At 71.4% G+C, this 57,671-nt stretch carries 44 protein-coding genes and 1 tRNA gene (1 of these 45 only partly in view); 11 read left to right on the top strand and 34 right to left on the bottom strand.

Annotated features, from left to right (window positions below; all coding sequences use genetic code 11):
* Together ilvA and C1C97_RS09730 are read right to left on the bottom strand one after the other, a co-directional pair.
* On the bottom strand, positions 1-315 hold the 5' end (the start) of the coding sequence (gene ilvA, locus C1C97_RS09735) for a threonine ammonia-lyase (protein WP_121031578.1). The gene continues 933 nt to the left of window position 1, outside the view; only the first 315 of its 1,248 coding nucleotides appear in the window; its start codon is at positions 313-315; its stop codon lies off the left edge, out of view.
* Positions 316-471: 156 nt separating this feature from the next.
* Positions 472-1,743, bottom strand: a complete 1,272-nt coding sequence (locus tag C1C97_RS09730; RefSeq protein WP_233542868.1) for an AI-2E family transporter — start codon at positions 1,741-1,743, stop codon at positions 472-474.
* A gap of 171 nt (positions 1,744-1,914) precedes the next feature.
* On the opposite strand from C1C97_RS09730, the gene C1C97_RS09725 reads away from it, so the two are divergent.
* Entirely contained in the window at positions 1,915-2,517 is a 603-nt protein-coding gene (locus C1C97_RS09725; protein ID WP_121031574.1) for a nitroreductase family protein, read from the top strand.
* A gap of 140 nt (positions 2,518-2,657) precedes the next feature.
* On the opposite strand, the gene C1C97_RS09720 is transcribed toward C1C97_RS09725, so the two are convergent.
* From C1C97_RS09720 to C1C97_RS09635, 18 genes are all read right to left on the bottom strand, one after another.
* Entirely contained in the window at positions 2,658-3,458 is an 801-nt protein-coding gene (locus C1C97_RS09720) for a Bax inhibitor-1/YccA family protein (RefSeq protein ID WP_121031572.1), read from the bottom strand.
* 150 nt (positions 3,459-3,608) lie between these two features.
* Positions 3,609-3,682, bottom strand: a tRNA-Leu gene (locus tag C1C97_RS09715).
* 61 nt (positions 3,683-3,743) lie between these two features.
* Complete coding sequence (locus C1C97_RS09710) at positions 3,744-5,129, bottom strand: NAD(P)/FAD-dependent oxidoreductase (RefSeq protein ID WP_121031570.1); 1,386 nt, start codon at positions 5,127-5,129, stop codon at positions 3,744-3,746.
* 73 nt (positions 5,130-5,202) lie between these two features.
* A complete protein-coding gene (locus C1C97_RS09705; RefSeq protein ID WP_121031568.1) occupies positions 5,203-6,561 on the bottom strand; it encodes a S8 family serine peptidase in 1,359 nt (452 codons plus the stop codon).
* Positions 6,562-6,662: 101 nt separating this feature from the next.
* Complete coding sequence (locus C1C97_RS09700) at positions 6,663-7,613, bottom strand: Ppx/GppA phosphatase family protein (RefSeq protein WP_110920703.1); 951 nt, start codon at positions 7,611-7,613, stop codon at positions 6,663-6,665.
* Between the two features lie 158 nt (positions 7,614-7,771).
* Entirely contained in the window at positions 7,772-8,323 is a 552-nt protein-coding gene (locus C1C97_RS09695; protein ID WP_121031566.1) for a DUF501 domain-containing protein, read from the bottom strand.
* The gene (locus tag C1C97_RS09690; RefSeq protein ID WP_121031564.1) at positions 8,320-8,895 is read right to left on the bottom strand and encodes an FtsB family cell division protein; all 576 of its coding nucleotides are present in this window, start codon (positions 8,893-8,895) and stop codon (positions 8,320-8,322) included. Before C1C97_RS09690 ends, C1C97_RS09695 begins: the two co-directional genes overlap by 4 nt.
* Positions 8,896-9,031: 136 nt before the next feature.
* The gene (gene eno, locus C1C97_RS09685) at positions 9,032-10,315 is read right to left on the bottom strand and encodes a phosphopyruvate hydratase (protein ID WP_121031562.1); all 1,284 of its coding nucleotides are present in this window, start codon (positions 10,313-10,315) and stop codon (positions 9,032-9,034) included.
* A gap of 183 nt (positions 10,316-10,498) precedes the next feature.
* Positions 10,499-11,440 carry a MazG nucleotide pyrophosphohydrolase domain-containing protein gene (locus C1C97_RS09680; RefSeq protein ID WP_121031560.1) on the bottom strand — a complete coding sequence of 314 codons (942 nt, stop codon included), beginning with the start codon at positions 11,438-11,440 and terminating at the stop codon, positions 10,499-10,501.
* The gene (locus C1C97_RS09675) at positions 11,437-12,663 is read right to left on the bottom strand and encodes an adenosine deaminase family protein (protein WP_121031558.1); all 1,227 of its coding nucleotides are present in this window, start codon (positions 12,661-12,663) and stop codon (positions 11,437-11,439) included. Before C1C97_RS09675 ends, C1C97_RS09680 begins: the two co-directional genes overlap by 4 nt.
* A gap of 2 nt (positions 12,664-12,665) precedes the next feature.
* Positions 12,666-14,567 (bottom strand): hypothetical protein, encoded by a 1,902-nt coding sequence (locus C1C97_RS09670; protein ID WP_121031556.1) that lies wholly within the window; start codon positions 14,565-14,567, stop codon positions 12,666-12,668.
* Between the two features lie 122 nt (positions 14,568-14,689).
* A complete protein-coding gene (locus C1C97_RS09665) occupies positions 14,690-15,097 on the bottom strand; it encodes a cytidine deaminase (protein WP_110919508.1) in 408 nt (135 codons plus the stop codon).
* Positions 15,098-15,169: 72 nt separating this feature from the next.
* On the bottom strand, positions 15,170-16,513 hold the full coding sequence (locus C1C97_RS09660; RefSeq protein WP_110919507.1) for an ABC transporter permease: 1,344 nt from the start codon (positions 16,511-16,513) through the stop codon (positions 15,170-15,172).
* The gene (locus C1C97_RS09655) at positions 16,510-17,721 is read right to left on the bottom strand and encodes an ABC transporter permease (RefSeq protein ID WP_110919506.1); all 1,212 of its coding nucleotides are present in this window, start codon (positions 17,719-17,721) and stop codon (positions 16,510-16,512) included. The genes C1C97_RS09660 and C1C97_RS09655 overlap by 4 nt, the downstream gene beginning before the upstream one ends.
* Entirely contained in the window at positions 17,718-19,421 is a 1,704-nt protein-coding gene (locus C1C97_RS09650) for an ABC transporter ATP-binding protein (RefSeq protein WP_110919505.1), read from the bottom strand. The genes C1C97_RS09655 and C1C97_RS09650 overlap by 4 nt, the downstream gene beginning before the upstream one ends.
* 27 nt (positions 19,422-19,448) lie before the next feature.
* On the bottom strand, positions 19,449-20,540 hold the full coding sequence (locus C1C97_RS09645) for a BMP family lipoprotein (RefSeq protein ID WP_110919504.1): 1,092 nt from the start codon (positions 20,538-20,540) through the stop codon (positions 19,449-19,451).
* A 274-nt stretch (positions 20,541-20,814) separates the two neighbouring features.
* On the bottom strand, positions 20,815-22,074 hold the full coding sequence (locus C1C97_RS09640; protein ID WP_121031554.1) for an amidohydrolase: 1,260 nt from the start codon (positions 22,072-22,074) through the stop codon (positions 20,815-20,817).
* A gap of 78 nt (positions 22,075-22,152) precedes the next feature.
* Positions 22,153-23,268, bottom strand: a complete 1,116-nt coding sequence (locus C1C97_RS09635; RefSeq protein ID WP_110919502.1) for a mannose-1-phosphate guanylyltransferase — start codon at positions 23,266-23,268, stop codon at positions 22,153-22,155.
* A 416-nt stretch (positions 23,269-23,684) separates the two neighbouring features.
* Between C1C97_RS09635 and sdhC the strand changes: the two genes are divergently transcribed.
* The 4 genes from sdhC (at position 23,685) to C1C97_RS09615 (ending at position 27,191) form a co-directional block, all read left to right on the top strand.
* Positions 23,685-24,062, top strand: coding sequence for a succinate dehydrogenase, cytochrome b556 subunit (gene sdhC / locus C1C97_RS09630; protein ID WP_110919501.1), 378 nt, complete (start codon positions 23,685-23,687; stop codon positions 24,060-24,062).
* 4 nt (positions 24,063-24,066) lie between these two features.
* Complete coding sequence (locus C1C97_RS09625; protein ID WP_110919500.1) at positions 24,067-24,552, top strand: succinate dehydrogenase hydrophobic membrane anchor subunit; 486 nt, start codon at positions 24,067-24,069, stop codon at positions 24,550-24,552.
* Between the two features lie 105 nt (positions 24,553-24,657).
* Positions 24,658-26,409 carry a succinate dehydrogenase flavoprotein subunit gene (gene sdhA, locus C1C97_RS09620; RefSeq protein ID WP_110919499.1) on the top strand — a complete coding sequence of 584 codons (1,752 nt, stop codon included), beginning with the start codon at positions 24,658-24,660 and terminating at the stop codon, positions 26,407-26,409.
* Positions 26,409-27,191 (top strand): succinate dehydrogenase iron-sulfur subunit, encoded by a 783-nt coding sequence (locus C1C97_RS09615; protein WP_121031552.1) that lies wholly within the window; start codon positions 26,409-26,411, stop codon positions 27,189-27,191. Before sdhA ends, C1C97_RS09615 begins: the two co-directional genes overlap by 1 nt.
* Before the next feature lie 229 nt (positions 27,192-27,420).
* On the opposite strand, the gene C1C97_RS09610 is transcribed toward C1C97_RS09615, so the two are convergent.
* The 7 genes from C1C97_RS09610 to glyA form a co-directional block, all read right to left on the bottom strand.
* Complete coding sequence (locus tag C1C97_RS09610; RefSeq protein ID WP_110919497.1) at positions 27,421-28,587, bottom strand: YihY/virulence factor BrkB family protein; 1,167 nt, start codon at positions 28,585-28,587, stop codon at positions 27,421-27,423.
* Positions 28,574-29,146: a 2'-5' RNA ligase family protein gene (locus tag C1C97_RS09605; RefSeq protein ID WP_110919496.1), complete on the bottom strand. Its 573-nt coding sequence runs from the start codon at positions 29,144-29,146 to the stop codon at positions 28,574-28,576. Before C1C97_RS09605 ends, C1C97_RS09610 begins: the two co-directional genes overlap by 14 nt.
* 62 nt (positions 29,147-29,208) lie before the next feature.
* Positions 29,209-30,237 carry a tryptophan--tRNA ligase gene (trpS, locus tag C1C97_RS09600; protein WP_110919495.1) on the bottom strand — a complete coding sequence of 343 codons (1,029 nt, stop codon included), beginning with the start codon at positions 30,235-30,237 and terminating at the stop codon, positions 29,209-29,211.
* 208 nt (positions 30,238-30,445) lie between these two features.
* A complete protein-coding gene (locus tag C1C97_RS09595; RefSeq protein ID WP_121031550.1) occupies positions 30,446-31,276 on the bottom strand; it encodes an exodeoxyribonuclease III in 831 nt (276 codons plus the stop codon).
* Positions 31,277-31,362: 86 nt separating this feature from the next.
* The gene (locus tag C1C97_RS09590; RefSeq protein ID WP_121031549.1) at positions 31,363-31,893 is read right to left on the bottom strand and encodes a hypothetical protein; all 531 of its coding nucleotides are present in this window, start codon (positions 31,891-31,893) and stop codon (positions 31,363-31,365) included.
* 137 nt (positions 31,894-32,030) lie between these two features.
* Positions 32,031-32,921: a bifunctional methylenetetrahydrofolate dehydrogenase/methenyltetrahydrofolate cyclohydrolase gene (locus C1C97_RS09585; protein WP_121031547.1), complete on the bottom strand. Its 891-nt coding sequence runs from the start codon at positions 32,919-32,921 to the stop codon at positions 32,031-32,033.
* Between the two features lies 1 nt (position 32,922).
* On the bottom strand, positions 32,923-34,209 hold the full coding sequence (glyA, locus tag C1C97_RS09580) for a serine hydroxymethyltransferase (protein ID WP_110919491.1): 1,287 nt from the start codon (positions 34,207-34,209) through the stop codon (positions 32,923-32,925).
* A gap of 337 nt (positions 34,210-34,546) precedes the next feature.
* On the opposite strand from glyA, the gene C1C97_RS09575 reads away from it, so the two are divergent.
* Both C1C97_RS09575 and C1C97_RS09570 read left to right on the top strand, forming a co-directional pair.
* A complete protein-coding gene (locus C1C97_RS09575; protein WP_110919490.1) occupies positions 34,547-37,939 on the top strand; it encodes a beta-phosphoglucomutase family hydrolase in 3,393 nt (1,130 codons plus the stop codon).
* A 34-nt stretch (positions 37,940-37,973) separates the two neighbouring features.
* Complete coding sequence (locus tag C1C97_RS09570) at positions 37,974-38,534, top strand: gamma carbonic anhydrase family protein (RefSeq protein WP_121031545.1); 561 nt, start codon at positions 37,974-37,976, stop codon at positions 38,532-38,534.
* A 117-nt stretch (positions 38,535-38,651) separates the two neighbouring features.
* Here C1C97_RS09570 and purH read toward each other — a convergent pair whose 3' ends face one another.
* Both purH and purN read right to left on the bottom strand, forming a co-directional pair.
* A complete protein-coding gene (purH, locus tag C1C97_RS09565; protein ID WP_121031543.1) occupies positions 38,652-40,262 on the bottom strand; it encodes a bifunctional phosphoribosylaminoimidazolecarboxamide formyltransferase/IMP cyclohydrolase in 1,611 nt (536 codons plus the stop codon).
* A gap of 233 nt (positions 40,263-40,495) precedes the next feature.
* A complete protein-coding gene (purN, locus tag C1C97_RS09560; RefSeq protein ID WP_110919488.1) occupies positions 40,496-41,053 on the bottom strand; it encodes a phosphoribosylglycinamide formyltransferase in 558 nt (185 codons plus the stop codon).
* Positions 41,054-41,133: 80 nt separating this feature from the next.
* Here purN and C1C97_RS09555 point away from each other — a divergent pair, with 80 nt between their 5' ends.
* Complete coding sequence (locus C1C97_RS09555; protein WP_110919487.1) at positions 41,134-41,733, top strand: hypothetical protein; 600 nt, start codon at positions 41,134-41,136, stop codon at positions 41,731-41,733.
* A gap of 45 nt (positions 41,734-41,778) precedes the next feature.
* Here the strand turns inward: C1C97_RS09555 and C1C97_RS09550 are convergent, their stop codons facing one another.
* Positions 41,779-43,488 (bottom strand): cell division protein PerM, encoded by a 1,710-nt coding sequence (locus tag C1C97_RS09550; RefSeq protein WP_233542867.1) that lies wholly within the window; start codon positions 43,486-43,488, stop codon positions 41,779-41,781.
* Positions 43,489-43,730: 242 nt separating this feature from the next.
* On the opposite strand from C1C97_RS09550, the gene C1C97_RS09545 reads away from it, so the two are divergent.
* Together C1C97_RS09545 and C1C97_RS09540 are read left to right on the top strand one after the other, a co-directional pair.
* On the top strand, positions 43,731-44,894 hold the full coding sequence (locus C1C97_RS09545; protein WP_121031539.1) for a glycosyltransferase family 4 protein: 1,164 nt from the start codon (positions 43,731-43,733) through the stop codon (positions 44,892-44,894).
* A gap of 372 nt (positions 44,895-45,266) precedes the next feature.
* Positions 45,267-45,560, top strand: coding sequence for a hypothetical protein (locus C1C97_RS09540; RefSeq protein ID WP_110920532.1), 294 nt, complete (start codon positions 45,267-45,269; stop codon positions 45,558-45,560).
* Positions 45,561-45,779: 219 nt separating this feature from the next.
* Here the strand turns inward: C1C97_RS09540 and C1C97_RS09535 are convergent, their stop codons facing one another.
* From C1C97_RS09535 to C1C97_RS09520, 4 genes are all read right to left on the bottom strand, one after another.
* A complete protein-coding gene (locus tag C1C97_RS09535) occupies positions 45,780-47,366 on the bottom strand; it encodes a GMC family oxidoreductase (RefSeq protein ID WP_121031537.1) in 1,587 nt (528 codons plus the stop codon).
* A 170-nt stretch (positions 47,367-47,536) separates the two neighbouring features.
* Positions 47,537-49,030, bottom strand: coding sequence for an aldehyde dehydrogenase family protein (locus C1C97_RS09530; protein WP_121031535.1), 1,494 nt, complete (start codon positions 49,028-49,030; stop codon positions 47,537-47,539).
* Positions 49,027-51,159 (bottom strand): choline BCCT transporter BetT, encoded by a 2,133-nt coding sequence (gene betT / locus C1C97_RS09525; RefSeq protein WP_110920529.1) that lies wholly within the window; start codon positions 51,157-51,159, stop codon positions 49,027-49,029. The genes C1C97_RS09530 and betT overlap by 4 nt, the downstream gene beginning before the upstream one ends.
* A 140-nt stretch (positions 51,160-51,299) precedes the next feature.
* On the bottom strand, positions 51,300-54,419 hold the full coding sequence (locus tag C1C97_RS09520) for a hypothetical protein (RefSeq protein WP_121031533.1): 3,120 nt from the start codon (positions 54,417-54,419) through the stop codon (positions 51,300-51,302).
* A gap of 178 nt (positions 54,420-54,597) precedes the next feature.
* Here C1C97_RS09520 and C1C97_RS09515 point away from each other — a divergent pair, with 178 nt between their 5' ends.
* Positions 54,598-57,588 carry a DEAD/DEAH box helicase gene (locus C1C97_RS09515; protein WP_121031531.1) on the top strand — a complete coding sequence of 997 codons (2,991 nt, stop codon included), beginning with the start codon at positions 54,598-54,600 and terminating at the stop codon, positions 57,586-57,588.
* Positions 57,589-57,671: the final 83 nt, after the last annotated feature.

Below are 57,671 nucleotides of genomic sequence, written 5' to 3'. Positions count from 1 at the left end.
GGGCATGTAGATGCGCGCGGTGATGTCGAGTTTGGCCGCCGCCAGGGCCACGCCCTGGGCGTGGTTGCCGGCCGAAGCCGCCACCACGCCCCGGTGCTTCTCGTCCTCCGAGAGCTGCGACATGCGTGCGTACGCCCCGCGGGCCTTGAAAGACCCCGCGCGCTGCAGGTTCTCGCACTTGAGGTAGACCTCGGAGCCGAGCATGCGGGACAGGGCCCGGGAGTGCGCGAGGGGCGTCCGCTCGATCACCCCGTCCAGGAGAGCCGCGGCGCCCCGGACGTCGTCCACGGAAACGGGCAGTGCAGTGTGGCCCACAGGAACTTCTTTCGTCGTCGCCGAATCATGCGGCTTCCCGGAGCATGCGGATCCGGCGGCATCACGACCGGCGGCCGGCTGCAGGAACGAGGAAGGCGGCGTCCGGGGTGGGGCCGCCGCCTTCCATGCTATTACGAGGATGCTGCACCGGAAGAACTAGCTGCGGGTGCCGTCCGGCCCCAGCGTGTCCTGTTCGATGCTGGCGTCGTTGCGGGTCTCCTTCTTGTGCTTCTCCTCGCGCTTGCGTTCCTCGTCTTCGCGTTCGCGGTGGCGCTTGCCGCGGAAGCGCTGCAGCTGCGCCATGACCTGCTCACGTGTCAGGTCTTTCTTCTTGGCGGCCTTCTTGATCTCGCGAGGGTACATGAAGGGCTCCCACGCGATCTCGTCGTCCCGCTCCCAGGCGCGGCTCGAGAGGTAGCGCACGATGGTGTTCAGCACGGCGAGCACGGGCACGGAGAACAGTGCACCCACAATGCCGAAGAGCACGCTGCCCGAGGCCACGGCCAGGAACACGGCCACGGGGTGCAGGGCCACGGCCTTGCCCATCACAAGCGGTTGCAGGACATTGGACTCGATCTGCTGCACGAACAGCACCACGATCAGCATGCCCAGTGCGGCCGCGGGGCCCACGGCCACGAGCCCCACCAGCACGGCCACGATGCCCGTGGCCACGGCGCCCACGATCGGGATGAAGGACGCCAGGAACACGAGCACACCGATCGGCAGGGCCAGGGGCACCGACAGCAGGAACGCCCCGAGACCGATGCCGACGGCGTCGACGAACGCCACGAACACCTGGATGCGCACGTACTGGGCCAGCGAAATCCAGCCCTTGCGGCCGGCCCCGTTCACGGCGGCACGGGCACGCCGGGGGAACAGCTTGACCAGGAACAGCCAGATGTTCTCCCCGTCCATGAGGAAGAACAGCAGCACGAACAGCATGATGATGGTGCCGGTGGCGATGTTGCCCGCGGTGGAGCCGAACGTCATGGCACTGGACAGGATGGTGCCGGTGTTGTCTTGGAGCGTGTTGCCGAGCTCCGAGATCCACTGGGTGATGTTGTCCGTGGACAGGTGCAGCGGACTGTCCTCGAGCATGCCCACGAGCTTCTGGAAACCGGCCACCGCGCTGCTGGAGAGCTGGGTGAATCCCACGATCATCTGCTGGCCCGCCAGGGCGAGCAGACCCAGGACCAGCAGGATCAGCCCGATCTCCACGGTGATGGCCGCCAGCGCGGCGGGAAAGCCCTTGGAGCGCAGCCACCGCACCGCCGGGAACAGCAGCCCGGCGAGCAGCGCCGCCAGGAGCACGGGGATGAGGACCGTGGTGACATGGCTCAGCAGCCATCCGACCACGCCCACACCAGCGATGATCAGCAGAATGCGCCAGGACCACGCGGCGGCGATCCGCACGGGCGCCGTGACCATGTCCCGTGCCTCACCGGCAGGGTTGGAATTCGTCTGGGGGGCGTCTGGGACGCGATGGGGCGGTGAGCCCGCGTGCGACGTCGGAACACTGGATGACATGCCCCCATCATCGCATCATCCCCGGGGTGCTGATACCGCAGAACGCTCGAGGACAGTGACAAGATGGCTGTCATGTCCACCACACTGCTGCGAGTCCTGGCCCAGCGCCGCCCGGCGAGCATCCTCACCCAGGAGGCCCCGCGACCGGAGGAACTCGAATCCGTCCTGCGGGCCGCCGCCGGCGCCAAGTACGACGACCGCCCCACGGGGTGGCGGGTGGTCGTGAGCAGCAGCAGATCCGCGCCCCTGCTGGCGGCCGCCATGGCGGGTCTGACCGCCGTCCCGAACCTCACCGGCCCGGTGCCCCGGCTCAAGGGCAAGAAGATCAGGGTGCTCGCCGCGTACCGGGGATCCCTGCAGTGGGCGTCACAGGGTGGCGCGGCGGTGGCGGTCATCTTCCGCCACCACCCGGAGCTCCCCGAGTCCAAGAAGGACCAGCGCGGCGCCGTCTTCGCCGCCCGCGGGGTGCTCGAGGCCGCCCTCTACGCCCAGGGATGGGCCACCGTGTGGTCCCACCGGGAACCCTACGGCCCTGAACTGGTCCGGGAGTTCTACGGCCTGGACGAGCACGAGGAGGTCCTGGGGTGGCTGTTCGTGGGCCGCGCCGCGAGCAACAGCATCCCCGCCAGGGCCATCAACCTGCCGCCTCGGGAGCTGGACATCAGCTACATCTGATGCCACGCGGTACAACGGCGACCCGGCGCGTGAACGCACCGGGTCGTCGGGGTGGGATCCGGACCGGGTGGCGGCCGCCCCGAACCCGGCCGTGGGCGAGCGGGGGCGGTGGCGCCGGTCGGCTCCGGTGCGGTGAGGGATCAGTCGCTCATGGAACGGATGATCGAGAGCAGCCGCAGGATCTCCACGTAGGTCCAGATCAGGGTGACCGTGAGGCCGAAGGCGGCGGACCATGCCGCCTTCTGCGGGATGCCCCGCGCGACGCCGTCCGTGATGTTCTCGAAGTCCAGCACGAAGCTGTACACCGCGAGCAGGATGGCCACGGCGCCGACGATGAGTCCCAGCGGGATGCCCGCGATGGTGGCATCGGTGCGCATGTTGTAGCCGCCGATGAGGCTCGTGCCCAGGTTGACGAGGGCGAAGATCGCGTACGCCATCATGGCGACCATGAAGAACTTGGTCACGCGCGGGGAGGAGCGCAGCACGCCCGTCTTGTAGAGCACGAGCACCGAGCCGAACACGGCCAGGGTGCCGATCACGGCCTGCACCACCACTCCCGGGTAGGCGGACTCGAAGATGCCGGAGACACCGCCCAGGAACAGACCCTCGGCCAGCGCGTACAGGATGATGAGCACGGGGCTGGGCTCACGCTTGAAGGAGTTCACCAGGCCCAGGACAAGCCCGACGAGCGCGCCCGGCAGGGCGAGAACGGGCATGAACCAGCCGGCCACCGAGGCCACGACCACGCAGCCGAGCACGAGCGCGGTGCGCATCACGACATCGTCGTAGCTCATGCGGCCCGTGCGTGCCGGGCCGGCGGCGGGAGCATTGTACATGCGCTCCAGCTGCTCGGGTGAGTACCGGGGATCCTGGTAGCTGCCCGGTGCGGTGGTGGCGTTCTTCTTGCCGAAGTCGTTGAGGAGGGGGTTTCCGCCGGCCAATGTGACGTCCTTTCGAGGGCGTGTTCGAGCTGTTCCACCAGGCTAACAGCGCCCGGTGACGGGCGGCCGTGAGTTCCTGCAGGGCGAACAGGTTCCCGGCATGCTGCCAGCTGCCCGGGACGTGCCGGTCGTGCCGGGGACCGGCGAACGTGCCCCCAGTGGGACTCGAACCCACACTGAGCGGATTTTAAGTCCGCTGCCTCTGCCGATTGGGCCATGGGGGCGCACACGACGACGGTGGGGCCGCGCCGGAGCGCGACCCCACCGGGTCATGCGGGAAGTGCGTCAGAGGCGGGCCCGCGCGGTGGGCACGTTCTCCCCCGCGGCCTTGAGGAACGCGCGACGCGGATCGTGCAGGTGACGCAGCGCCGTGGTGTCACGGCCGAAGATCATGTTGATGCCCCACTCCGTGAACACGCGCACCTTGCGCTCCACCGTGGGGATCGCGTACCCGTGGTACAGCCGGTGCATGGCCCATGCGGGCAGGCCGCCGAGGTCCACGCCGCGGATGGTGGCGGCACCCTTGTAGAGGCCCAGGCCCGCCACGGAACCGAGGTTCTCGTGGTAGTAGTCCTCGAGGGGCTCGCCCTTGTGGGCCGCCACGATGTTCTTGGCCATGGTCGCCGCCTGACGCACGGCGTGCTGGGCGTTGGGCACGCAGAACCCGCCGGGGCCCGAGCCGGTGAGGTCCGGGACCGCGGCGATGTCACCGGCGGCCCAGGCGCCCTCGAGGGGCCCGTCGTCACCGGTCACGCGCAGGTCCGCACCTACGCGCACGCGGCCGCGCTCGTCCACGGGGAAGTCGCTGTTCTTGACGAACGCCGCGGCCTGCACACCGGCGCACCAGATGAGGGTGTCGGTGGCCAGGTCCCCGGCCGGGGACTTGTCGCCCATGTTCATGAGCTTGACCACGTCACCGTCCACCTCGGAGATGGAGGTGTTGAGCAGGACCTCGATGCCGCGGGCCCGCATCTCGGCCACGACCTTCTCGGCGCGCTCCTTGGACACCTCCGGCATGATCCGACCCATGGCCTCCACGAGGACGAACCGCAGGTCCGAGACCCGCAGCCGGTCGTTGCGCTCCACCGCGGAGCGGGCCATGTCCTCGAGCTCGGCGACGGTCTCGGAGCCGGCGTAGCCGCCGCCCACCACGATGAAGGTCAGCGCCTGGCGCTTCTCCTCCTCGCTGTCGGTGAGGGACGCGGTCTCGATGCGCTCCAGCACCCAGTTGCGCACCGACACGGCCTCTTCGATGGTCTTCATGCCGATGGCCTTCTCGGCGAGGCCCGGGATGGGGAACGTGCGGGTGTTGGACCCACCGGTGACCACGATGTCGTCGTAGGGCAGCTCGAACTCGGGGCCGGCGTCGATGCCGCGGATGGTGACCTTGCGGTTGGCGTGGTCGATGTGCTCCACCCGGCCGTCGATCAGCTCGCAGTCACGCAGGTGCTGGCGGTGCGAGATCACGGCGGAGCGGGCGTCGACGTTGCCCGCCGCGACCTCCGGCAGGAACGGGAGGTAGGTCATGTACGGATTGGGGTCCACCACCGTGACGACGCCGCCGGACTCCTTGATGCGGGTCTGCAGCTTCTGCGCGAGGGTGAAACCGGCGTAGCCGCCACCCACGATGAGAAGGCGCGGACGGTCCTTAGCAAGTTGATTGAAAGCCATGACCCGAAGTTTACCCACGGCGCGGGTCATTTGGTGACGGTGTGTCCGGCGGTGCTGTGTGCCGATCGTGAAATCAGCGGGCCAGCCGACGGATGTGCAGCACCGCGGCCACGGTCAGCCCGGCCACCACCACGCCGAAGGACGCGAGGACCACCACGGGCAGCGCACCCGTCTCGTTGAGCGGGGGCTGTGCGACCGGCGGGGTGGCCTCCTGCGTGACCTGCTCGGTGTCCCCCGCCGCGGTGCCGGACGTGGGGCTCGCGGTGGGCGGTGCACTCTGCGGGCGGTTCTGCTCGATCCAGTGCCGGATGCTGCCCAGCGGCTTCTCGTCCGTGGGCTCCACGTCCGCCGTCACGGCCGCCGCCACGTCCAGCACACCGTAGCCGTAGAGGGGGTCCTTGCCCTTCTCCCCCGCGTCGTGCGCGGTCGCCACGATGCGCTGGGCCACCTGGGCGCCGGTGAGATCGGGGTGCTCCTGCTTGACGAGCGCCGCCGTGCCCGAGACCAGGGGCACGGTGGCCGAGGTCCCGGACCACTGCGCGTACCCGTCGCCGGGCATGGCGCCCACCATGTCCTCGCTCGGACCGGCGACCGCGATGGAGATGCCCTGCGAGGAGGAGTCCCAGCTCGCACGGCCCGAGCGGTCAACGCCTCCCACCGTGAGCACCCCCGGGATCGTCGCGGGTGCCCCCACCTGGTTCAGTCCGGATCCACGGTTGCCCGCGGCGGCCACCACGAGCACGTTCTTCTCCTCCGCGTACGCGAACGCCGAGTCCCAGGACTGCGGCCACGCGGTGGAGTCGGAGCCCACGGACATGTTGATCACGTTCGCGCCGTGGTCCACCGCCCAGCGGACCGCCCGGGGGATCTGCTCGTCCACGTCCCGCACGCCGGGATCCTGCACGCCGAGCCCGAGTGACACGGGCAGGATCTCCGCCTCCGGCGCGACCCCCAGGATCCCCTCCCGGTGTCCCGGACCGTTCCCGGTCGGGGCACCGTGGCCGCGCCCGGCCGCGAGGGACGCCACCAGCGTCCCGTGCTCCGGCTCCGCACCCAGACCCTCCTGCCCGTCCGCCCGGCCCACGCCGGAGACGTCCGTGCCCGGTCCGACGGCGTCCCCGAGGTCCTGGTGGGTGCCGTCCACGCCGGTGTCGATCACGGCGATCTTCACGCCCTTGCCGGTCGCGGACTTCCAGGCCTCGCGCACGCCGTAGTCGTCCAGCCAGTACTCGCGCTGCTGGATGTCCACGCTGTCCACGGCGGGTTTGCCGTCCCCGGGCGGTGGGGCCACGGGGGTCTCCACGGGGACGGACGGCGCCGGCGCGGGCACCGCGGGCTCCCGCGCGAGCGCCGGGACGGCGGCGGCCCCCGCCAGCAGCAGCCCGGCGGCGGTGCCCGCCAGCGCGGCGCGCACCCTCGAACGTCCGGTCATGTGCCCTCAGCTCCCCGCGTGTCCTCGTGTCCCGGCCCGCGTGCGGCGTGGCCCCGTTCTTCCTGGCTGCGCGCGCCGCGACGACGCGGGCGCCCGCCGTGTCAGGCCACCAGGGACAGCCCGATGCCGTCCAGGATGTCGTGCTCGCTCGCGGTCACGGTGCCGACCCTGCCGCGGGTGGCCTCCGCCACGCGTTCGACGACGCGGCGCCACACGAGCGCGCCGGCGCCGATCACGTCCACGCGGCCCTCGTGCATGAAGCCGAGGGCGGCGCGCTGCTCCCGGGTCATCCCGGTGAGTTCGCGGCACGCCCGGTCCACGGTCGCGATGTCCAGCTCGGTGCCGTTGATGCGGTCGGCGTCGTAGTGGTCCAGCCCCAGGGCCATGGCGGTGACGGTGGTGACCGTGCCGGCCACACCCACGAGCCGCGTGGTGTCGCCGAGCGGGACGGTGCGCGCCACCACGTCCATGGCCTCGTCCACGTCGCGCAGCACGTGGTCCTGCTGCTCCTGCGTGGGAGGGTTGGAGCCGAGGTGGCGCTCGGTCATGCGCACGCAGCCCACGTCCACGCTCTTGGCGGCCAGCACCTCGCGGGGCGTTCCCAGCACGCACTCCGTGGAACCGCCGCCGAGGTCCACCACGAGCACCCGGTCCTGGGAGTCCAGGTCCGGGGCCGCGTTCAGTGCTCCCCGGAAGGACAGCGCCGCCTCCTCGTCCCCGCTCACGACCTCCGGGACCACGCCCAGGCGGGAGCGGATCCCCGCCACGAACACGTCCCGGTTCCCGGCGTCGCGCGTGGCGGACGTGGCCACGAAGCGCACGCGGTCCGCGCCGTGCTGCGCGATCAGCGCGGCGTACTCGTCCACCGCGGCGAACGTGCGCTCCAGCGCGGCCTCGGCGAGCCACCCGGTGGCGTCCACGCCCTGGCCCAGGCGCACGATGCGCATCTCGCGCACCACGTCCGTGAGCGCGGGGTGGTGCTCGTCCCCCACGACGTCCGCGATGAGCAGACGGATGGAATTGGTACCGCAGTCGATGGCAGCAACGCGCATGGCAGCAGGTGTCCTCGTCTCGAAGGTGCAGGTGTCGGAATCTCGGGTTGCGGTGGTGCAGGTGCCGGGCGTGCCGGGCCCGGCCGCGGGCCGCGCCGGCCGACGCGCGTCACGCCAACGGCGGCACCGGGTGAGCCGGCACGCGAGGGGGTCAGGGCTCAGTCGCCCTCGCGCCAGGTCGGATCGCACGCGCAGCGCTGCGGGGACCAGGTCTCGGCAATGGCCTCGAGGGTCTCGTCCCCCAGCGGGTTCACCCCGGGGCCGCGGGCCAGGCTGTGGCCCACCAGCACATGCAGGCACTTGACGCGCGCGGGCATGCCCCCGGCGGAGATGCCCTCGATCTCGGGGACCTCCCCGGTGCCCGCGGCCTCCCCGATCCGACGCCGCTGGGCCAGGTAGTCCTCGTGCGCGGCCCGGTACCGGCGCGCCAGTTCGGGTTCCGTGGCCACGCGGTCCGTCATGGCGTACATGGCGCCCTCGGCTTCGAGCCGGGAGACCGCCGCGGTGATCACGGGGTGCGTGAGGTAGAAGACCGTGGGGAACGGCGTCCCGTTGCCCAGGCGGGGAGCGGTGGCCACCACCAGGGGATTGCCGCACGTGCAGCGCGCCGCGATCTCCACGACGTCCCGCGCCGGACGGCCGAGCTGGTGGCCCACCACGGTGAGGTCCTGCGGGGAGACGGTCGGGTCGTTCGGTGGCGCTGCGGTCACTGGTCACTGCTTTCTCGTGCGTCCGGTTCCAGGGTGATGTCCTGCTGGGGGTAGGCGGAGTCCACCACGGACTGCCACAGTCCGTCCGCCCACGCGGGCTTGCCAGCCTCCACCTGCTCGGCCGAGGACTCCACGGCCTGGTGGGTGTCCTGCTGCGCACCGAGCACCACGTAGGCGTTCTCCCCGGGCTTGACGTAGGACATGCGCTCGCGGGCCTGCTGCTCCACGTAGGAGTCGTCCCCCCACAGCTGCTCCTCGCGCTTGAGCTGCTGCTGGCGCTCCTGCTCGTGGGCGATGCTCGCCTGCAACTCGGAGATCTGGGCCCGCTGGTCGAGGAAGATCTTCGCGGTGGGGGCTGCCAGGAACACGATGAGCGTGACCACCACGACCAGGGCGACGAGCCGCCCGTTGAACGAGTGGGCGGGGGTGGGGGCCGCGAGCGTGGAGGAGCCGTCGAGGGAGTCGTGGGTGTCCCCGTCGGGGCCGTGCGGAGCGCGCCGAGGAGTGTCCCGCACGGCGTCGTCCGCGGGGCCCGGGGAGCGCCGGGGGATCCGGGGGCGGGGTCCGGCCATGCGTACCTCCCGGGTGACGTGGTGGGGCGGATCGTGCTCGGTCAGTCTACCCGCAGCGGCGAGCCGCCCGGCCCCGCGAACGGGACCGGGCGGCGTCGTGGTGGCCGGCAGGGGCGCGGGCGGCGCCCACCTGCGCCTACTCCGCGGTGAAGCGCGGGAAGGCGGAGGCACCCGCGTAGCTCGCGGAGTCGCCCAGCTCCTCCTCGATGCGCAGCAGCTGGTTGTACTTGGCCACGCGCTCGGAACGGGCCGGGGCACCGGTCTTGATCTGGCCCGCGTTCACGGCCACCGCGATGTCCGCGATGGTGGTGTCCTCGGTCTCGCCCGAGCGGTGGGAGATCATGCAGCGGTAGCCGTTGCGCTGCGCGAGCTCCACGGCGTCGAAGGTCTCCGTGAGGGAGCCGATCTGGTTGACCTTGACCAGCAGGGCGTTGGCCACGTGCTGGTCGATGCCGCGGGCCAGGCGCTCGGGATTGGTCACGAACAGGTCGTCGCCCACGAGCTGGACCTTGTCGCCGATGTGCTCGGTGAGGGTGGCCCAGCCCTGCCAGTCGTCCTCGTCCAGGGGATCCTCGATGGACACGAGCGGGTACTGCGCCACGAGGTCGGCGTAGTACGCGGACATCTCCTCGGCGGAACGCTTCTGACCCTCGAAGGTGTACTGGCCCTTCTCGAAGAACTCGGAGGAGGCCACGTCCAGGGCGAGCGCGATGTCGCGGCCGGGCGTGTAGCCGGCCTTCTCGACGGCCTCGAGGATCAGGTCCAGGGCGGCGGCGTTGGACTCGAGGTTCGGCGCGAAACCGCCCTCGTCCCCCAGGCCGGTGGACAGGCCACGGTCCTTCAGCACGGACTTGAGGCTGTGGTAGACCTCCACGCCCCAGCGCAGTGCCTCGGAGAAGGTGGGAGCGCCGATCGGCGCGATCATGAACTCCTGGATGTCCACGTTGGAGTCCGCGTGGGAGCCGCCGTTGAGGATGTTCATCATGGGCACCGGCAGCACGTGGGCGTTGGGACCACCCAGGTACTTGTAGAGCTCGAGGTCCGCGGAGCTCGCCGCGGCGCGGGCGATGGCCATGGATGCGCCCAGGATGGCGTTGGCGCCCAGCTTGGCCTTGTTGTCCGTGCCGTCCAGCTCGAGCATGGCCTGATCCACGGCGCGCTGGTCGGAGGCGTCCAGGCCCACCACGACCTGCTCCAGCTCCTCGTCCACGGCGCGCACGGCGTCCAGGACACCCTTGCCCTGGTAGACCTTCTTGTCACCGTCGCGGCGCTCGACGGCCTCGAACTCACCCGTGGACGCGCCCGAGGGAACCGCTGCGCGGCCGAAGCTGCCGTCCTCGAGCAGCGCCTCCACCTCGACCGTGGGGTTGCCGCGGGAATCCAGGATCTGGCGGGCTTGCAGCGCAATGATCATTGCCATGAAAATCTCCTTGTCGGTCGTCGACCCGTGGAGCGTGTCACGCCCCGGGACCCAGCCTACCGAGCGCTCACGGGTCCCCGCGATCCGCACTCGGCCCCCGCTCACGGGATGCCGGCCCGGGCCGTGCACGGGCGCTCCCGCACCACTCACCGCCGAGGCGTCGCGGACCGCTGGGCCCGGCGCTCAGCCGGCCAGCGGGCCGTCGTTCTCCGCCACGAACCGGCGCACCGCCCCACGCAGCGCGCGCTCCGCGTCCAGACCGTGCGCGGAGGCCTCGGCCACGCGCCGCAGCAGCTCGTCGCCCAGTTCCCGCTCGGCCGCCTCGCGCTGCTCCGGTGCGGGTTCCGGACCCGTGGGCGGCACCCCCGCCACACCGTGCCGCCTGGCCTTGGACAGTGCCTTCTCCCCGAGGGCCAGCGCGGGCAGCGCGGGCGGGATGCCGTCGAAGATGCGCGTGCGCTGCGGCTTCTCCGCCCGCTTCACGGCGTCCCAGCGGGCGGCCAGTTCCGCGGTGCCGGGGCGCTCCGCACCGCCGGGGGGCGACGCCGCCGGGGCGGGTTCCTGACCCCGGTCACCGGACGCGCGCCGGGAACCGTCGCCCGGGTCCGCGGCGCGCGCGGGCGGGGCGGGCGCCACCGCACCCCCGACCCCGGCGGTGAGCACGTCCTCGCCGAAGACGGCGGGGTGGCGCCGGACGAGCTTGTCCGTGACGGCGGCCACCACGTCCGAGACGTCGAAGCGCTGCGCGGGCTCGTGCTCCTCCCCGATGCGGGAGTGGAAGACCACCTGCAGCAGCACGTCCCCGAGCTCCTCCACCAGTGCGTCCCGACGCCGCGCGGGGGGTTCGGGGCTCTCGACGGCCTCCACGACCTCGTAGGTCTCCTCCACGAGGTAGCGCAGCAGCGACTCGTGGGTCTGCTCGGCGTCCCAGGGACAGCCGCCCGGGGAGCGCAGCCGGTCCATGACCGCGAGCAGCCGCTCGAACTCGGCGCCGCGGTGGGACGGGCCGACCGCCGCGGCATCCTCCCGCCGGCCCGACTGCTCCGGGGTCACCGGCTCCCGGCCCGGCGTCTGCTCGCTCGCCGTGCGGCCACCGCCGGTCTCCTTCCGCGATCCGTCGCTCATGCGCACTCCCCCGCGACCCGGCGCTCCAGCCACTGCTGGTAGGCCACGGGCACGAAGGCGGCCCGGGCCGCGTTGCGCTGCACCCGCAGCTCGTCCGCCGGCGACCACGCGGCCTCGGCACGCAGTCCGTCCAGTTCACGGGTCACCGAGGTCCCGCTCATCAGTCGGTTGTCCGGTGAGATGGTCACGGCGAAGCCCGCGCGCAGCATGCGGGTCACGGGATGCTCCGCGAGGCCCGTCCCCCACGCGGCGCACGCGCCGGTCTGCAGGTTGGAGCGCGGACAGACCTCGAGGGCGATCTGACGGTCTCGGATCCACCGGCTCAGCGGCGCGTTCCCGTCCGGGTCCTCGTCCAGCAGCCGCACGCCGTGGCCCACGCGCAGGGCGCGCCCGGCATCGAGGGCGTCCGCGATGGACTCCGCCCCCGCGGCCTCCCCGGCGTGCAGGGTCACCGGGATGCGATGGGCGCTCAGCAGCTCCAGTGCGGCCCGGTGCTCGGACGCGGGGAACCCGTCCTCCGGCCCGGCGAGGTCGAACGCGACCACCGCACCGGGTGCCGGTTCCCCGGCGACGGCGCCGGGCGGCATCGTCCCCGGCCCGCTTTCGGCACAAGCGCCTGCCCCGGTGACCTCCCCGGCGGCAGCCCGGGCTGCCGGAGTCCCGGCGGCGGGCGACGTCGCCGCGCCCTGCCGGACGTGGCGCACCACGAGCCGGGCGATCTCCAGGGAACGGTCCAGGTGGCGCATGGCGCAGAGGATCTGCACCACGGAGATGTGCCCGCCCGCGGTCCGAACGGCCGCGATCCCCTCGGCGAGACCCGCCTGCACGGCCGCCACGGCGGCGTCGAGGTCCAACCCCCCGGCCACGTGCTGCTCGGGCGCCCAGCGGACCTCGGCGTGGACGATGCCCTCCGCAGCGCAGTCCTCGACGTACTCGCGGGCCACCCGCTGCAGCGCGTCGGCGGTCTGGGTCACCGCCACCGTGTGCTCGAACGTCCGGAGGTAGCGCGGCAGGCTGCCGGAGTCCGCGTTCTCGCGGAACCACCGGCCCAGGGCCTCCGTGTCCGTGGTGGGCAGCTCGTGGCCTACCGCCGCGGCGAGCTCCACGATCGTGCCCGGGCGCAGGGCGCCGTCCAGGTGGTCGTGCAGACAGATGAGGGCGTGTGGCCCGAGGGCCCCGTCCGTGGTGCGGACGGGGCCCTCGGCAGTGGTTCGTGCGGTCATGCTCAGTAGTTCCAGTCCTGCAGCGCCTCGTTCACGTGCTGCGGGATGTTGGAGCCGGTGCGCGGGTACATGCGCAGCTCCTCCAGGTAGTTCTGGCCCGGCAGCCGCTGCTCGTAGCGCACGAACGCCTCCTCGTCCGAGTAGTCGAACGTGACCTCCGGGGGAACCCCCGGACGGAAACGGAACATCATGGCCAGCGGTGCGCCGGAGCCCTCCACGTAGGAGTCGTCCTTGAGCTCCTGGACCCGCAGCTGCTCCTCGGGCACGAGGTCGAACGTGGGGCGCTGGTCCCAGAAGCCGTTGAGGCGCACGTGGGTCAGGGCGTCGTAGTAGGTGCCCAGGGCGCGCACGCGGATCAGCACGGTGGAGACGTCCCGCGCCGTGCCCTCCGGGCCGAACAGGTGCCGCTGCGCGTCCGCGAGCCGGGACACGACGTCGCCCACGGTCAGGGTCAGGTTGCCCGGTGCCAGGGCGTTCGGGTCCAGCTCCTGCTCGGGCGCGGGGGCCCGGTAGGACGGCGCCACGTCGGTGGCCGTGGCCAGCTGCGGTGCGCCCGCGGGATCGTCGTCGTCCTCGGTGACGGCCGGGGGCACGAGGGACTCCGCGGAGTCGGCACCGAACGCGGACTCGTCCACGTGGGCGGGCAGCTCCTGCGCGCCGGCGGTGGAGGTCTCGCCGGTGAATGGTTCGCCCGTGGGATCCACGACGCCCGGCTGCCCGGTCATCGGGTCCGCGACCGCGGCGCTCGCGGGGTGGCCGGTATCGACGGTTTCCGTGGGACGGTCGAGGTCCTCGGAGCCGCGGTGCGCCTCGTCCTCGGGATCGCCGATGGACCCGTGCGGGTCCGTGGCATCGAGCGGCGCGTCCTGGAGCTCGTGGGCCTGAGCGGCGCCGGCTGCGGTGCCGGGGTGCTCCGAGGCACCGGTCGTGTGATCCCGCTGCTGGTCACCGGGGGTCGCGGCGGCGCCATGCTCGGGGGCCTCGGTGCCGGCCACGACCACCGGGGTGGTGTGGCCGCCGGCCACCACGTCGCCGTCGGCGGCGGGCTCGGCCCGCTCGTGGTCGACGACGCGCACGGCGTCGTCGTGGGCGGCGCCGCCGTCGCCGCCCGCCGTGCGGCGGGCGTTGGCACCGTTCGTCGTGTCATCTGCAGTGACCGAGCCGGTCGTGGCCTGGCGGTCCGCGTCGTCGGCGTCGCGGGTGCCCGCGGCCCCGAGACTCGCACCCGCCGCGCCGCCGGCGGCGAGGCCACCCGCAGCGGCGCCGCCCGTACGCTCGTGGTCGCCCCGGTCGGCGCCGTGGGACCGCTCGTGGTCCGCACCGGCGGTGGTCTCGACGGCGCCGGGGTCCTGCTGCGCCGCGTCGGAGCGGGCCCGCCCGTGGGCGTAGTGCTCGGTGCGGGACTCCCCGTTGGGGAAGTCGTAGGTGACCGTGATGTCACGCCGGTCGCCATCGGGGGCGGAGACCACCAGGTCCAGCTGCCGCCACGGCCCCACGGGAGTGCTCATGGCCTGGGTGTAGAGGTCCGCCACGTCGTCGAACAGGGGCGAACCCTGGTCCACGGTGCCGTTCTCCACCTCGTCCTGGGCGTCCCCCACGGCCTGGCGGGTCTGGTGCGTCATGATGTTGCCGGACTGCACCAGGGTCAGCCGCGCACGGTGGGCGCCGCGGGAGAGCAGTAGCTCCACCAGGTTGCGCAGCGCGCCGCTCTCGGGGAGCGGGGTCGCCTCGGGCTCGGTGCGACGACGGGGGGCGTCCTGACCGCGCTCCCCCTGCTGGGGGGCCGCCTCGGGATCCGATCCGGGAGCACGATCGGCTGCGGGGTCGGAGGGACGCGCACCGGGGGACGGCTGCGGCCTCGGGGTGTCGTGCTTGTTGCTGCGGAACAGATCTCTCAAACCCACGTGAATGTTTCCCTTCCAGAGCCGGGCTCGGTTTCGTGCAAAGTATATGCGGCACCCCGTGCCCCGTTCCGGGCCGGGAGGCCACGGCCGCCGCCCACCACGGGGCCGCGAGGGGAACCGGACTAGAGGTTCTCCGGCCCGAAGGCGTCCGGGAGCACCTGGTCCATGGAGCGCACGCCGCTCACGGTCAGCAGCTGCAGCTGCGGAGCGCGGTGCTCGTACAGCAGCTGCCGACAGCGACCGCACGGCATCAGGACCTCGCCCTGCCCGTCCACGCAGACGAAGGCCACCAGCTTGCCCCCGCCGGACATGAACAGGGCGCTCACGAGGGAGCACTCGGCGCACAGGGTGACCCCGTAGGAGGCGTTCTCGATGTTCGCCCCCGTGACCACCCGGCCGTCGTCCACCAGCGCCGCCGCGCCCACCGGGAAGCGTGAGTACGGGGAATAGGAGTGCTGCAGCGCCCCCCGGGCCGCGTCCTGCAGCCGCTCCCACACGCGCTCGTCCACGGTGGTGTTCGTCTCTGGCATGGTCGCTCCTGTTCCTCGGTGCATCGTGCGGCTGTCCGCCTCCATTGTGGGGGATGGTAGCCCCCGCCTTCCCTATTCCTTGCGGTAGGGCTCCCCGGAAGCGGCCGGACCACGCGATCTGCCCACGAGTCCCGCGACCGCCATGATGGTCACCACGTACGGCAGCATGGCCAGGAACTGACTGGGCACGGGGGTGCCCAGGAAGGACAGAATGGATTCCAGGTTGGAGGCGAAGCCGAACAGCAGGGAGGCCAGCAGCGCGCCCACCGGGTTCCACCGACCGAAGATCAGCGCGGCCAGGGCGATGTACCCGGACCCCGCAGTCATGTCCCGGGTGAATGCGGAGACGGAGACCAGTGTGTAGAAGGCCCCGCCCAGGCCCGCGACGGCCCCGCCGAGCAGCACGTTGCGGGTGCGCAGGGCGTTCACGGACACGCCCAGGGTGTCCGCGGCCTTGGGGTGCTCCCCCACCGCTCTGGTGCGCAGACCCCACCGGGTGCGGTGGAGTGCGAACCACACCACGGCCACCGCCGCGTACATGATGTAGCCGATCACCGACTGGTCGAAGAGCACCGGGCCCACCACGGGGATCTCGGCGAGCACGGGGATGCGCACGTGCGGCAACCGCTCCGGGGTGTTGAACGCGGCGGCACTCGGCTGCAGCACGGTGGCGAAGAGGAACCCCGTGAGCCCGGACACCAGGACATTGAGGACCACGCCCACGATCACCTGGTTCACGCGGTAGCGGATGGCGAACACCGCGAGCAGCACGGACACCAGGACGGAACCCGCCATCGCGGCGAGCAGTCCCACCCAGGCGCTGCCCGAAACGGTGGCGGCGATCGCCGCCGAGAACGCGCCGAACAGCAGCTGCGCTTCGATCGCGATGTTCACCACCCCGGAACGTTCGCACAGCAGGCCCCCGAGCGCCCCGAACACGAGCGGGGTGGCCAGCGCCACGGAACCGGCCAGCAGCGCCGTCACGGAGATACTGGGTGTCTGGGCTGTGCCCACGATCCACACCAGGAAGCCCGTCACGAAACAGAAGCCCGCGAGCGCCACGACCCACCGCGGCAGCTTCCGGGCCCGCACCGCGGCGTACCCGGCGAGGGCCACCAGCACGATCGTGACCGCCCACGCGTAGGGCGCTGCGGCGACCTCCGCGTCCGGGAGCCGCACGACGTCGCCGTCCCCCGAGAACCGGAACCGGACCGCCCGCGAGGAGGCGTGCAGCGCGAAGACCGCGAAGGAGACCAGCGCGAGCACGCCCAGCCCCGTGGCCGGGCGGTATGTCCTCACGCCCACGGCGCGGTTGGCTGCGGAGGTGGCAAGCTCGGCGTCGGGCGCGGGACCCGGAACCGGCCCGGCGGCACCGGGTCCGCGGGGGGACGGCTGGGACGCGGTGGCGGTGCTCACGCGGCGACCTCCTGGGAGCGGCGGGTGGCGAAGGTGATGAGCGGGGGCAGGGCCACGAACAGGACGATGAGGGACTGCACCACCAGCACGATGTCGATGTTGGTGCCCGTCATGGACTGCATGGTCACCCCGCCCGCGCGGAACGCCCCGTAGAGGATGCCCGCGAAGAAGGTGCCCCACGGGGTGGACCGGCCCAGCAGCGCCACCGTGATGGCGTCGAAGCCGAAGGACGCAGCGATCCCCGAGGTCAGGGAGTGCTCCGTACCGGCCACCTGCGCGGTGCCCGCGAGTCCCGCCAGCATGCCCGCGAGGAGCATCACCACCACGAAACCGCGGGTCACGGAGATCCCCGCGGTACGGGCGGCGCGGGGGTTGGCGCCCACGGCGCGCAGCTCGAAGCCCACGGTGGAGCGCTCGAGCAGCCACGCCACGGCCACGGTCGCGAGGACTGCCACCACGAATCCCCAGTGCAGGCGGAAGTGGTCGCCCAGCAGCTTGGGGAACATGGCGGTCCCGTCCACAGCGGGGCTGACGGGGTTGGAGGACCCCTCCCGCTGGAACCCCGGCAGGCTCAGCAACCACGCCACGAGATTCAGGGCCACGTAGTTGAGCATGATGGTCAGGATGACCTCGTGCGCGCCCGTCCGGGCCTTGATCAGGCCCACGACGCCGCCCCACACCGCACCCCCCAGCGCACCAGCCGCAACCACGGCGAGCAGGTGCAGACCGGCCGGCAGGTGCCACGAGAAGCCCACCCATGCCGCGAGGGTTGCCCCGATCAGGATCTGACCCTGCGCGCCGATGTTGAACAGCCCCGCACGGAACGCGAGCGCCACGCCGAGACCCGCCAGGATCAGGGGGGTTGCCACGGTGAGCGTCTCCGTCAGCGGGTACAGGGAGTCGGCGACAGTGGCACCGTCCGGGTTGTAGACCGCGCCGTGGAACATGGCCGCGTACGCTCCGGATGCCGCGTGCCACATTGCGGAGAGCGTGTCCCCGGGACGGGCGAAGAAGTACCCGGCGGCGTGACGGACCTTCTCATCCGTGATGGCGATGAGCAGACCGCCGAGGATCAGAGCCGTGACCACGGCCAGGACCGACTGCAGGGCCGTGCCCAGCAGAGTGCGACGGTGATCGCCGGCGGCGAGTTCGGTGGGCGGCGGCGCCGAGACCTGATCGGTCGTGGCGGGTGCGGTGCTCGCGCTCATGCGGTGCGGTTCCCCTCGGGTCGGTCGTCGGACGGCTCGGTCGCGAGGTCGCGGGGACTCGCCGGGACGTTCGCGCCCGGGTGCGACGGTCTCGATCCGGGCTGCGGCGCCGCGTCGGACGGGACGAGGTCGTGCGCGGTGGGCCCACCGGTGTCGCCGTGCCCGCTGCGGGAGCCGTCCCACGGCGCGGGTGGCAGGACCGCGTCCGCGGGTTCGCCGGCCATCATGCGTCCCAGTGCTCCTCGGGGGGTCTCGGGCCCCACGATCCCCATGAGCCGGCCGTGGAAGAAGACCGCGATGCGGTCCGCGAGTGCGTAGACCTCGTCCAGCTCGGTGGAGACGATGAGCACGGCGGTGCCCCTGTCCCGCTCCGCCACGATGCGCCGGTGGATGAACTCGATCGAGCCCACGTCCACACCGCGCGTGGGCTGGGATGCCACGAAGAGCTTCAGGGGCCGCCCCAGCTCGCGGGCGATCACGACCTTCTGCTGGTTGCCGCCGGACAGCGTGGCCACCGGTGAGTCCACGGATCCGGCGCGGATGTCGTACTCGCCCACCTCGGACCGGGCGTGCTCTGCGATCGCCCTGCGCCGCAGGGACGGACCCGCCGCGAAGCCGCGCTCGCGGTAGCGGTCGAGCACGAGGTTCTCGGCCACGGAGAACGAATCCACCAGGCCGTCCGTGGAGCGGTCCTCGGGCACGAAGCCCACACCGTGGGCCAGGACCTCGCGCGTGCGCAGTCCCGTGAGTTCCCGGCCTGCGAGCCGTACGGAGCCGCTGACCCGTTTCTCGAGCCCCACGAGCGCCCGGGTGAGTTCGGTCTGGCCGTTGCCCTGCACACCCGCCACGGCGAGGATCTCACCGGGTGCGACGTCCAGGTCCACGCCGTCCAGCAGCACGACGCCGTTGTCCCCGAGAACCGTGAGATCCCGCACCTCGAGTGCCGCGCCCGTGGCGAGCGACGGTTCCTTGGCCACCGTGAGCGAGACGTCCCGGCCCACCATGAGGGCCGCGAGTTCGTCCGTGGCGGTCTCCGGACCCACTCGTCCCACCACCTCACCGCGGCGGATCACGGTGATCACGTCCGAGACCGCGCGCACCTCCCGCAGCTTGTGCGAGATGAACACGATGGACGTGCCGTTGTCCCGCAGCTGGCGCATGATCTGCAGCAGCTCGTCCGTCTCGCGCGGGGTGAGGACGGCCGTGGGCTCGTCCAGGATCAGGACCTCGGCGTCCCGGACGAGCGCCTTGATGATCTCCACGCGCTGCTGGACGCCCACGGGAAGGTCCTCCACCACGGCGTCCGGGTCCACGGCGAAACCGAAACGGTCGGAGATCTCCCGAATCCTCGCCCGGGTGCTGTTCAGGTCCAGCGCCATCCCGCGGGTGCTCTCGTGACCCAGGGCGACATTCTCCGCCACCGTGAAGACCGGCACCAGCATGAAGTGCTGGTGCACCATGCCGATCCCTGCCGCCATGGCGTCGCCGGGACCGGAGAAGTGGGCGGGGGCACCGTTGATCTCCACGGTGCCGGACGTGGGCTCGTAGAGACCGTAGAGGACGTTCATGAGCGTGGACTTGCCCGCGCCGTTCTCGCCCAGCAGACAGTGGATCTGATGGGGTTCGACCGTGAGGCTCACGCGGTTGTTGGCGGTGAAGTCACCGAACCGCTTGGTGACGTCCGTCAGTTTCAGCTGCACGTTGCGGGCTCCTGCCGGTGCTGCCGGTCAGGACTTGGGCGCGTTCTTGGACTCCACCGTGACCTTGCGGTCGATGACGTCCTGCTTCAGCTGCTGGACCTCCTTGTCGAGCTCCGCACCCACCTTCTCCTGCTGGTCGTGGTACGGGGCCAGGCCCACGCCGCCGTTCTCCAGGGTCCCCACGTACTGCTTGTTGTCGAACTTGCCGTCCGCAGCCTGCGTCACGACGTCCTCCACGGACTTGGACATCTCCTTGAGCACAGAGGTCAGAAGGAACTCCTTGCCAGAATCAAGGGTCTCGTAGCCGTCGGTGTCGGGCCAGATCAGGCGCACGTTCTTGTTGCCCTTGTTGGCCTCCGTCACCGCGTCCACAGTGCCCTGCGCGGCCTGGCCGGCCACGGGCAGAACCACGTCGGCACCGTCGCCGATCAGGTTCTGGGTGACGGTCTTGGCCTTCGAGGAGTCCTGGAACGAGCTGAGGAACGTGCCGTTCTGGGAGTCCTTGTTCCAGCCGAGGACCTTCACGTCCTTCTTCTTCTTCTCGTTGTAGTACTTCACGCCGTCCGAGAAGCCGTCCATGAACACCGTGACCGTGGGGATGTCCATCCCGCCGTAGGTTGCCACCTTGCCGGTCTCGGACGTGCCTGCCGCGAGGTACCCGGCCAGGAACGCCGCCTCGGCGGTGTTGTAGACGATCGGCTTGACGTTGTCCGCCGTGATGGAGCTGTCGTCCACGATCGCGAAGTGCTTGTCCGGGTTGGCCTGGGCCACCTTCTTGGTGGTGTCCGCGAGCAGGAAGCCCACGGAGACGGTCAGGTTGCAGCCCTGCTGCGCCATGGAGGTGAGGTTCGGCTCGAAGTCGGTCTCGGACTGGGATTCGGCCTGGCTGGTCTTGATGCCCTTATGCTCCTCGGCGGCCTTGAGGCCCTCGTAGGAACTCTGGTTGAAGGAGCGGTCCTGGAAGCCGCCGTCGTCGGAGACGATGCAGCCCTTGAAATCGGAGGCCTGGGCGCTGCTGTCCCCGGAGCTCTCCGGTGCGGCGCCGCAGCCGGCGAGTGCGAGACCGGTGACCCCGGCCAGTCCGAGCGCACCCAGGGTGCGGAAACGTCGAGTGGTCATGGGGTCCTCCGGTCAGTCGGGCTGGGGGATGCTGTGCGGTTGCGGACCGGGGCGGGAGCCCTGCGGTCGTGGTCGACGGGCGACGCCGCCGCGTTGCGGGGTGTGCTCCTCGACCGCCCGGATCCGGGATGCCCCACGACGTCGTGGCGACGGTGCGACCGCGCCGGGCGGGTCACCACCCGGTTATCGGGCAGCGACCCGGACAGTGACCTGGATCATAGCTGCGCCCAGTGTAGCCCGGGAAGTACCCGTGAGTGCGCCAGGGGCGGGCGTGTCAGGACTGCCCGGGGCCGGGGGCGGCCACCTCGTCCGAGAGCTCCCGCACCCGCAGCCGGACGGCCCGCAGCGCCGCGGAGGCCATCACCTGGACGCCGCAGCGGATCGCCTCCTCCTGCGGCGCGTAGTCGGACTGGTGCAGGTCGTAGGTGCGCCCCCCGGGTTCGCGCGTGCCGAGGCGCATCATGGCGCCGGGCACGTGCTGCAGGAACCACGCGAAGTCCTCCCCGCCCATGGACTGTTCCACGAGCAGGATGCTGTCCTCCCCCAGCTCGGCGCGCGCCGCGATCTCCAGCAGGGTGGTCTCGGTCTCGCCGTTGACCACCGGGGGAACCCCGCGGATGTGCTCGAGGTCCACGTTGACGCCGTACGGGGCGGCCACCTGGCCCACGACCTCGTCCAGCATCTCGCCCGCCTGGTACCAGGCATCGGCGTCGAGGCAGCGCATGGTCCCGGCCATGAACCCGGTCATGGGGATCGCGTTGGGAGCCATCCCCGCGTGGATCTGGCCCCACACCACGGCCACCCCCGAGCGTGCGTCCACGCGCCGTGAGAGGACGGCGGGGACGTCGATCGCGATCTGGCTCATCGCGTACACCAGGTCCTCCGTGAGGTGCGGTCGGGAGGTGTGGCCGCCGCGCCCGGAGAGCTCGATGCGGATGGTGTCCGAGGCCGAGGTGATGGCGCCGATCCGGGTGCCCACCTGGCCCACGTCCACCTTGGGTTCGCAGTGCAGCGCGAACATCCGCGGCACCCCGGACAGCACGTCCTGCTTGATGATGCTCAGGGCCCCGCCCGGCAGCTTCTCCTCGGCCGGCTGGAACACGATGCGCACGGTGCCCGCGAACGGGGACGAGCGGTGCAGGTCGGCGAGCACCCGGGCGACGCCCAGCATCACGGTGGTGTGGATGTCGTGCCCGCACGCGTGCATCACGCCCTCGTTGATGGAGGCGTACTCCAGACCCGTGTCCTCCAGCAGGGGCAGCGCGTCGATGTCCGCGCGCAGTCCCACCATCACGGGCCCCCGCCCCACGTCCACGTAGCACCCGGTGCGCTCGAACCGCACGGGGTGCAGTCCCGTGGCCTGCAGGGCGTTCACGATGCGCTCGGTGGTGCGGTACTCCTCGTAGGACAGCTCCGGGTGCCGGTGCACGTCGCGCCGGAACCGGATCAGATCGGGGAGGTAGTGGGACAGCAGCGGCCCGATCGCGGGGGGCAGCCCGACGTCGTCGGCGGAGGGAAGAGGCAGATCCAACATGCCTGTCAGGGTACCGCCGCGGACCGGTGAGCCCCCTTCCGCGCGTCCCGCCGCGATGCCGTGGTGGGGGCAGGTCCGTCAGAGGACGTCGGTGTCGCCGTTGCGCTTGAGCGAGTCCACGGCGTTCTTCACGCGCTGCGCGTGCTCGGCCGTGGTCACCAGCAGCGCATCGGGGGTGTCCACCACCACGATGTCGTCCACCCCGATCAGCGCGATCAGCCGCCCGGTGTCCGAGACCACGATCCCCGAGGACTCGTCCGCGAGCACCCTGTTGTTCTGTCCCAGGATGGAGACCTGCGAATCGGTGCAGGGGTCCACCTTGTTGAGGCGGTTGATGGCCGCGAAGTCCCCCACGTCCTCCCACGTGAAGTCGCCGGGGACCATGACCACGTCGCCCGCGGCAGCCGCCGGCTCGGCCACGGCGTAGTCGATGGCGGTCTTGGTGAGGGTGGGCCACACCTCGTCCACCACGGCGTCGCGCCCGGGCGTGTCCCAGGCGTCCGCGATCCGGTCCAGGCCCGTGGCGAGCTCGGGCTCGCTCGTACGCAGGTACCGCAGCATGAGGCCCACGGGTGCCACGAACATCCCGGCGTTCCACGTGTAGCGGCCGCTGGCCACGTACTGGCGTGCGGTCTCCTCGTCGGGCTTCTCCACGAACTGCTCCACGGTGAGCGCGTGCGGCGCCTCGGGCAGCCCCAGCGACTCCCCCGCCTTGATGTAGCCGAATCCCGTGGCCGGGGACGAGGGCGTGATGCCGATCGTCACGATGCGCCCGGTGTCCGCGGCCTGCACCGCCTCCTTGACCACGTCCCGGAACGCCTCCGCGGGCTCCACCACGTGGTCCGCGGCGAACGAGCCGATGATCGCCGTGGGATCCCGCCGCGCGATGAGCGTGCACGCCAGCCCGATGGCCGCGGCGGAGTCCTTGGGGGACGGCTCCAGCACGAGGTCGCTGCTCGTGAGCTCCGGCAGCTGCTCCTGCACCGCACTCGCGTGGGACCGGCCGGTGACCACCATGACGGGACCGGCGGAGAGCCCGGCCAGCCGGTCGTAGGTGGCGCGCAGCAGGGAGGACCCCGATCCGGTCAGGTCCAGCAGGAACTTGGGCGCGTCCGCGCGGGAGAGGGGCCACAGCCGTGAGCCCACGCCGCCCGCGGGAATGAACGGATGGAATCGTTGCAATGGCGAAGTCACGACCGTCAGTGTACGGCCCGCCCCGCGCCGTTCAGCGGACCGTCATCCTGTGACGTCCCCGGGCGCGCACCCGGGCGGGCCGCCCCGGCCCACGACGACGCCGCCGCGGCCCCCGGGAGCCACCACCCTCCCGTGAGGGGCTCGCTCCTGTCCGCGACGGCCCTGCGCGGACCACCCGGAACCCTCCGTCACGGGCGGCCCGAGGTGCCGTGAACCGCCGTCCCCGCGCGGGTCCCGGTTGGCGACATGTTGTCAGTGAATTCCCCGGAGGCTGGTATCTTTAGAGGAGAACCACCGCATCATTCAAGCCAGAGCCAGCCAGGGCTCCGCCATCGCCGTGCACCAGCGCGAGAACGCTGCCGTTTTCCAGGAACCACCAGTGCGCACGACGACGAGCGACACAGGGAGGACATTCTGTGGCGAACTCAACCAGTGGCACCCTTTACCGCGGCCAGTACGGCATGTGGTCCTGGGTCGCCCATCGAATCACCGGCGTGGCCATCTTCTTCTTCTTGCTGGTCCACGTCCTCGACACCGCTCTCGTGCGCGTCTCGCCCGAGGCCTACAACGCAGTCATCGCCACGTACAAGAACCCCATCATGGGTCTTGGCGAGGCCGGCCTGGTGGGCGCCATCGTGTACCACGCCTTCAACGGCCTGCGCATCATCCTGATCGACTTCTGGAAGGGCGGGACCAAGCACCAGAAGGGTCTGCTCTGGGGCGTCATCGCCCTCTGGGTCATCGTGATGATCCCCTTCCTTGTCCGTCACCTTTCAGTCGTTTTCGGGGGTTGATACCGTGAGCACTCCTCTCAAGACCAAGATCCAAGTTCCCCGCAGCCGCGACCTCGAGGTGGACGGCGTCAAGTACAACCGCGCCGGGTCCTCCCGCAGCCGGTTCGAGATGTTCGCGTGGCTGTTCATGCGGATGTCCGGCATCGTGCTCATCGTGCTGGTCTTCGGCCACCTCTTCGTCAACCTCATGGTGGGCGAGGGTGTGCACGCCGTGGACTTCGGCTTCGTGGGCGGCAAGTGGGCCAACCCGTTCTGGCAGGTCTGGGACCTCGTCATGCTGTGGCTGGCCATGCTCCACGGCACCAACGGCATCCGCGTCATCATCGACGACTACGCCGCGCGCAACACCACGCGCTTCTGGCTGAAGGTCCTGCTCTTCGTGGCCTCCGCATTCGTCATCCTGCTGGGCACCATGGTGATCTTCACCTTCGAGCCCTGCCCCGCCGGTGCGGACCCCTCGCTGCTGGCGTCCTTCTGCTCCGCGCACTGACCCGATGAACGGTGGGACCCACAGGTCCCACCGTTCTCGGCCGTTCCGACGCGTGCGCCGGAACCCTCGCTCGTCTCACTCACCCACGTAGAAAGTTCATCTGGTATGCAGGTTCACAAGTACGATGTGGTAATCGTCGGCGCCGGTGGCGCCGGCATGCGTGCCGCCATTGAGTCCGGCCAGCGCGCCCGCACTGCCGTACTGACCAAGCTCTACCCCACCCGGTCCCACACCGGCGCCGCCCAGGGCGGCATGTGCGCCGCCCTCGCGAACGTCGAGGAGGACAACTGGGAGTGGCACACCTTCGACACCGTCAAGGGCGGTGACTACCTGGTGGACCAGGACGCCGCGGAGGTCATGGCCAAGGAGGCCATCGACGCGGTGCTGGACCTGGAGCACATGGGGCTGCCGTTCAACCGCACCCCCGAGGGCAAGATCGACCAGCGCCGCTTCGGCGGGCACACCCGCGACCACGGCAAGAACCCCGTGCGGCGCGCGTGCTACGCCGCGGACCGCACCGGTCACATGATCCTGCAGACCCTCTACCAGACGTGCATCAAGCACAACGTGGAGTTCTTCAACGAGTACTACGTCCTGGACCTGATCATGGTGGACACCCCCGAGGGCCGCCGCCCCGCCGGTGTGGTGTCCTACGACCTCGCCACCGGTGAGCTGCACGTGTTCCAGGCCAAGTCCGTGGTCTTCGCCTCGGGCGGTGCCGGCAAGGTCTTCAAGACCACCTCCAACGCCCACACCCTCACGGGCGACGGCATGGCCATCGCGTTCCGCAACGGCCTGCCCCTGGAGGACATGGAGTTCGTCCAGTTCCACCCCACGGGTCTCGCCGGGCTGGGCATCCTCGTCTCCGAGGCCGCACGTGGTGAGGGCGGCATCCTGCGCAACTCGGAGGGTGAGCGCTTCATGGAGCGCTACGCCCCCACCATCAAGGACCTGGCGCCCCGCGACATCGTGGCCCGGTCCATGGCCAACGAGGTGCGCGAGGGCCGCGGCTGCGGTCCCAACAAGGACTACGTGCTGCTGGACCTCACGCACCTGGAGCCCGCGCACATCGACGCCAAGCTCCCGGACATCACGGAGTTCGCCCGCACCTACCTGGGTGTGGAGCCCTACACCGAGCCCGTGCCCGTGTTCCCCACGGCGCACTACTGCATGGGCGGCATCCCCACCGACATCAAGGGCGAGGTCTTCCAGGACTCCGAGACCACGATCCCCGGCCTGTACGCCGCCGGTGAGGTGGCCTGCGTGTCGGTGCACGGCTCCAACCGCCTGGGCACCAACTCCCTGCTGGACATCAACGTGTTCGGCAAGCGCGCCGGTGTCTTCGCGGCGGAGTACGCCCAGAGCGCGGAATTCCTCCCCGTCCCGGACGACGCCGTGGCGCGCACCGAGGCGTTGCTCGACAACGCCCGCAGCCCGCACGGCAACGAGAAGGTTGCCGCGATCCGCAAGGACCTGCAGGACACCATGGACCTGAACATGCAGGTCTTCCGCACGGCCGAGACCATCCAGAAGGCCCTGGACGACATCGCCGCGCTCGAGGAGCGCTACGCCAACATCTCCATCCAGGACCAGGGCAAGCGCTTCAACCTGGACCTGCTGGAGGCCGTGGAGCTGGGCTTCCTGCTCGAGCTCGCCAAGGTGATGGCCGTGGCCGCCCTGCATCGCGAGGAGTCCCGCGGCGGCCACTTCCGCGAGGACTTCCCCAATCGTGACGACGAGAACTTCATGGTCCACTCCATGGTGTACGAGGACCCGTCGTCCGCCACCGCGGGTATCCGTCAGGAGACCAAGCCGGTGGTCATGACCCGTTACGAGCCGATGGAGCGTAAGTACTGATGTCCACTGCAGTGACCGAGAACCAGAACCAGGACGCTCAGCAAACCGACGACGCGGGCGAAGAGGCCATCCCCACGTACGACATCGTGCTCCGGGTCCGCCGCTACGACCCCGAGTTCGAGACCGAGGCGCACTGGGACGAGTGGCCGCTCACCATGTACGGCACCGACCGTGTGCTGGACGCCCTGCACAAGGTGAAGTGGGAGTTGGACGGTTCGCTGTCCTTCCGCCGCTCGTGCGCCCACGGCGTGTGCGGCTCCGACGCCATGCGGATCAACGGCCGCAACCGGCTCGCGTGCAAGACCCTCCTCAAGGACCTGGACCTGTCCAAGCCCATCTTGGTGGAGCCCATCAAGGGCCTGCCGTGCGAGAAGGACCTGATCGTGGACATGGAGCCGTTCTTCCAGTCCTACCGCGAGATCATGCCTTTCCTGGTGAACGAGGACCACACCCCCACCGGGGAGCGGTTCCAGTCCCAGGACGACCGCGCGCGCTTCGACGACACCACCAAGTGCATCCTGTGCGCGGCGTGCACGTCCTCGTGCCCGGTGTTCTGGACGGACGGGCAGTACTTCGGCCCCGCCGCCATCGTGAACGCGCACCGGTTCATCTTCGACTCGCGTGACCAGGCGGGTGACATGCGCCTGGAGATCCTCAACGACAAGGAGGGCGTGTGGCGCTGCCGTACCACCTTCAACTGCACCGAGGCGTGCCCCCGCGGCATCCAGGTGACCAAGGCCATCGCCGAGGTCAAGAAGGCGGTCTTCGCCTCCGCGCTGTGATCGACCGTGCTGAATGACGGCGGCCCCGGAATCCACGAGGATTCCGGGGCCGCCGTCATATCGGGGTCGGAGTCGGCGGGCACCGCGAGACACGACGTGCGCCCGGCACCCCGCAGGAGGCACGGGTAGTGACCCGGGCCCCCATTGGACGCCCCCCGTGGCCCCCGGCGCGGGATCGTCACTCACACCGCCGCGACGCTCCTTCGGCGCGCGCACGGTGCCGGTGCCGTCACTGCCGTCGCGCGGCTGTGCTTCCGGCTGCGGAGCGGGGGATGCGGGAGGAATCCCCGGGACCGGGGCCGCGGGCGGCGTCGGGCAGGGAGGAGGCGGCCACCACGGTGACCGCCCGCGCTTCGCGTTCGGGTTGCGCGCGGGCACCGCGGATGTCGGCCTGGACCAGTGCGCCGGTGGCTGCCGCGAACAGCAGGATCTGGCCGAAGACGTTGAACCACAGCAGCACACCCACGAGCACGGCGACGGACAGCAGGTACGGGTTGTCCGCCGTGCGGCCGATGATCTCGCTGCCTCCGTAGCGCAGCGCCTGGGACCCGAGCGCACCGACCAGGACGGTCACCGTCAGGGCCTTGCGATGCAGCTTCAGCTGCGCCACCCCGCGGACGAGTGCGAGGCTCATCAGACAGTCCACGAGCAGGCCCACCGCGAAGGTGACGGCGGACTTCACGCCGCCGTCCAGCCAGGGCTGCACGCGTGTCAGTCCGATGTCCCCGAGCCACCCGATCACACCGTCCACCGCGCCGGACGCGAAGACGCTCACCGTGGCGGAGGCGAGCAGCAGCACCCCGATGACCACGAGCCACGCGAGATCGCGCGGTACGGCCGCCAGGGGGACTCCCGGCGCCGGGGGCAGCTCGAACATCCGCCGGGTTGCGAGCCGGATCCCGGCGACCCAGCGCCACGCCGTGAACAGCAGGACGACGGCCGCCACGGTCGAGGCCACCGAGAACGGCCCGGTGTCCTCGAGCAACCGCAGCGGGATCACTCCCCCGGTGCCATCCCCCACGTCCAACAGGCCGGGGATGTTCGTCGCGAGACCCGTCACGAGTGTCTGCTGCAGGGGCGAGTCCGTCCCGAGGAACGTGGCCAGGGCCGCGAAGCAGATGACCAGCAGCGCCGTGGAGGCGAAGAGCAGCTGGTAGGCGAGCCCCGCCGCCATGAGCGGGCCGCCGTGGAACATGTAGTGGGACACGGCACGCGCGGGGAACAGCGCCATGAACCGGGCGAACGCCCACCCGCAGAACGCGCCGGCACGCCGACCGGCGGGCGCGTGGTGGGCGGCGAGTTCGCGCCGCACCTCGCGCAGCCGCCGGTGCTCGGCCTCGAGCCCTGCCCTGTCGATGAGGGCGGGCACCACCGGGGGTGGGTCAGTGCGCGTCACGGTGGTCCGCACTCGTTCCGCCGAGCGGGATGCTGTCGCGGACGTGCCACGCGCCGCGCTCGTCCCCCTCGTACAGGTGGATGCGGTCCACCAGGAAGGCCGCGCGGTAGGCACGGAGCATCTGCTGGGCCCGGTCGAGCACCTCGTCCGACGTCCCGTGCGCGAGGGTCACGTGCGGGTGGTACTCGAACGGGGAGGCGGACTCCATCCGGTGGCTGCGCAGTTCTCGATGCAGCGCCGCGCACTGCTCGGAACCGCGTTCCAGGCGCAGGTAGACCACGGGGGTCACGGGGCGGAACGTTCCCGTTCCGTGGATCTCCACGTGGAACGGCTCCCACCGGGCGGCCACCGCGCGGACGTGGGCGAGCAGATCGTCCCAGTTCTCCTCCAGGGCGGAGATCATGAGGGTGATGTGCGCGGGCACGGTCCCCGCCTGCTCGTCCCCGAAGGACTCCCGCCAGTCCTGCAGCTCCCTGCCCACGGGATCGGGCAGGCGGATGACCACACCGGCGTACGCGTGCCCCGGACGCACGGTGGGAGAAACCTGTCCCTCGCTCACGCGCTCCTCCTCGGTTCGGCCGCATCCCAGACTATCCCACCGCTGTGATCCACCACACACGCTCACCGTGTCGGCAGGAAGCCCATGCGCTCGTAGACGTCCGCCACGGTGCGCGAGGCGACCGCCCGGCCCTTCTCGGCACCGCGCGCGAGCAGACGGTCGAGCTCGGCGGGGTCGTCCAGCAGCTCCTGGGCCCGCTTCTGGATGGGGTCGAGGGTCTGGGTGACAACCTCGGCCAGGTCCACCTTGAGGTGACCGTACATCCTGCCCTCGTAGTCCGTGACGAGCGTGTCGACCGGGGTGCCGGTCAGGGCGGAGTAGATGGTCAGCAGGTTGGAGACGCCGGGCTTGGCCTGCCGGTCGAAGCGCACCTCGGTGCCGTCGTCCGTGACCGCGGACCTGATCTTCTTCGCGTTGACCTTCGCCGAGTCCAGCAGCCGGATCAGCCCGGCGTCCGACGGCGCGGACTTGGACATCTTGGCCGTGGGGTTCTGCAGGTCGTAGACCTTGGCCGAGTTCTCCAGGATCTTGGCGTCCGGGACCACGAAGGTGTCCCCGAAGCGGGAGTTGAACCGCTGCGCCAGGTTGCGGGTCAGCTCCAGGTGCTGGCGCTGGTCCTCCCCCACGGGAACCTGGTTCGCCTGGTACACCAGGATGTCAGCGGCCATCAGCACGGGGTAGGTGAACAGCCCCACCGTGGTGTTCTCCGCTCCCTGCTTCACGGACTTGTCCTTGAACTGGGTCATCCGGGCGGCCTCGCCGTAGCCGGTGATGCAGTTGAGCACCCACGACAGCTGGGTGTGCTCCGGCACCTGGGACTGGATCAGCAGGGTGGAGCGCTCGGGGTCGATGCCCGCGGCGATGTACTGCGCGGCCGTGACACGGGTGCGCTCGGACATCGTGGCCGGGTCCTGACCCGTGGTGATCGAGTGCAGGTCCGCCACGAAGAACACGCAGTCGTTGGCGTCCTGCATGTCCACCCAGTTGCGCAGGGCGCCCACGTAGTTGCCCAGGTGCAGGGAGTCGGCGGAGGGCTGCACGCCGGAGACCACGCGCGGGATCTGGTTCACGGGGGTGCTCTGTTCGCTCACGGTGGCTGTCTTCTTTCGAGTCGTGCGGGCCGCGGTGGGCCGCGGTGCGGAAGGGGCGGGTGGCGCGCCGCGAGCGGGCGGCGGCGTCGGGATCGGTGTATCGGATGGATCGGTGCGTCAGGGGCTCGGCGCGTCACAGGGGTCGACGCGCCGGGTCCGGGGACCGGCGCGGCACGGCGGGAGCCCCGGCCGCGCAGCCCCCGGTGGCTCACCCGAGCCGGTAGTCCACCACGAGCGGGGCGTGGTCGGAGAAGCGGGTGTCGTAGGAGGCGGCGCGGTCCACCGTGGCGGTCTGCGCGCGCGCCGCGAGGGCGGGGGTGGCCATGTGGTAGTCGATGCGCCACCCGGCGTCCGTGTCGAAGGCCTTGCCGCGGTAGGACCACCACGTGTACGGGCCCGGGACGTCCCCGGCCAGGGAGCGGGCCACGTCCACGTAGCCCACGTCCCCGAAGAACCGGTCGAAGTACGCGCGCTCCTCGGGCAGGAAGCCCGCGTTCTTCAGGTTGCCCTTCCAGTTCTTGATGTCCCGCTCGGTGTGGCCCACGTTGAGGTCCCCCACCACCAGGGCGTGGTCCGAAGCCTCGGCGAGCTGCGGGAGGCGGGTGAGCATGGCGTCCATGAACCGGTACTTGTCCGCCTGCTTGGGCGTGTCCACCTCGCCGGAGTGCACGTACGCGGAGACCAGGGTGAGGGTCTCGCCGTTGGGCAGCGTGACGTCGTTCTCGATCCAGCGCCCGGAGTCCGAAAAGTACTCCTCGCCGATCCCCACGCGGGAGTCCGTGGGCAGCAGCGCGCCGTCGAACGCGTCCCGGCGGGTGGCGATGGCCACCCCGGCCCGGCCCTTGGCCGCGGCCTCCGTGTGCCGCACGTCCCAGACGTCCTCGTCCAGCAGCTCGCGGGTGATCCTGTCGGGGGCGCGCACCTCCTGCAGGCAGAGCAGGTCCACGCCGCGCGGCTCCAGCCACTCGGCCATCCCGCGCCGGTACGCGGCCCGGATGCCGTTCACGTTCACCGTGGCAATGCGTACCGTCTGCGCCATTGCGTGTGTCTCCTCGGTTCGTTCTCTTCACCTGCTGCGCTGCGCCCGGAGCGCCGCACGACGCCGCCGCGCGGGCCCGGGGCCCGTCAGTCCACCACCGTACCGCTGACCGGGGTGCCGGAGTCCTTGAGGCTGCGCAGCCCGTTGGCCGCGGTCATGTCGATGGTCTCCAGCGCCCGGCGGACCTGCTCCGGCTCGGGCGCCTCGGAGGAGAGCTGCTCCTTGACCACCCTGGACTGCACCAGGATGACCTGCATGCCGTGGGCGAGCTTCTCGTCACGCAGGGACTGGCCCGTCCCCGCCTGCGCGGCGGCGGGCGCCCTGCCGTGCTGGGCCTGCATCTGCTCCTGGGCCTGCCGGACCTGCTCCCGCCCGAAGGCCGCGGCCCTGCGCACCATGGACAGCGCCCACACCGCGAGCATGAGCCAGCCCAGGGCGATTCCCGCCAGGATCCACCCCAGCAGGGAGTTGGAGTTCGCGGCCTGGATCAGCGCCACCGCGAAGATCACCACCAGGACGGCCAGCCCGATCAGCGTGCCCCACAGCGCGGTGCGCCCGGTGCGGGGTTCGCGGGAGGAGTCGGTGGGCTGGGTGGGCGAGGATCCGATCGGCTGCATGGGGCCATTGTCTCAAACCGGGCAGTGCGGGCCGAATCGAGCGGCAGCGCGGCACCCCGCCCACGACGACGCCGCCCGGTCGCCTCGCGGACGAGGGGACCGGGCGGCGTCGTCGTGCGCGTGGCCGCAGTGGGCCGTCAGGCGCCCTGGGACGCCTGGCGTTCACAGGCCCCCACCACGTTCACCAGCAGCATGGCCCGCGTCATGGGTCCCACCCCACCGGGGTTGGGGGACATCCACGAGGCCCGCTGCGCGGCGGCGGGGTCGATGTCACCGGTGAGCCGCCCCTTGCCCGTCTCCGGGTCCGGGACGCGGGAGACCCCCACGTCCAGCAGCACGGCGCCCGGTTTGACCTGCTCCGCGGTGACCATGTGGGGCCGCCCGGCCGCGGCGACCACCACGTCCGCGCGGCCCACCAGCTCCGGCAGGTCCCGGGTCCCGGTGTGCGCGAGCGTCACCGTGGCGTTGATCTCCCGGCGCGTGAGCAGCAGGCCGATGGGACGCCCCACCGTGACACCGCGCCCGATCACGAGCACCTCACGGCCGGCCAGCGCCACACCGTGCCGCGTGAGCAGCTCCACGATCCCGGCCGGGGTGCACGGCAGCGGCGAGGCCATGGGCGCGTTCACGTTGAGCACGAGCCGACCCAGGTTGGTGGGATGCAGCCCGTCGGCGTCCTTGGCGGGATCGATGCGTTCCAGGATGGCATTCGTGTCCATGTGCTCCGGCAGGGGCAGCTGCACGATGTAGCCCGTGCAGCGCGGGTCCTCGTTGAGCTCGTCGACGACCCGCTCGAGCTCCTCCTGCGAGGCGTCCGCCGGCAACTCCCTGCGGATGGAGGCGATGCCCACCTCCTCACAGTCCCGGTGCTTGCCGGCCACATAGGAGCGGGAACCGGGATCGTCACCCACGAGCACGGTGCCCAGCCCGGGGACCACGTCCCGCTCCCGCAGCCGGGCGACGCGCTCGGCGAGCTCGGACTTGATCCGGGCGGCCGTGGCCTTGCCGTCGAGGACGCGAGCCGTCACCTCACCACTCCTCGAGGCCGGGGTACAGCGGGAACTGCTCGGTGAGCGCGTCCACGCGGGAGCGCAGGGCGGGGATGTCGGCGCCGGGCTTCAGGGCCTGGGCGATCACGTCCGCGACCTCCGTGAACTCCGCCGCCCCGAAGCCGCGGGTGGCCAGCGCCGGCGTGCCGATGCGCAGGCCCGAGGTGACCATGGGCGGGCGGGGGTCCCAGGGAACGGCGTTGCGGTTCACGGTGATCCCCGCCTGGTGCAGCAGGTCCTCGGCCTGCTTGCCGTCCAGCTCGGAGTCGCGCAGGTCCACGAGCACCAGGTGCACGTCCGTGCCACCGGTCAGCACCGACACCCCGTGCTCGGCGAGGTCCGGGGAGTTGAGCCGCTCGGCGAGGATCTGCGCGCCCTCGATGGTGCGCTGCTGGCGCTCCACGAAGCCCTCGGTGGCGGCGATCCTGAACGCCACGGCCTTGCCCGCGATGGCGTGCATGAGGGGGCCACCCTGCTGGCCCGGGAACACGGCGGAGTCCACCTTCTTCTTCAGGTCCGCCTCGCACAGGATCACGCCCGAGCGCGGTCCGGCCAGGGTCTTGTGCACCGTGGAGGTCGTGACGTGGGCGTGCGGCACCGGGTTGGGGTGCAGGCCCGCGGCCACGAGACCCGCGAAGTGGGCCATGTCCACCCAGAGCTTGGCGCCCACCTCGTCGGCGATCGAGCGGAACGCCTCGAAGTCCAGCTGCCGCGAGTACGCGGACCAGCCGGCCACGATCACGTCCGGGCGCGCCTGCAGGGCCTGCTCGCGCACCTTGTCCATGTCGATCCGGTAGGTGTCCGGGTCCACCTCGTACGCGGCGATGTTGTAGAGCTTCCCCGAGACGTTGATCTTCATGCCGTGGGTCAGGTGGCCGCCGTGGGCCAGGGACAGCCCCATGAGCGTGTCACCGGGCTTCATGAGGGCGGCCATCACGGCGGTGTTCGCCTGGGCACCGGAGTGCGGCTGCACGTTGGCGTGGTCCGCCCCGAACAGCTCGCACGCGCGGTCGCGGGCGAGGTCCTCCACCACGTCCACGTGCTCGCAGCCGCCGTAGTAGCGCCGGCCGGGATAGCCCTCCGCGTACTTGTTGGTCAGCACCGAACCCTGGGCCTCGAGCACGGCCCGGGGCGCGAAGTTCTCGGAGGCGATCATCTCGAGCGTGCCGCGCTGGCGGCCCAGCTCGTCCTGGATGGCCCGGGCGACGTCCGGGTCCACCTCCGACAGCGGCTGGTTGGTCACGGAGTTGCTCGGGGAATCCGTCATGCTCCACCTTCTTGGTCAGCGGTAGGGTCCGGACCAGCATATCCGGGCGGCCCCGATTTGCTGTCCGCCGCATCACAGGGCGTCACGGCCACCCGTCCCCTGCGCCCCCGGGGGCAACGGCACGAGAAGGGTGCCGGCGCGGGAGGCGGCAGCGCCCCGTCGCGCGATGTGGTACCGGGCGCGTGAATGCGGGTAACGTGTGTGCCCGACGCACTCGCGGGAGCACCCGCGCGTGCGCCGTCGAAGCACGGCAGGGCCGCCGTTCTTGCGATGAGAGTGCGGGCACCCGCACCACCCGTTCCAGATCATCGTCCCCCGTGCTAGGAGTTCCCACGCCGTGAACGTTCTTCCCACCGCTCCGTTCACCGCTTCCATGCCCCGCGTCGCGGACGGCCGCGCGCCGTCGAAACCGGTGGACGTGCTGCGCACCCGCCACGCCGCCGTGATCTTCGACATGGACGGGGTGGTCACGGACACCGCGGGTGTCCACGCACGCGCCTGGAAGAAGCTCTTCGACCGCCTGCTCACCGATCCCCGGCTCGAGCCCGCCGAGGCGGGCATCGAGGTGAACCGCTCCCCGTTCGACATGGGCAGCGAGTACCGCACGTACGTGGACGGGCGACGTCGCGAGGACGGCGTGCGCGCGCTGCTCGCCGCGCGCGGTGCCATGCTCCCGGAGGCGGATAACCACACGGACCCGCAGGCCGGCGACTGGACCGTGCAGGGCCAGGCCGCCGCGAAGGACGGGTACTTCCACGAGGAGCTCGCGGTGCACGGGGTGCGCGTGTTCGACGGCACCGTGGCCCTGATCGAACGCCTGCGCGAGGGCGGTGTCCCCGTGGGTCTGGTCACCGCGAGCCGCAACAGCGCCGTGGTGCTCGCCGCCGCAGGCCTGCAGGACGCGTTCGACCGGATCGTGGACGGCAACTGGGCCGCCGAGAACGGCCTGCCGGGCAAGCCCGCACCGGACACCTTCCTGGAGTGCGCCCGGCTGCTGGGCTTGGCACCGCGGCACAGTGTGGTGGTCGAGGACGCCGTGGCCGGCGTGCAGGCGGGCGCCGCCGGCGGCTTCGGTCTCGTGGTGGGCGTCAATCGCGACGGCGCGCGGGAGCGGCTCTACCGCGCCGGCGCCCACGTGGTGCTCAACGACGTGGGCGAGCTGGACCTGGGGGCTCGCAGGGACGACCCCTGGCGGCTCGTGTTCGACGGGTTCGACCCCGCCACGGAATCCCGCCGCGAGGCCCTGCTGACACTGGCCAACGGCTACATGGGGGTGCGCGGCGCCGCGTGCGAGTACCCCGCCAACACCGTCCACTACCCCGGGACGTACCTGGCGGGTGTCTTCAACCGGGTGCTGAGCCACGTCAACGGCCGGGACGTGGAGCACGAGTCCATGGTCAACGTCCCCAACTGGCTGCACCTGGACCTGCGCTTCTCCGAGGGCCACTGGTGGTCCGAGGGCGGCATGGTGCCCTCCGAGGAACGCGTGGAGCTGGACCTGCGCCGCGGGCTGCTGATCCGCACCCTGGTCCTCACGGACGCGGACCCGGACCCCGACTCGGACGAGCCCGTGCGCAGCCTCGAGGTCGAGCAGCGGCGCCTGGTGTCCCTGCGGTACCGCCACGTGGGCGCCCAGGAGACCAGGATCGTCTCCCGCGGCTTCACCGGGCGGCTGCACGTGCGCACCGGCGTGGATCCCGCCGTGACCAACGGCGGGGTGGCGGAGTACCGCGAGCTCAACGCCCACCACCTGGCGCTGCTGGAGTCCACCACGCTGCCGGACGAGCACGAGACGCTGCTCTCGCTGGTGCGCACGTCCCAGTCCAAGATCGAGATAGCGCTGGCCCAGCGCACGTGGATCGAGTCCGAGGACCCCGTCAACGAGCGCCGCGAGGTCCGCCCCGGAGGCATCGAGTTCCGCCGCCACACGGTGCAGATCGCCCCGCAGAAACCGATCCTCGTGGACAGCACCACCGCGGTGGTCACGAGCCGCGACGCCGCGATCGGCTCCCCCCGCGAGGGTGCCCTGGCGGAGCTGAACCGCACGCCGTTCGGTGTGCGCAGGCTGCTGCCCTCGCACGAGGTCGAGTGGGCGCGGCTGTGGGACCGCTACGAGGTCACGCTCGAGTCCACGGAGGACACCCCCGAGCACCTGAGCACGCAGCTCGCGGTGCGCACCCACCTCTTCCACGCCGCCCAGACCCTGGCCCCCCACCTGTCCCTGCGCGACGCCGGTGTCCCCGCCCGCGGTCTGCACGGCGAGGGCTACCGCGGCCACATCTTCTGGGACGAGCTGTTCATCCTGCCCGTCATCAACATGCGCCAGCCCCACGTGACCCGCTCCCTGCTCTCCTACCGGTGGCGGCGCCTGGCCATGGCGCAGCAGCGGGCCCAGGAGATCGGTCTCTACGGGGCGGCGTTCCCATGGCAGTCCGGTTCCGACGGGCGGGAGGAGACCCCGCCCGAGCTGTACAACCACCACTCCCGCCGCTGGCTGCCGGACAACTCCTGGCGGCAGTTCCACGTGGGCCTGGCGATCGCCTACAACGCGTGGGTGTACTACGAGTCCACCGGGGACATCGACTGGCTCTCGGGCCAGGGCGCCGAGCTCATCGTGGGCATCACCCGGCTGTTCGCCTCGCTCGCGGAGTACGACTCCCACGACGGCAGATTCCACATCGCCGGTGTCATGGGCCCCGACGAGTACCACGACGGACCCGCGGGCCAGCACGGCGGCGGTCTGAAGGACAACGCCTACACGAACGTGCTGGCCTCGTGGCTCTTCCGCCACTCCGCGCACATCTTCAACGACATGGTGGAGCACCAGCGAGAGGAGCTCGAGTCCCGGTTCGAGATCTCCCCGCAGGAGGTCCAGTCATGGCTCAACATGGCCACGAACATGTACGTCCCGTTCAACGCGGACGGCACCATCGCGCAGTTCGAGGGCTACGACGACCTCGCCGAGCTGGACTGGGACTTCTACCGCACCAAGTACCGCAACATCGGGCGCCTGGACCTGCTGCTGGAGAACGAGGGCGACCTGACCAACAACTACAAGCTGTCCAAGCAGGCGGACACCATCATGCTGGTCTACCTGCTGGGCCCGGACGGTGTGATCGAGGAGCTCGCCCGCATGGGCTACAGCACGGACCTGGACGCGATCCAGCGCACCGTGGACCACTACATCGCCCGCTCCTCCAACGGCTCGTCCCTGTCCCGCGTGGTCAACGCCGCCGTGCTCGCGTGGCTGGACCCGGACCGCTCATGGGGCTCCTTCCAGGACTCGCTCATGATCGACATGGACGACACCCAGGGCGGGACCACGGGCGAGGGCATCCACCTGGGCGCCATGGCCGGTTCGGTGGACGTGATCACCCGCGCGTACGCGGGGCTGCGGGTCCGCGGTCACTGGCTGGAGTTCCAGCCGGCCCTGCCGCGCGAGCTGGACGCCGTGGACTTCACGGTGCTGTACTACGGCCAGGTCATCGAGGTCTCCCTGGACCACGACATTCTGGAGCTGGAGGGCAGCTCTGTCAGGGCGGATCCCGTGACCATCCACGTGAACGGGGCGGAGTACGTGCTCAAGGGCGGGCAGAAGATCTCGGTGGCCCTGCGCCACCGCGCGTCCCGCCGCCCGGAGAAGGCCATGGCCGCGCTGCGCCGCCGGTTCATCTCCGACGCGGGCCAGGGTCCGTACGCCGTCTCGGACTGGGACCCGGACCAGGCCTGACCCCGGGGTGGCGGGCGCCACTATGCTGTGTCCCATGACACAGCTGCCCGAGACATCCGATTCCGCCCCCGTCCGCGAACCCCTGATCCTGGCATACGGCCAGAACCGCCCGGCCGTGGCGCAGACCGCGTTCGTGGCCCCGAACGCCACCATCGTGGGGGACGTCGCGGTGGGTGCCGGCGCGGGGATCTTCTACGGCGCCGTGGTGCGCGGTGACCGCTCCCCGCTGCGCGTGGGCGCGAACTCCAACCTGCAGGACAACGTCACGGTGCACTCGGAGCCGGAGCACCCCACGACCATCGGCGAGCGCGTGAGCGTGGGCCACGGCGCGGTGATCCACGGCTGCACCCTCGAGGACGACGTCCTGGTGGGCATGAACGCCACCGTGCTCAACGGCGCGGTGGTGGGCAGCGGCAGCCTGGTCGCCGCGGGCGCCGTGGTCCTGGAGGGGACCGTGGTCCCGCCCGGTTCGCTCGTGGCCGGGGTTCCCGGCAAGGTGCGCCGGGAGCTCAACGGCGACGAGCGCCGCGCCGTGAGCCGCAACGCGCAGCACTACATCGCGCTCTCCCGTGAGCACCGCGCGCTGAACTCCTGACGCCCCTCCCCCGGACACCGGTCCCCGGGGATGAGCACAGCGCGGACATCGCGCCACGGCGGCCCGGACCGCGGGAGTCCGGACCGCCGCCGCGTGCGCGGGTGGTGCACCGCGGCGTCAGTGGAAGAAGTGCCGCGCCCCGGTCACGTACATGCTCACGCCCGCCGCCAGCGCGGCCGCGACGACCTCCTCGTCCCGGATGGACCCGCCGGGCTGCACCACGGCGCGGACACCCGCGTCCAGCAGCACCTGCAGACCGTCCGCGAACGGGAAGAACGCGTCCGACGCCGCCACGGCACCGCGGGCGCGCTCGGCACCGTCCTCGGCGAGCGTGTTGGCGCGCTCCACGGACAGCCGGCAGGAGTCCACCCGGTTGACCTGGCCCATGCCGATGCCCACGGAGGCGCCGTCGTGGGCCAGCAGGATGGCGTTGGACTTCACCGCGCGCAGCGAGCGCCACGCGAACTCGAGGTCCGCGAGGGTCTGCTCGTCCGCGGGCGCGCCGGAGACGAGGGTCCAGTTCGCGGGGTCGTCGCCCTCGGCGTCCAGGCGGTCGGCCTGCTGGAACAGTGCGCCCCCGGACACGGCCCGGTACTCGAGCGGATCGCGGCCGAAGCCCTCGGGCAGGGCGAGCAGCCGGATGTTCTTCTTGGCCTGCAGGATCTCCAAGGCCTCGGGGTCGAAGCCCGGTGCCACGACCACCTCGGTGAAGACGGGCTTGAGGTTCCGCGCCAGCTCGGCGGTCACGGTGCGGTTGGCGGCGACCACTCCCCCGTAGGCGGACAGCGGATCGCACGCGTGCGCCTTGCGGTGGGCGTCCGCGATCGGGTCCGCGGCGCCGGGGGTGGCCACGGCCACCCCGCACGGGTTGTTGTGCTTGACCACCGCCACGGCCGGCTGGTCGTAGTCGAAGGCGGCACGCACGGCGGCATCCGCGTCCACGTAGTTGTTGTAGGACATGGCCTTGCCGTGCAGCTGCTCGGCCTGCGCGATCCCCGGGGAGGCGGCGTCGTCCGTGTACAGCGCGGCCTTCTGGTGCGGGTTCTCGCCGTAGCGCAGGGACTCGGCGCGCTGGAGGGCGAGACCGGCGTAGGGCGGCCAGAAACTGGCCTCGGGATCGTGCTCGAACTGCTGGGCGGTCCACGTGGCCACCGCGGTGTCGTACGCGGCGGTGTGGGCGAAGGCGGCCGCCGCGAGCTTCCGGCGGGCGGGGAGGTCGTACCCGCCCTGCTGGGCGGCGCGGACCACGTCGGGGTAGGCCCGCGGGTCCACCACCACCGAGACGGCGGCGTGGTTCTTGGCGGCGGCGCGCACCATGGAGGGCCCGCCGATGTCGATCTGCTCCACGACGTCGTCCTGGCCCGCTCCCGAGCGCACGGTGTCCTGGAACGGGTAGAGGTTCACGACCACCAGGTCGAAGGGCTGGATCTCCAGCTCCGCGAGCTGCTGGAGGTGCTCCGGCCTGCGGCGGTCCGCGAGGATGCCGGCGTGCACCCGCGGGTGCAGGGTCTTGACCCGGCCGTCCAGGCACTCCTGGAACCCGGTGACCTCGGAGACCTCGGTCACGGGCACGCCCGCCGCCCTGATGGTCCGTGCGGTGGAGCCGGTGGAGACGATCGCCACGCCGGCGTCGTGCAGGCCGCGCGCGAGCTCCTCCAGCCCGCTCTTGTCGTAGACGGAGATCAGGGCGCGCTCGATCGGCACACGGTTCAGGTCGGAAGTGTTCACGGACTCTCCAGGAAAACGTGGGGACGTGTGGTCCGGCGCTGCCCGCCCGGGGATCCCCGGGCCCGCCTCGGCGGGCCGGGGAGCGGTGCCCGGAGCCGACACGATCGGCGCCGGGGGTCCCGGGACGACCGCGCACGTTGCCGTGGAGCAGCACCCAGGCCAGTCTACGGCCGGGGCCGCCCACCCGGGCCCGCCGTGTCCCCCGGGGACGCGCGGGGTCCTCCCGCCGCGGCCTACCGGCTCAGGGCCTCGAGGGTGTCCACGAGCAGCTGCCGCTCGGCGGTCTTGATGCGCTCGTGCAGGGTGTCCTCGGTGTCGCCGTCGCGGACCGGGACGGCCACCTGCGCCAGGACGGGTCCCGCGTCCACGTCCGCCACGACCTCGTGCACGGTGGCCCCCGTGATCTTCACCCCGTGGGCGAGGGCGTCCCGCACCGCGTGGGCGCCGGGGAAGGACGGCAGCAGGGAGGGGTGCGTGTTGATGATGCGCCCGGGGAACGCGGCCACGAACCGCGCGTCCACGATCCGCATGAACCCCGCGAGGACCACCCGGTCGGGGCGGTGGGAGGCCACCTCCCGCTCCAGCGCCCGGTTCCACTGCTCCCGGTCCGCGTGCTCGGAGGGGCGCACGACGAACGTGGGGATCCCCGCGGCCTCGGCCCGTTCCAGGCCCGCGCACGGCTTGTCCGCGCCCACGGCCGCGATCTCCACGGGGGCGTCCCCAGTGTGCAGGGCGTCGATCATCGCCTGCAGATTCGTGCCGGAACCGGATACCAGGACCACTGTGCGCATGCGCCCATCGTATCGGTGCCCCGGCGCCGCTCCGCCGGCCCCGTGCGGTGCACCACCGCGGCTCGCCTACAGTGGTGGGCATGCAGGATTCCCGGCGCCCACGCGCACCCCAGGACCCGACACACGGCTCACCGCGCCCCGGCAACCGCCCCGGTCCGGACGCCGGCAGGGTCCGGTTCGCGGCGGCGGGGGCGGGTCTGGCCGTGCTCGCCTCCGCACTCGTGGTCGGGGACGTCCTGGCCACCGCCGTGGGCGTGGCGCTGGCCCTCGCGGGCATCGTCATGGGGATCGTGGCGCTGGTGCGCTCCCGCGGCACGAGCGGGCGCGGGCTGCTCATCGCCTTCGCCGTGATCGCGATCCTCTGGGGGGCGCTCAACGCCCTGGGCGGCGGCAGCCGACTGCTGGTCTGGCCGGCCACGCAGGCCTACCAGGAGTGCACGGACCGGTCCCTCACGCTCTCGTCCTCCCGGCACTGCGAGCAGCAGCTCACCGACAACGTGTGGCACCACTTCTCCGGCACGCCGCTGGAGACCGGCTCGCCCTCCGGCGAGGCGTCCCCCACGGGTTCCGCCTCTCCCACGGGTTCCGCCTCCCCGTCCGGCACGACGACGCCGCAGCCCTCCTCGTCCGCCTCTCCCACGGTCTCACCCGCAGCGGCAAGCCCGACGCCCACGCACTGACCCCGGGCACGCGGATCCGGGAGGCCGCGGAGGAGGGTCGGGTGATCAGCCCTCGTCCTCCCGGTCCAGGACGGTGAGCCGCGCGGCCTTGCGCTTGGCGGACCGCTTCTGCGCCCGACGCCGCTTGGCCTCCTCGCGACGCGAGGAACCGGTCTGCCCCTCCTCCTCCCGGCCCCGTTCCGCGGACTCCGGGTCCCGCGAGCCACGGGACCACGCCGTGGAGCCCCCGCCCGGTGCCGGAGGCGCGCTCGCGACGGCGCGCGCGGGCGTGGCGCCGCGCTGCGGACCCGCCCCCTGCCGGGGACCGGGGGTGACGAGCACGCGGCTGGAACCGGTGGCGGTCCGCTGCCCTGCGGCCGGGGTGGCACCAGCCCCGGTGCTCCCCGACGTCACGCCGCCGCGGAGGGCGGCAGGAACGGGAGCCGGGGTCGCGTCCGTGCGGGCGGCGTCGTCGGCTCTCCGTTCGTCCGCGCCGTCGTCGGGTGCCTCCTCGCCCTGGGCGTCCCACACGCGGGAGCGGTAGCCCTCGCGCTCGAGCCACGGCCCCAGGACGTAGCCCAGTGCCGCACCGACCGCGAGCTCGGCGCCCAGCCAGGGGAAGACCTGCCACGCGTGCGGCCCGATGTCCGTGAGCCGGCCGATGCCCAGGGAACCGTGGGACAGCCACGTCACGAGCGCCACCAGCCCGGAGCCGACCGCTGCGATGAACACCACCGTGAGCAGCGTGGAGAGCAGGAAAGTGAACCAGCGCAGCGGCAACCGGATGGCCATCCAGTCGTCCAGGTGGTTCTCCCCCTCGCGGCAGAACCACCAGCCCGCCAGCAGCCCCGCGAGAACCGGCAGCACCAGGACGCCCGGCGCGAGGGACCACGGGTCCCCGGTGGGCAGGGCGGCGAGCGCCGGGAACTGCGGCAGCGGGCCGAGCGTGCTCGCGAACGGCGAGGTGACGGTGCCCGCGCCCAGGGAGAACCCGGCGCCGGTGGCCCACGCGAGGGCCCACAGGATCATGTTGGGAAGGAACCCCAGCTGCAGCGTGGTCAGGGCGGTGTCCCCGGCCGCGCCCGTCCCGAGGTCCTGGTACACGGTGACGACGCGGTCCCAGTGCCACGCCAGCGTGACCGCGAGCAGCAGCGCTCCGGCGCCGATGGCCGCGACGGCCGCGAGGAACCCGGCGCGGATGACGGCCCACACGTAGGAGCCGGCCCAGCGCGAGTACTGGCTGGTGCGCTGCAGCCAGGAGGCGGCGTCCGCCCCGAGCACGGCCGCCAGGGAGCGCGAGACGCTCCACCCGCCCACGAGGGCACCCAGCCCCGCGGGGACCAGGGCGTGCAGGGCGGCACGCGCTGGGTCCACGGACACCTGGTCCGTGCGGCTGAGCAGCGCCACGAGCGCGGCGAAGAGCCCGTACCCCACCATGCCAGCGAAGAAGGGCAGCAGGAACTGGCCGCGCCAGCAGGCGCGGGCGATCCGCCTCCCGGCGATCACGGCCAGGCCGAACGGGATGAGGGACAGCCCCAGGGGCACCAGTGTGACCGTGCCGCCCCCGTCCAGGCGCAGTCCGGCCACGCTGCCGATCGTGACGGGAGCGCCGTGGGCGAGCAGCCACACCTGGCCCGCCAGGTGGAGGCTGCCACCGGCCCCGAGCGTGGCGAACCCGCCCGCGGCCCACACGGCTCCCAGCAGCACGGCACCGAGCACGAGCCCCACCACGGCCACCACGAGCAGCTCCACGACCCCCTGCAGCGCGAGGGGCATCGGGAGACCGGGCTCGGTGTCTCGCCGGCCGGCGGGGGTGTCGGCGGGGCGCGCGGCCGAGGATCCGCGTGCCCGCCAGCGATCACGTACGCCCGAGACCACGCCGGGCACAGAGGGAAGTTTCATCCCGTTCATCTTTCCACGTCCACCCGGCCGCGGCCCGCACCGCTGTTCGCCCAGACTTCACTGCCGGGTCACGCCGGGGTGACGTTCCCGTGGGGCGGGCACCCCACCCTGGGAGCGTGAGAATCGCATTGGTTGCCGAACAGTTCCTCCCCCACGTCAACGGCGTCACGCACTCGGTGATCCGCGTCCTGGAGTACCTGCGGGACCGGGGTCACGAAGCCATGGTGATCGCCCCCTCCTACGAGAAGACGATGTTCCTGGGCTCCGTGGACCAGGTGGACGGTGTGCGCATCGAGCGCATCCCCTCCCTGCCGCTCGCGGGGTACCCCGAGGTCCGCGTGGCCAGCTGCACGGTGAACCGGATGCAGCGCATCCTCAACCGCTTCGCACCGGACGTGGTGCACGTGGCCTCCCCCTTCATCCTGGGGTGGCAGGCCATCCAGGCCGCCAGTGGCCTGGGGCTGCCCTGCGTGGCCGTGTACCAGACGGATGTCCCCGGCTACGCCGCGCGCTACGGGGCGGGCGTGCTGGAGAAGGGCATGTGGTCCCACGTGCGCGCCATGCACAACACGGCGACCCTCACCCTGGCGCCCTCCACCGCCTCCATCTCCCAGCTGCACGAGCACGGGGTCCGGCGGGTCCGCATGTGGCGCCGTGGGGTGGACACGGAGCGCTTCCGACCCGAGCGCCGCGACCACGCGTGGCGGGAGCGCGTGGGCGGGGGCAGGCGCATCGTGGGGTACGTGGGCCGGCTCGCGCCGGAGAAGCAGGTGGCGGACCTCGTGGTCCTGGACTCCCTGCCGGACACCCGCGTGGTGGTCATCGGCTCGGGCCCCGAGAAGGACGCGCTGCGCGCCCTGCTGCCGAACGCGCACTTCGAGGGCTTCCTCTCGGGCACCGAGCTGGCCACCGCCATGGCCTCGCTGGACGTCTTCGTGCACCCGGGTGAGCACGAGACCTTCTGCCAGACCATCCAGGAGGCCATGGCGTGCGCCGTGCCCGTGGTGGCCGTGGGTCGCGGTGGGCCCCTGGACCTCGTGGACTCCTCCCGCAACGGCTGGCTCTACCGCCCGGGTGACACCGAGTCCCTGCGGGAGCGGGTGCGGGACCTGGTGGGCGACGACGCCAAGCGCCTCGCCTTCGCGCGCACCGCTCACCGGACGGTGCAGCCCCGCACGTGGAGTGCGGTGTGCGACCAGCTGATGGAGCACTACGAACGCGCCGTGCGGGTCAACGCGCGCCTGACCCGGCCGCACCGGACGGACGTGGGGACCCGCTGAGGGACCGCCGGACCACGGAACCCGGCAGGGTTCCCGGTCCCGCGAATGCGGCGCGACAGTCGATGCAGAACCGCAGCTGCGGCCGCTTCACCGCTGCCAGGGGTGTGGCGGGCGGAGTGGGTTCCCCGGCCGATCGGGTTGGTTAAGTTTTGATGACATTCCCAGCCCGCCCCTGGCCCCCCTCCTGGCCGCGTGGTTAGGCTCGAACCAGCTTCACGAGATGTGCCCGCGCGCGGACGGGGTTGTCCGCGCGCGTCCGGAGCTCCAACTCGGTGCACGCCAACCCTCGGTTCAGGGGTGGATTGGATGACGAAGCGGCCGGGTCACACCTGACTCCGGCAAGCAGCCAGCAGAACCCAGAGGCAACGGATCATGAACAGCACAGCACAACGCCCCTCAGCCACCGAGGCCACCACGGACACCCGCGAGCAGTGGGTGGACGTCACCGTGCGCGCGGACACCGCGCACCACCTGGTGTCCCTCACCGATGCGACCGGCCAGGAGCGGACCTTCGTCACGGCCGACGTCCGGGAACTCGCGCTCGCCAGCCAGCACGCCCGCGGGCGCGGCCAGTGGTGCGCCAAGTACCGCCGGTTGCTGGTTCCCGGCGCCTCGCTCGTGACCGGCGGCATGTCCTTCTTCAAGCTGGAGCCGACCGCCGCCTGAGCCGCCCGCCACCGCCTGCGGCAGCCGCAGTCGTCGAAGGCCCGGTGCTCGTGTGAACCACACGAGCACCCGGCCTTCGTCCTGACCGACACCGGCCGTCGGCCCGGGAACGGCGCGGGTCCGGGACCCGCCACAGGTCAGCACACCACCGGTCAGGGAATCACCGGTCAGTACATGGCCGGGGGCGTCCCACGCGGACCACCCCCGACGGCCGCGTCGTCAGCCGGCGGTGGAGGCGCCGTTCTGGGCGATCAGCTCGGCGGCGCGCTCACCGATCATGTACACCGTGATGTTCGGGTTCACCGTGACGAGTTCGGGCATGACCGAGGCGTCGGCCACCCGCAGTCCGCCGACGCCCTTGACCCGCAGCTGGGAGTCCAGGGGCGAGTCCGCGTCCTCCACCGGGCCCATGCGGCACGAGCCCGCCGGGTGGTACACGGTGTTGTGGGTGCGGCGGATGTAGTCCGCGATCTCCTCGTCGCTCTGCACGCCCTCACCCGGGAACAGCTCCTTCCCGGCCCACTCGGACATGCCCGGCTGCGCCACGATCTCGCGCGCCCGGCGGATGCCCGCGGTCATGATCCGCATGTCGTAGCCCTCGGGATCCGTGAAGTAGCGGGGATCCACGCGGGGCTTGTCCCGGTAGTCGCGGGTGCGCAGCCGCACGGTGCCGCGGGAGCGGGCGTGCGTGACGTTCGGCGTCAGGCAGAACGCGTTGTCCGCCGTGGGGTAGCCCTGACGGTAGGTGTGCATGTCGAAGTTCACGCTGCCGTAGTGCATCATCAGGTCCGGGCGGTCCAGACCCTCGTCCACCTGGTCGAACACGCCGATCTCCCACCACTGGGTGGAGTCCTCCACCATGGGCTTCTTCGCCTCCCACTGGATCACCGCCTCCGGGTGGTCCTGCAGGTGGGAGCCCACGCCCGGGGAGTCCACGAGCACGTCCACACCCACCTCCTCGAGGTGCTCGGCGGGGCCGATCCCGGAGAGCATGAGCAGCTTGGGGGTGTCGATGGCGCCGGCGGAGACGACCACCTCCCGGCGTGCGGAGATCACGTGCGCCCTGCCGAACGCGTTGTCGGTGACCTCCACGCCGGTGGCGCGCAGGTTCTCGTCGAAGAGCACCCGCTTCACCTGGGTGCCGGTGAGGATCGTGAGGTTCTCCCGGTCCTGCGCGGGGTGCAGGTAGCTCACGGACGAGGACGAGCGCGTGCCGTCCTCCCGGGCGCTGATCTGGAAGAAGCTCGCGCCCTGCGTCACGGTCTTGCCCGTGTTGAAGTCCGCGTGCGGGATCCCGGCCTGCTCGGCGGCCTCCAGCAGGGCCACTCCGCTCGGGTCCGCCGGGGGCACGTTGCGCAGCCGCACGGGGCCGTCGTGGCCGTGGTGGGCCCCGGGGTCCTCGTTGTTCTCCAGCTTCTGGTACAGCCGGAACGCGAGCTCCGAGTTCCAGCCCTCCAGTCCGTACTTGGACTCCCACTCGTCCAGGTCCTCGGACGGGGCCCAGAACGCGATGCACGAGTTGTGGGACGAGCAGCCGCCCAGCACCTTGGCGCGGGCCATGCGCATGAAGGAGTTGCCGTTCTCCTGCTCCTCCAGCGGGTAGTCCCAGTCGTGGCCGGACTCCAGCAGCTCCATCCAGCGGTTGAGCTGCAGCACCTCGGGGTACCCGGCGTCGTGGTCGCCGGCCTCCAGCAGGGCCACGGACACGTCCGGGTCCTCGCTCAGCCGCGCGGCGACGACCGCTCCCGCGGATCCGGCGCCCACGACCACGTAGTCGTACTCGGCAATGGTGTTCTTCTCAGTCATGTGTTCTCCCTTCGATGGGTGCCCGACGCCGCGGTGCGGGACCGCGGCGTCGGTGCCGTGAGGTGTTCCAGTGCGCGCAACCGTCTGGCGGGCGGGTCAGCGCGCAACGGTTCCGTGCGGGCACGCCGGTGCCGCGGCGGCGTCGTGCTCCGGTCGGACCCGCGGTGTGCTCAGTGCTGCGCGAACCACCCGGTGACGGCGGGCCGGATGTTCTGGTAGACGTGCTTGGTCTCCTGGTACTCGCCCAGCCCGTCGTGGCCGAGCTCACGGCCCACGCCGGACTGCTTCATGCCGCCCCACTCCGCCTGGGGCAGGTAGGGGTGGAAGTCGTTGATCCACACGGTGCCGTGGCGCAGCTTCCCGGCCACGCGCTGGGACTTCCCGGCATCCTGGGTCCACACCGCACCGGCCAGGCCGTAGTGGGTGTCGTTGGCGATCGCCACGGCCTCCTCCTCGGTCCGGAAGGTCTCAACGGTCACGGTGGGCCCGAAGGCCTCGTCGTGCACGCAGTCCATGTCCGGGGTGCACTGGTCGATCACCGTGGGCAGGTAGTAGAAGCCGTCCTCCAGCTGCAGGGTGCCGTCCGCGGAGGAACCCTCCGCGAAGCGGCCACCGCAGCGGATCCGGGCGCCCTGCTCCCGGGCGTGCTCCACGTAGGCGTGCACCTTGTCCCGGTGGGCCCCGGAGATCAGCGCGCCGGTCTCGGCCTGCTCGTCGAACGGGCCGCCCAGCAGGATGCCCTCGGCGCGCGCGGCGAGGTCGCTCACGAACTGCTCGGCGATGGACTCCTCGACCACCAGGCGGGCGCCGGCGGAGCAGACCTGCCCCGAGTGCACGAACGCCGCGTTCAGGGCGTTGTCCAGGGCGGCGTCGTAGTCCGCGTCCGCGAAGACCACGTTGGGGTTCTTCCCGCCCAGCTCCAGGGCCACCTTCTTGACGGTGGCCGCGGCCTCGCGGGCGATCACGCGGCCCGTGACGAGACCGCCGGTGAAGGACACGAGGTCCACGCGGGGGTCCGAGGACAGCGGCGCGCCGGCCTCGGCGCCCGCGCCCAGCACGAGGTTGGCCACGCCCGCGGGCAGCTCGAGCTCCTCGAGCACCTGCATCATGAGAATGGCGGTGTGCGGGGTGAGCTCGGCGGGCTTGAGCACGAAGGTGTTGCCCGCGGCCAGCGCCGGGGCGATCTTCCACGCGGCCTGCAGCAGCGGGTAGTTCCACGGGGTGATGAGCCCGCACACACCCACGGGCTCGTGGACCACTCGGCTGACCACGTCCGGGTCACCGGCATCGACGACGCGGCCGGCGTCGTCCGCGGCGATCTTTCCGAAGTGGTCGAAGCAGTTCGCGATGTCCGACATGTCCTGGCGGGACTCGTCGATGCGCTTGCCGGTGTCGAGGGACTCGGCGCGGGCGAACTCCTCGGCGCGCTCGCGCAGCCGGGCGGCCACGCGCAGCAGGAACTGCCCGCGCTCGGGGGCGGGCACGCCGGACCAGCGGCCGTCGTCGAAGGCCACGCGGGCCGCGGCGATGGCGCGCTCCGTGTCCTCGGCCGTCGCCTCGGCGACCACGGCCACCTCGGCGCCGTCCGCCGGGCACGTGATGGTGCGGGTGCCGCCCTGCAGGGCGGGGACCCATCGGCCGTCGATGTACAGGGTGCTGCTCATGCGTTGTCCTCCTTGGCGGGCGCGGTCTCCAGCTCGGACGTGGGCAGTCCGATCTGGGTGCTCCCGGGATGATCGTGGTTGAGTCGGATGAATTCCAGGTGACGCTCGTAGCAGTCGAGCGCGTCGTTGATGAGCTGCTCGGACGTGTACCCCAGGACGTCGTAGCCCAGGGACCCGGTGGCGGTGAAGACCTCCAGGCGGAAGTACTGGTCCGAGTCCGGATTGGTGCGGAACCCGCCGAAGCCGGGGGTGGGAAAGGCCACCGGGTACACGCGGTACACGAAGTCGCGCTCCGGCGCGAGGTCCACGAGCAGGCACGTCTGGTCCACCGCGGGGTGCTCCTCCGCCGGGGATCTGTCCACCGTGACGCTCACCCCCGTTCCGCGGATCTCCTCGGCGAGCGTGGTCAGGGCGGGCACGGCGACGTCGTCCACGTAGCGCTGGGCGGCACGGGGACCGGGGTAGCTGCCCAGCCGGGAGAGCCGGGAGCGCCAGTGGGTGTCCCGCCCGGTGCGCCCGGCCACCGCGGAACGGCTGGCCACGGCGCCCGACGCCGCGGTGCTGACCTCCACGCGCAGCGCCCGCCACAGCCCCACCATGATGAGGTACATCACCACCGAGAACGGCAGGCCCATGATGAGCGTGGCGTTCTGCAGGGTGCTCACCCCGCCCACCAGGAGCATGGCGAGGGTCAGCACGCCGGTGCTCACGGCCCAGAACACGCGCAGCCACTTGGGCCCGTCCTGGTTGGGGTCGTCGATCCTGGAGGTGAAGTTGCTCATCACGAGCGCACCGGAGTCCGCGGACGTCACGTAGAACAGCAGGCCCGTGAACGTGGCGATCGAGGCAGCCACGGTGGCACCGGGGTACTGCTCCAGCAGGGAGTAGAAGGCCCGCTCGGGGGTGTTCATGGCCACCTCGCCGAACGCGGTGTTGCCGCTCACCACGAGGTCCAGTGCGGAGTTCCCGAAGATCGAGATCCACAGCAGGATGAAGGCGAACGGGACCGTCATGGTGCCCACCACGAACTGGCGCAGCGTGCGTCCGCGGGAGATCCGGGCCAGGAAGAGACCCACGAAGGGCGCCCAGGCGATCCACCAGGCCCAGAAGAACAGGGTCCAGGCGCTCATCCACTCCTGCGGGGCCTCGAACGCGAAGGTGTTCAGGGTCATCCCCGGGAAGCGGGACACGAAGTCCCCGATGTTCATCACGATCGAGTCCAGCAGGAACGCCGTGCGCCCGGCCACCAGCACGTACAGCATGAGCCCGATGGCCAGGACGATGTTCAGCTCGGAGAGCCTGCGGATGCCCTTGTCCACGCCGGACACGCACGAGACCACGGCCATGCCCACGCCCACCGCGATCAGCGCGGACTGCACGGCGAGGTTCTCGGGCACGCCGAAGAGGGACTTCAGCCCGTAGTTCAGCTGCACCACGCCGATGCCCAGGGAGGTGGCCACGCCGAACACGGTGCCGAGCAGCGCGGCGGTGTCCACGGCGTCCCCGGCAACCCCGTGGATGCGCTTGCCCAGCAGGGGGTACAGCGCGGAGCGGATGCTCAGGGGCATCCCGAAGCGGTAGGCGAAGTACCCGAAGGCCATGCCCATCAGGGCGTACATGGCCCAGCCGGTGATCCCATAGTGGAACAGCGTCCACACGAGCGCCTGGCGCGCGGCCTCCAGGTTCTGCCCGTCGCCCGTGGGCGGGGCCAGGTACTGGCTGACCGGTTCGGAGACCGAGAAGAACATCAGGTCCACGCCGATGCCGGCCGCGAAGAGCATGGCGGTCCAGGTGAACATGTTGAACTGCGGCCGGGCGTGGTCCGGGCCCATCCGCACCGTTCCCCCGCGGCTCGCGGCCACCGTGATCACGAACACGATCACGAGCGTGGCGGTGAGGATGTAGAACCACCCCAGCTGGGACGCCACCCATCCCACGACGCCGCCGATCACGGCATCCGCCTGGGCCGGAGCCGCGATGGCCCACGCGGAGAGCCCCACGATCACGGCGGCGGCGGCGATCAGGACCCGCCAGTTCACGGGCAGCTTCGTGGGCGCGGCGGGTGCCTCCGCCGCGCCGTCGGCGGTCGATCCGGCATGTTCCGGCTGGGTGGTCGGTGCAGCACTCATGGGGCGTTCGCATGTCTGGGCCGGACGCGGGCGACCCGGGGTCGAGACGTCGTGTTACCGCACGGTAATCTTCGGCGGTGCCTCCCACTGTAGGGGAAGCCTCCGGCGAGGGCACCCCGAGGGGCCCCCACCGGAAGGTGCTATCCCAGGAGCTTGGCCACGAGGGCGCGGGCGAACTCCTCGTCCACGTCCCCGTAGTTCAGGGAGAAGTCCTCGTCCACGAGGGTGGGCAGCAGTCCCGAGCACAGCACCGCGGCACGCGCGTACAGCCCGGGCAGCGCCGCGCCGATGGGCACGGAGAGCAGGCGCAGCTCGGGGTCGTGGCTCACCAGAGCCGTGCCCGAGTCCCGTGCGGCCAGGTGTTTGCCCAGACCGGAGGACACCGGACGGGCGTGGCCGGAGCCCACGTCCTCGGCCGTGCGGTACGCGTAGCGCGTCTTGTGGTGGTGGTTGATCCGGTACAGCCCCGGCTGGTTGCGGTCCTCCGTGGCCTCCCACGTGGCGTCCGCGGGAACGAACTTCTCCGCCACGCCGTTGTACTGCATCTCCCGCAGCGGCAGTCCTGCCACCACGGAGGACAGCGGGGGCAGGGTGTCCAACATCACGGGCCCGGCGTCGTACACCACGTCGCACATGCCCTCGGGCAGGGACCGGCTCAGGGCCTCGAGGTCCACGTCCTGCAGCATGGTGGTGGCGTGGTCCTCGGGCGAGAGCACCACGGCCTCACCGCCCTGCGCGGCGGCGGCGCGGGTGACGGCGTCCTCCTGCTCGGACTTCCAGCCGCCCGTGAGCAGCACCGAGCCGTCCACGAGCTGGGTGAGGGCGGGCGAGCACACCTGCCAGCGGCGCACCGTCCAGTTCTCGTCCCGGATGGTCTCCAGGAAGCCGAGGGCCTGCAGGTGGCCCACGAACCACTCCTCGAAGCGCTCGGAGTCCTCCAGCTGGCGTGCCACGACCGACAGGCTCGAACGCTTGCCCCCGCCCAGGAACGTGAGCATGTCCTTGAACGGCGCCCAGGACCGCGGGTACTCGCCCTCGTCCGGCCCGATGAACTGCAGCGCCTCCACGGAGCCGGTCTGTCCCACCGCGGAGAGCTTGGTGAGCCTGCCGGGGTAGCGCTTGGTGAGACCGCAGAACTTGCAGCGCCCGAACACCCACGGCGCCCGGGCCTTGGGGTCCATGGGCGGCAGGACCACCTTGTGCCTGCCGGTCACCATGCAGGAGACGTCCGGGGCCTCCGGGAGCTCGTTGCTGCGTTCCGGGAACATCTGCCCCTCGGCGGACTCCCAGCCGGCGACGTCGGGGACCGCCACGTCGGCCGCGTCGAACTCGTGGCCGGACATGTTGTCGAACGAGCCCTGCACGTACTGCTCGGGGATCTCGTCCCGGGTGACCGCGGTGACGGGCCACAGGGTCTCCTCGGCCATGTGCACCATCTCGCCCTCGTAGCCCAGCGAGCGCTGGGTGATGTAGTACGAGCTGTCCCGCACCCGGAACTCCAGGCGCTGCTTGACCGTGCGCCCGGAGCGCAGCACCAGGGTGTAGTCGTTCGGCTTGAGGTGGCCGTCCCCGTGGGCCAGCTCCGTGGTGCCCAGGCTCACCTGGAACGGGGGCACGCGCGGGGCGGTCAGCTTGGTGCTCATGAGCTTGAACGAGTGGGGGTTGCGCCACTCGCACTCCACGGAGAGCGGGTCGTCGCTGTCGGAGGTCACGGTGAGCTGCGGCGGGCGCAGCGCGGAGAAGCGCTCCACGTCCCCGGGGATCCGCAGCCCGCCGGACAGCGTCATGGCGGGCACGAGCCGGGGCACGAGCGCGGAGAAGTTGTCGTTCACGGTCAGTGCGGGGTCCCCGGCGCGCAGCACCTGGACGTCGTCGAAGAGCACCCAGCCCTCGGCAACGCCGTTCTCACCGGCGCCCACCACGCGGTAGTCCGGCGAGGCGGAGTCGTCCAGGACGGCGCGCACCTGGTCCACCCACTCCGGCTGGTCGCGGACCATGATGCGGCACGGCCAGGCCGTGGGCACGTGGTCCACGGAGAGGAACGTGTCCGAGTACGCGTCCTTCGCGAACACCACCACGGGGCGGGGGTTGCGCGTGAGCGTGAGCTCCCCCGCCGTGACGGTGAGCTGCCCGGAGAGCAGGGTGTCGCTGGTCATCCGCGCGCTGTAGGCGGAGATCCCCAGGAAGGCGTCCCCGATGTAGTTCAGGAACATGGTGCGCGGTCCGGCCGTGGTGGTCAGGTCCACCTCACGGCCCGGGACGAGCCGCTTGGGCACCACGAACCCCAGCTCGTACACGGGGTTGCCCACGTAGTCGGTGCCGTCCGTGAGCGAGAGCCCGGGACTGCGGGAGCCGAGGTGGCGCGAGCCCCGGGTGGGTGCCGCGGCGTCGTCGTCCGGGGTGGACTCCCAGGCGTCCAGCTGGGCGAGCGCGACCTGCAGCGCGGGATCCCGTGTCAGCGGGTTGGACCAGATGTTGCGCATGGACTTGGAGACGTCCGTGTCCGCGATGTCCAGCCAGAAGTCGATGTAGATCCCGAGCTCCTGCGCGCTCATGCCCTGCGCGGTGGTCAGTTCCAGGTCCTCGAACATCTGGTGCAGCTGGCGCAGCTCGGACGGGCCGAAGACGGTCTGGGACAGCGCGAGACCCACCGGCCGGTGGTTGACGGCGTACGCGGAGGGCAGCCCGAACTGACCGTCGAACGCCTCGAGCCAGTAGCGCAGGGCGTCCCAGTAGGTCTCCGTGTCCTTGCGCACCGAGGCCTCCAGGGCCTTGGCGTTCTCCTGGCCCGCCTGCAGCAGCACCGTCAGCGGCAGGTAGAACGCGGAGACGGACTTCTTGCCCGTGCGCGCGGCGAGCGCGGACATGTGCCGCCCGGCCAGGGACAACAGTGCCAGCAGCGCCACGACGGGCGGCGGGCCGATCCTCGTGAGGTCCTCGAGCTGGCGCCGGGACATCCGGTACCAGACCTCGGTGAGCTTGTTGAAGGCGTCGAACATCGAGCGGCGGGAGCCGTCCGTGACGAGCAGCGGGGTCACGGAGTCCGCGAGCGCCCGCAGCGTGGCCGGGGCGTCCAGCCCGAACTCGGAGCCGATCTGCTCGAGCATCTTCTCGTCCAGGTCCAGGTGGACCAGCTCCCCCGCCACGCGGGGGCCGAAGAACGCCCGCGCCACGGCGTCGTTCCAGCGCAGGTAGTCGACTTCCTGCGGCCCGGATGCAATCGCGTGGTCTCCCGTGTGGAAACCGGCAGCGTCAGCCACAAATCCTCCGTCTGCGCCGTGGGGCGCTCTCAGTCGTCACAGTCCCTGTCGAGTATAAGGACCCGGGCCGGGCCTTCCCACGGGCCACCGGCGGGTCCCGCGGCCCACGATGCCGCCGCCGTGCGTGCGCGCCGGAGGGCACCTGCCCATGTCCGCGCCGGGCGGTACGGTAGAGCGCATGGATGGCGCTGGACAGTTCTCGGACACCCGTGTGCCGGGTGCGGGCCCGGACTGGCGCAGTGAACTCTCCCGGATCGTGCCCGGCGCGGGACGCGACAGGACCGTCGTGGACCCGGACTCCGGACCCTCCGTGGCCCTGGAGCTGGACCTGGCCCGCGTCCAGAACCGGGCACCGCGGGCGTGGCGGAAATCACCGGAGGAGATCGCCCTGACCCTCACGGCGCGGCCCGTCCTGCGGGGGCGTCGCGGCTGGGTGCACACGGGGATCGACTGGGGCAACCTGGGCTCCCACGCCCGCTCCGGGCGCCTGGACGCGGAGCAGCTGGACTGGTTCGAGGAGTTGCGGGCGCTGTCCGAGTCCCACCGCGGCAGCTACGCGGCGGACCGGCACCAGCTGCACATGGAGCGCTACACCTCGCCGCTGCTGTGGCCGGTCCTGGCCCGCGCCGGGGCACTCGGCATCCCCGTGGTCTCCAGGGGCAGCGCGGCCCCCGTGGTGCTGGAGCGGGACGGCCGTTTCGAGGTCCGCGTGGCGGCCGGGGAGCACGGGGAGCTCGGGCTGCACCCCCAGCTGATCGTGGGGGACCACGAGATCCCGCTGCGCTGGACGCGGATCATCGGCCAGCCCGGCCACGGCCTGTTCTACCCCGAGGCCTCCCCCTCCGCCCTGGACGCCGCGGAGGACCTCAACCAGTTCCCCCTGCACCTGGTGGTGCTCGGCACCCGGCTCAACCAGCAGCAGCGTTCATTCCTGGACCGCGCGGAGTCCCTCACGGTCCCGCGGGACGGCGTGGAGGAGTTCTTCGAGACCTACTTCCCCCGCCTGCACCAGAGCATGAACGTCACCGCGGACGAGGACTCACTGGTGCTGCCGCAGGTGGCGGACCCGGAGTTCGTGCTCACGGTCCACCACGACGACCTCACCGAGCGCGTGGAGTGGGAGTGGGAGTACCAGAAGGGCCGCGAACGGGTGCGGCTGCCCTTCCGCCCGGTGGACCCGCTGGGGGACGAGGCCGTGGCGCGGGAGTCCCGGTGGGAGTCCTCCATGGTGCAGGCGGTGCACCGCAGGATCCCCGAGCTGGACTTCCGGCGCAGCTCCTACGCGGCCGAGGACGCCCTCACGTTCCTGCGGGAGTGGCTGCCGCAGCTGCGCCGGATCCCGGACCTGCGCATCGAGGAGACGGGAGGTGCCCCCGCCTACCGGGAGGTCTCGGAACCCACCGAGATCACCGTCTCCACCGCCCCCACGGAGCACCACGACTGGTTCGGGCTCGGGGTCACCGTCAAGGTGGGCGAGCACTACCTGCCCTTCGCGGAGATCTTCCAGGCGCTGGACCGCGGCCAGGACGTGATGCTGCTGCGGGACGGCTCCTACTTCCCCCTGGACCGTCCGGAGTTCGTCCGGCTGCGCGCCCTGATCGCCGAGGCCCGGACCCTGCAGGAGGACAAGAACGCGCCCCTGGCCCTGAACCGCTACCAGACGAGCCTGTGGGAGCAGTTCGAGGAGCTCGCCACGGACACGCGGCAGGCCGAGGCGTGGCGCGCCGGCGTGCGGGCCCTCGCCCACCTGGACGAGGTCCCCTCCCCGCCCGTCCCGGACACCCTGCAGGCCTCCCTGCGGCCCTACCAGTACGAGGGCTTCCGGTGGCTGAGCTTCCTGTGGGAGCACGGTCTCGGCGGGGTGATCGCCGACGACATGGGTCTGGGCAAGACGGTGCAGACCATTGCCGCCATGCTGCGCGCCACCTCACTGGACCCGGAGCTGCCGCCCTACCTGGTGATCGCACCCACCTCCGTGGTGGCCAACTGGTCCGCGGAGCTGCGCCGCTTCGCGCCGTCGCTGGACGTCACCGTACTCACCACCACCAAGGACTCCGTGGTCGGCGCGGCCAGGGCCTCCCACGTGGTGCTGACCTCCTACGCCCTGCTGCGCCTGGACGCGGAGGCCTACCAGTCCGTGGAGTGGGCCGGGGTGGTCATGGACGAGGCGCAGTTCGTGAAGAACCCCCGCACCAAGGCCTACCGCGCCGTGAAGAACCTGCATGCCCGCACGTGTCTGGCCATCACCGGCACCCCCATGGAGAACAGCCTCTCCGAGCTGTGGTCCCTGCTGTCCCTGACCGCGCCGGGCCTGTTCCCGTCCAGGAAGCGCTTCACCGAGCACTACCAGCGCCCCATCGAGCGCGCCATGGACTCGGACGCCCTGGCACGGCTGCGCGCCCGGATGAGGCCGTTCATGCTCCGGCGCAGCAAGTCGGACGTGGACCTGCAGCTGCCGCCCAAGCTGGAGCACGTGCTGCCCGTGGGTCTCAACGCCGAGCACCGCAGCGCCTACGACCGGCGGCTGCAGCGCGAGCGCGCCAAGATCCTGGGGCTGCTGCGCGACTTCGACAAGAACCGCTTCACGATCTTCCAGTCCCTCACCACCCTGCGCATGCTGGCGCTGGACCCCTCGCTCGTGGACCCGGACGCCACGGCCGCCTCCTCCAAGCTGGACGTCCTGTTCGAGCAGCTCCCCCAGCTGATCCAGGAGGGTCACCGCCCGCTGGTGTTCAGCCAGTTCACGAGCTTCCTCAAGATCATGGCACGTCGGCTGGACGAGGCGGGGATCGCCTACAGCTACCTGGACGGCAGCACCCGGGACCGCGCCGGGGCCCTCGATCGGTTCCGCAGCGGCCGGGCACCCGTGTTCCTCGTGAGTCTCAAGGCCGGCGGCTTCGGCATCAACCTCACCGAGGCCGACTACTGCTACCTGCTGGACCCGTGGTGGAACCCCGCCGCGGAGAACCAGGCCGTGGACCGCACCCACCGGATCGGGCAGACCAAGAAGGTCATGGTGTACCGCATGGTGGCGCAGGACACGATCGAGGAGAAGGTCATGGAGCTGAAGACCCGCAAGGCGGACCTCTTCTCGGCGGTGCTCGACGACGACCACGTCTTCTCCACCTCTCTCGACGCCGAGGACATCCGCTCGCTCGTGGGGCTCTGAGCACGACGCCGCCCGGGCCCCCTCCCGGGGGGGCCCCGCCCGTCGCCCGCACCGCGGCCGCCCCGGGCAGCCGCGACCCGGTC

Origin of the sequence: Kocuria tytonis, assembly GCF_003226895.2 — a bacterium.
Classification (GTDB): domain Bacteria; phylum Actinomycetota; class Actinomycetes; order Actinomycetales; family Micrococcaceae; genus Kocuria; species Kocuria tytonis.
Note: the sequence above shows the minus strand (reverse complement) of the source record. Positions and strands in the feature narration are given on the sequence as shown.

Excerpts from the sequence above, each read along its gene's own strand:
- C1C97_RS09730 (WP_233542868.1), bottom strand. The coding sequence starts at position 1,743 with ATGGTCACGGCGCCCGTGCGGATCGCCGCCGCGTGGTCCTGGCGCATT.
- C1C97_RS09725 (WP_121031574.1), top strand. The coding sequence starts at position 1,915 with ATGTCCACCACACTGCTGCGAGTCCTGGCCCAGCGCCGCCCGGCGAGC.
- C1C97_RS09710 (WP_121031570.1), bottom strand. The coding sequence starts at position 5,129 with ATGGCTTTCAATCAACTTGCTAAGGACCGTCCGCGCCTTCTCATCGTG.
- C1C97_RS09705 (WP_121031568.1), bottom strand. The coding sequence starts at position 6,561 with ATGACCGGACGTTCGAGGGTGCGCGCCGCGCTGGCGGGCACCGCCGCC.
- C1C97_RS09700 (WP_110920703.1), bottom strand. The coding sequence starts at position 7,613 with ATGCGCGTTGCTGCCATCGACTGCGGTACCAATTCCATCCGTCTGCTC.
- C1C97_RS09690 (WP_121031564.1), bottom strand. The coding sequence starts at position 8,895 with ATGGCCGGACCCCGCCCCCGGATCCCCCGGCGCTCCCCGGGCCCCGCG.
- eno (WP_121031562.1), bottom strand. The coding sequence starts at position 10,315 with ATGGCAATGATCATTGCGCTGCAAGCCCGCCAGATCCTGGATTCCCGC.
- C1C97_RS09680 (WP_121031560.1), bottom strand. The coding sequence starts at position 11,440 with ATGAGCGACGGATCGCGGAAGGAGACCGGCGGTGGCCGCACGGCGAGC.
- C1C97_RS09675 (WP_121031558.1), bottom strand. The coding sequence starts at position 12,663 with ATGACCGCACGAACCACTGCCGAGGGCCCCGTCCGCACCACGGACGGG.
- C1C97_RS09665 (WP_110919508.1), bottom strand. The coding sequence starts at position 15,097 with ATGCCAGAGACGAACACCACCGTGGACGAGCGCGTGTGGGAGCGGCTG.
- C1C97_RS09655 (WP_110919506.1), bottom strand. The coding sequence starts at position 17,721 with ATGAGCGCGAGCACCGCACCCGCCACGACCGATCAGGTCTCGGCGCCG.
- C1C97_RS09645 (WP_110919504.1), bottom strand. The coding sequence starts at position 20,540 with ATGACCACTCGACGTTTCCGCACCCTGGGTGCGCTCGGACTGGCCGGG.
- C1C97_RS09640 (WP_121031554.1), bottom strand. The coding sequence starts at position 22,074 with ATGTTGGATCTGCCTCTTCCCTCCGCCGACGACGTCGGGCTGCCCCCC.
- sdhA (WP_110919499.1), top strand. The coding sequence starts at position 24,658 with ATGCAGGTTCACAAGTACGATGTGGTAATCGTCGGCGCCGGTGGCGCC.
- C1C97_RS09615 (WP_121031552.1), top strand. The coding sequence starts at position 26,409 with ATGTCCACTGCAGTGACCGAGAACCAGAACCAGGACGCTCAGCAAACC.
- C1C97_RS09595 (WP_121031550.1), bottom strand. The coding sequence starts at position 31,276 with ATGGCGCAGACGGTACGCATTGCCACGGTGAACGTGAACGGCATCCGG.
- C1C97_RS09590 (WP_121031549.1), bottom strand. The coding sequence starts at position 31,893 with ATGCAGCCGATCGGATCCTCGCCCACCCAGCCCACCGACTCCTCCCGC.
- glyA (WP_110919491.1), bottom strand. The coding sequence starts at position 34,209 with ATGACGGATTCCCCGAGCAACTCCGTGACCAACCAGCCGCTGTCGGAG.
- C1C97_RS09570 (WP_121031545.1), top strand. The coding sequence starts at position 37,974 with ATGACACAGCTGCCCGAGACATCCGATTCCGCCCCCGTCCGCGAACCC.
- purN (WP_110919488.1), bottom strand. The coding sequence starts at position 41,053 with ATGCGCACAGTGGTCCTGGTATCCGGTTCCGGCACGAATCTGCAGGCG.
- C1C97_RS09555 (WP_110919487.1), top strand. The coding sequence starts at position 41,134 with ATGCAGGATTCCCGGCGCCCACGCGCACCCCAGGACCCGACACACGGC.
- C1C97_RS09550 (WP_233542867.1), bottom strand. The coding sequence starts at position 43,488 with ATGCCCCTCGCGCTGCAGGGGGTCGTGGAGCTGCTCGTGGTGGCCGTG.
- C1C97_RS09540 (WP_110920532.1), top strand. The coding sequence starts at position 45,267 with ATGAACAGCACAGCACAACGCCCCTCAGCCACCGAGGCCACCACGGAC.
- C1C97_RS09535 (WP_121031537.1), bottom strand. The coding sequence starts at position 47,366 with ATGACTGAGAAGAACACCATTGCCGAGTACGACTACGTGGTCGTGGGC.
- C1C97_RS09530 (WP_121031535.1), bottom strand. The coding sequence starts at position 49,030 with ATGAGCAGCACCCTGTACATCGACGGCCGATGGGTCCCCGCCCTGCAG.
- betT (WP_110920529.1), bottom strand. The coding sequence starts at position 51,159 with ATGAGTGCTGCACCGACCACCCAGCCGGAACATGCCGGATCGACCGCC.
- C1C97_RS09515 (WP_121031531.1), top strand. The coding sequence starts at position 54,598 with ATGGATGGCGCTGGACAGTTCTCGGACACCCGTGTGCCGGGTGCGGGC.